Annotated in this window: 59 protein-coding genes, 1 CRISPR repeat array and 1 riboswitch (1 of these 61 running past the window's edge); of the genes, 43 read left to right on the forward strand and 16 right to left on the reverse strand. The window is 41.6% G+C overall.

The genetic code is table 11. The features are described from left to right. The 8 genes from WMO65_RS26665 to WMO65_RS19265 all read left to right on the forward strand — a co-directional run. Positions 1-1,232: the end of a helicase-like domain-containing protein gene (locus WMO65_RS26665; RefSeq protein ID WP_435380255.1), read on the forward strand. It extends 6,682 nt beyond the left edge of the window; only the last 1,232 of its 7,914 coding nucleotides appear in the window; its start codon lies beyond the left edge, outside the window; it ends in the stop codon at positions 1,230-1,232. A gap of 12 nt (positions 1,233-1,244) precedes the next feature. Continuing rightward, positions 1,245-2,102, forward strand: a complete 858-nt coding sequence (locus WMO65_RS19235; protein WP_349064614.1) for a DUF6674 family protein — start codon at positions 1,245-1,247, stop codon at positions 2,100-2,102. A gap of 24 nt (positions 2,103-2,126) precedes the next feature. Beyond that, positions 2,127-5,183 (forward strand): DUF3849 domain-containing protein, encoded by a 3,057-nt coding sequence (locus WMO65_RS19240; RefSeq protein WP_349064615.1) that lies wholly within the window; start codon positions 2,127-2,129, stop codon positions 5,181-5,183. Between the two features lie 172 nt (positions 5,184-5,355). Further along, positions 5,356-5,730 (forward strand): GntR family transcriptional regulator, encoded by a 375-nt coding sequence (locus tag WMO65_RS19245; RefSeq protein ID WP_349064616.1) that lies wholly within the window; start codon positions 5,356-5,358, stop codon positions 5,728-5,730. A 12-nt stretch (positions 5,731-5,742) separates the two neighbouring features. Next, entirely contained in the window at positions 5,743-6,603 is an 861-nt protein-coding gene (locus tag WMO65_RS19250) for an ABC transporter ATP-binding protein (RefSeq protein ID WP_349064617.1), read from the forward strand. Beyond that, positions 6,600-7,238: an ABC-2 transporter permease gene (locus tag WMO65_RS19255; RefSeq protein ID WP_349064618.1), complete on the forward strand. Its 639-nt coding sequence runs from the start codon at positions 6,600-6,602 to the stop codon at positions 7,236-7,238. The genes WMO65_RS19250 and WMO65_RS19255 overlap by 4 nt, the downstream gene beginning before the upstream one ends. A 70-nt stretch (positions 7,239-7,308) precedes the next feature. Then, positions 7,309-7,650 carry a putative signal transducing protein gene (locus tag WMO65_RS19260; RefSeq protein ID WP_349064619.1) on the forward strand — a complete coding sequence of 114 codons (342 nt, stop codon included), beginning with the start codon at positions 7,309-7,311 and terminating at the stop codon, positions 7,648-7,650. 123 nt (positions 7,651-7,773) lie between these two features. After that, entirely contained in the window at positions 7,774-8,163 is a 390-nt protein-coding gene (locus WMO65_RS19265; protein WP_349064620.1) for a winged helix-turn-helix domain-containing protein, read from the forward strand. Positions 8,164-8,177: 14 nt separating this feature from the next. On the opposite strand, the gene WMO65_RS19270 is transcribed toward WMO65_RS19265, so the two are convergent. Together WMO65_RS19270 and WMO65_RS19275 are read right to left on the reverse strand one after the other, a co-directional pair. Continuing rightward, positions 8,178-9,584 (reverse strand): relaxase/mobilization nuclease domain-containing protein, encoded by a 1,407-nt coding sequence (locus WMO65_RS19270; RefSeq protein WP_349064621.1) that lies wholly within the window; start codon positions 9,582-9,584, stop codon positions 8,178-8,180. After that, complete coding sequence (locus WMO65_RS19275) at positions 9,533-9,874, reverse strand: plasmid mobilization protein (protein WP_349064622.1); 342 nt, start codon at positions 9,872-9,874, stop codon at positions 9,533-9,535. The genes WMO65_RS19270 and WMO65_RS19275 overlap by 52 nt, the downstream gene beginning before the upstream one ends. 425 nt (positions 9,875-10,299) lie before the next feature. Between WMO65_RS19275 and WMO65_RS19280 the strand changes: the two genes are divergently transcribed. The 6 genes from WMO65_RS19280 to WMO65_RS19305 all read left to right on the forward strand — a co-directional run bounded on the left by WMO65_RS19280 (position 10,300) and on the right by WMO65_RS19305 (position 14,969). After that, entirely contained in the window at positions 10,300-10,992 is a 693-nt protein-coding gene (locus WMO65_RS19280) for a response regulator transcription factor (protein ID WP_349064623.1), read from the forward strand. Between the two features lies 1 nt (position 10,993). Beyond that, positions 10,994-11,902 (forward strand): sensor histidine kinase, encoded by a 909-nt coding sequence (locus WMO65_RS19285; protein WP_349064624.1) that lies wholly within the window; start codon positions 10,994-10,996, stop codon positions 11,900-11,902. Between the two features lie 158 nt (positions 11,903-12,060). Then, on the forward strand, positions 12,061-12,984 hold the full coding sequence (locus WMO65_RS19290) for an ABC transporter ATP-binding protein (protein ID WP_349064625.1): 924 nt from the start codon (positions 12,061-12,063) through the stop codon (positions 12,982-12,984). Beyond that, positions 12,896-13,741: an ABC transporter permease gene (locus WMO65_RS19295; protein WP_349064626.1), complete on the forward strand. Its 846-nt coding sequence runs from the start codon at positions 12,896-12,898 to the stop codon at positions 13,739-13,741. Before WMO65_RS19290 ends, WMO65_RS19295 begins: the two co-directional genes overlap by 89 nt. Beyond that, positions 13,738-14,463 (forward strand): ABC transporter permease, encoded by a 726-nt coding sequence (locus tag WMO65_RS19300; protein ID WP_349064627.1) that lies wholly within the window; start codon positions 13,738-13,740, stop codon positions 14,461-14,463. The genes WMO65_RS19295 and WMO65_RS19300 overlap by 4 nt, the downstream gene beginning before the upstream one ends. Before the next feature lie 86 nt (positions 14,464-14,549). Further along, positions 14,550-14,969 (forward strand): winged helix-turn-helix domain-containing protein, encoded by a 420-nt coding sequence (locus tag WMO65_RS19305; protein ID WP_349064628.1) that lies wholly within the window; start codon positions 14,550-14,552, stop codon positions 14,967-14,969. Positions 14,970-14,986: 17 nt separating this feature from the next. Here the strand turns inward: WMO65_RS19305 and WMO65_RS19310 are convergent, their stop codons facing one another. Continuing rightward, positions 14,987-15,244 carry a helix-turn-helix domain-containing protein gene (locus tag WMO65_RS19310; RefSeq protein WP_349064629.1) on the reverse strand — a complete coding sequence of 86 codons (258 nt, stop codon included), beginning with the start codon at positions 15,242-15,244 and terminating at the stop codon, positions 14,987-14,989. A 161-nt stretch (positions 15,245-15,405) separates the two neighbouring features. Here WMO65_RS19310 and WMO65_RS19315 point away from each other — a divergent pair, with 161 nt between their 5' ends. Further along, positions 15,406-15,738, forward strand: a complete 333-nt coding sequence (locus WMO65_RS19315; RefSeq protein ID WP_349064630.1) for a hypothetical protein — start codon at positions 15,406-15,408, stop codon at positions 15,736-15,738. A 94-nt stretch (positions 15,739-15,832) separates the two neighbouring features. Here WMO65_RS19315 and WMO65_RS19320 read toward each other — a convergent pair whose 3' ends face one another. Continuing rightward, positions 15,833-16,189, reverse strand: coding sequence for a helix-turn-helix domain-containing protein (locus WMO65_RS19320; protein WP_349064631.1), 357 nt, complete (start codon positions 16,187-16,189; stop codon positions 15,833-15,835). Between the two features lie 260 nt (positions 16,190-16,449). On the opposite strand from WMO65_RS19320, the gene WMO65_RS19325 reads away from it, so the two are divergent. From WMO65_RS19325 to WMO65_RS19355, 7 genes are all read left to right on the forward strand, one after another. After that, positions 16,450-16,743 carry a hypothetical protein gene (locus WMO65_RS19325; RefSeq protein ID WP_349064632.1) on the forward strand — a complete coding sequence of 98 codons (294 nt, stop codon included), beginning with the start codon at positions 16,450-16,452 and terminating at the stop codon, positions 16,741-16,743. Continuing rightward, positions 16,721-17,155 (forward strand): RNA polymerase sigma factor, encoded by a 435-nt coding sequence (locus tag WMO65_RS19330; RefSeq protein WP_349064633.1) that lies wholly within the window; start codon positions 16,721-16,723, stop codon positions 17,153-17,155. The genes WMO65_RS19325 and WMO65_RS19330 overlap by 23 nt, the downstream gene beginning before the upstream one ends. Then, positions 17,142-17,390 carry a helix-turn-helix domain-containing protein gene (locus WMO65_RS19335; RefSeq protein ID WP_349064634.1) on the forward strand — a complete coding sequence of 83 codons (249 nt, stop codon included), beginning with the start codon at positions 17,142-17,144 and terminating at the stop codon, positions 17,388-17,390. Before WMO65_RS19330 ends, WMO65_RS19335 begins: the two co-directional genes overlap by 14 nt. A gap of 444 nt (positions 17,391-17,834) precedes the next feature. Continuing rightward, a complete protein-coding gene (locus WMO65_RS19340) occupies positions 17,835-18,029 on the forward strand; it encodes an excisionase family DNA-binding protein (RefSeq protein ID WP_349064635.1) in 195 nt (64 codons plus the stop codon). Between the two features lie 103 nt (positions 18,030-18,132). Then, positions 18,133-18,351 (forward strand): type II toxin-antitoxin system Phd/YefM family antitoxin, encoded by a 219-nt coding sequence (locus WMO65_RS19345; protein ID WP_349064636.1) that lies wholly within the window; start codon positions 18,133-18,135, stop codon positions 18,349-18,351. Positions 18,352-18,437: 86 nt separating this feature from the next. Continuing rightward, on the forward strand, positions 18,438-19,694 hold the full coding sequence (locus tag WMO65_RS19350; protein WP_349064637.1) for a site-specific integrase: 1,257 nt from the start codon (positions 18,438-18,440) through the stop codon (positions 19,692-19,694). Positions 19,695-20,183: 489 nt separating this feature from the next. After that, on the forward strand, positions 20,184-20,546 hold the full coding sequence (locus tag WMO65_RS19355; protein WP_148393690.1) for a DUF4180 domain-containing protein: 363 nt from the start codon (positions 20,184-20,186) through the stop codon (positions 20,544-20,546). Positions 20,547-20,597: 51 nt separating this feature from the next. Here WMO65_RS19355 and WMO65_RS19360 read toward each other — a convergent pair whose 3' ends face one another. Continuing rightward, positions 20,598-20,906 carry a hypothetical protein gene (locus tag WMO65_RS19360; protein ID WP_148393689.1) on the reverse strand — a complete coding sequence of 103 codons (309 nt, stop codon included), beginning with the start codon at positions 20,904-20,906 and terminating at the stop codon, positions 20,598-20,600. A gap of 113 nt (positions 20,907-21,019) precedes the next feature. Here WMO65_RS19360 and WMO65_RS19365 point away from each other — a divergent pair, with 113 nt between their 5' ends. Then, a complete protein-coding gene (locus WMO65_RS19365; protein WP_004611575.1) occupies positions 21,020-21,235 on the forward strand; it encodes a helix-turn-helix domain-containing protein in 216 nt (71 codons plus the stop codon). A 192-nt stretch (positions 21,236-21,427) separates the two neighbouring features. On the opposite strand, the gene WMO65_RS19370 is transcribed toward WMO65_RS19365, so the two are convergent. Continuing rightward, positions 21,428-22,111: a helix-turn-helix domain-containing protein gene (locus WMO65_RS19370; RefSeq protein WP_148393688.1), complete on the reverse strand. Its 684-nt coding sequence runs from the start codon at positions 22,109-22,111 to the stop codon at positions 21,428-21,430. A gap of 249 nt (positions 22,112-22,360) precedes the next feature. Here WMO65_RS19370 and WMO65_RS19375 point away from each other — a divergent pair, with 249 nt between their 5' ends. The 4 genes from WMO65_RS19375 to WMO65_RS19390 all read left to right on the forward strand — a co-directional run bounded on the left by WMO65_RS19375 (position 22,361) and on the right by WMO65_RS19390 (position 25,438). Continuing rightward, a complete protein-coding gene (locus WMO65_RS19375; protein ID WP_005335695.1) occupies positions 22,361-22,690 on the forward strand; it encodes a hypothetical protein in 330 nt (109 codons plus the stop codon). Between the two features lie 86 nt (positions 22,691-22,776). Continuing rightward, positions 22,777-23,859 carry a replication initiation factor domain-containing protein gene (locus tag WMO65_RS19380; RefSeq protein WP_148393687.1) on the forward strand — a complete coding sequence of 361 codons (1,083 nt, stop codon included), beginning with the start codon at positions 22,777-22,779 and terminating at the stop codon, positions 23,857-23,859. Positions 23,860-23,878: 19 nt separating this feature from the next. Next, positions 23,879-24,043, forward strand: coding sequence for a helix-turn-helix domain-containing protein (locus tag WMO65_RS19385; RefSeq protein ID WP_035102529.1), 165 nt, complete (start codon positions 23,879-23,881; stop codon positions 24,041-24,043). Positions 24,044-24,148: 105 nt separating this feature from the next. Further along, positions 24,149-25,438 (forward strand): site-specific integrase, encoded by a 1,290-nt coding sequence (locus WMO65_RS19390; RefSeq protein ID WP_148393686.1) that lies wholly within the window; start codon positions 24,149-24,151, stop codon positions 25,436-25,438. A gap of 157 nt (positions 25,439-25,595) precedes the next feature. Here the strand turns inward: WMO65_RS19390 and WMO65_RS19395 are convergent, their stop codons facing one another. Beyond that, positions 25,596-25,895: a helix-turn-helix transcriptional regulator gene (locus tag WMO65_RS19395; protein ID WP_148393685.1), complete on the reverse strand. Its 300-nt coding sequence runs from the start codon at positions 25,893-25,895 to the stop codon at positions 25,596-25,598. 190 nt (positions 25,896-26,085) lie between these two features. Here WMO65_RS19395 and WMO65_RS19400 point away from each other — a divergent pair, with 190 nt between their 5' ends. Genes WMO65_RS19400 through WMO65_RS19415 form a run of 4 tightly spaced genes read left to right on the forward strand, consistent with a single transcriptional unit; the run spans position 26,086 to position 28,299 of the window. Next, positions 26,086-26,637, forward strand: a complete 552-nt coding sequence (locus WMO65_RS19400; RefSeq protein WP_148393684.1) for a TetR/AcrR family transcriptional regulator — start codon at positions 26,086-26,088, stop codon at positions 26,635-26,637. Continuing rightward, positions 26,627-26,911, forward strand: coding sequence for a hypothetical protein (locus WMO65_RS19405; protein WP_148393683.1), 285 nt, complete (start codon positions 26,627-26,629; stop codon positions 26,909-26,911). Before WMO65_RS19400 ends, WMO65_RS19405 begins: the two co-directional genes overlap by 11 nt. Beyond that, positions 26,898-28,118: a hypothetical protein gene (locus WMO65_RS19410; RefSeq protein WP_033139694.1), complete on the forward strand. Its 1,221-nt coding sequence runs from the start codon at positions 26,898-26,900 to the stop codon at positions 28,116-28,118. Before WMO65_RS19405 ends, WMO65_RS19410 begins: the two co-directional genes overlap by 14 nt. Position 28,119: 1 nt before the next feature. Next, positions 28,120-28,299 (forward strand): cysteine-rich KTR domain-containing protein, encoded by a 180-nt coding sequence (locus tag WMO65_RS19415; RefSeq protein WP_081960134.1) that lies wholly within the window; start codon positions 28,120-28,122, stop codon positions 28,297-28,299. 483 nt (positions 28,300-28,782) lie between these two features. Here WMO65_RS19415 and WMO65_RS19420 read toward each other — a convergent pair whose 3' ends face one another. Then, positions 28,783-29,796, reverse strand: a complete 1,014-nt coding sequence (locus WMO65_RS19420) for a reverse transcriptase family protein (protein ID WP_033139693.1) — start codon at positions 29,794-29,796, stop codon at positions 28,783-28,785. Between the two features lie 342 nt (positions 29,797-30,138). Then, positions 30,139-31,068: an alpha/beta fold hydrolase gene (locus tag WMO65_RS19425; RefSeq protein WP_033139692.1), complete on the reverse strand. Its 930-nt coding sequence runs from the start codon at positions 31,066-31,068 to the stop codon at positions 30,139-30,141. Between the two features lie 472 nt (positions 31,069-31,540). On the opposite strand from WMO65_RS19425, the gene WMO65_RS19430 reads away from it, so the two are divergent. Next, positions 31,541-32,224 carry a DinB family protein gene (locus tag WMO65_RS19430; RefSeq protein WP_033139691.1) on the forward strand — a complete coding sequence of 228 codons (684 nt, stop codon included), beginning with the start codon at positions 31,541-31,543 and terminating at the stop codon, positions 32,222-32,224. Positions 32,225-32,261: 37 nt separating this feature from the next. Here the strand turns inward: WMO65_RS19430 and WMO65_RS19435 are convergent, their stop codons facing one another. Next, the gene (locus tag WMO65_RS19435; RefSeq protein WP_033139690.1) at positions 32,262-32,954 is read right to left on the reverse strand and encodes a flavodoxin family protein; all 693 of its coding nucleotides are present in this window, start codon (positions 32,952-32,954) and stop codon (positions 32,262-32,264) included. Between the two features lie 318 nt (positions 32,955-33,272). Here WMO65_RS19435 and cas6 point away from each other — a divergent pair, with 318 nt between their 5' ends. Further along, complete coding sequence (gene cas6, locus WMO65_RS26710; RefSeq protein ID WP_054353752.1) at positions 33,273-34,181, forward strand: CRISPR system precrRNA processing endoribonuclease RAMP protein Cas6; 909 nt, start codon at positions 33,273-33,275, stop codon at positions 34,179-34,181. 311 nt (positions 34,182-34,492) lie between these two features. Further along, a CRISPR array of direct repeats spans positions 34,493-38,155; the repeat unit is 32 nt; unit sequence GTCACTTCCTTCGCGGAAGTGTGGATTGAAAT. A gap of 513 nt (positions 38,156-38,668) precedes the next feature. On the opposite strand, the gene WMO65_RS19445 is transcribed toward cas6, so the two are convergent. The 3 genes from WMO65_RS19445 to WMO65_RS19455 form a co-directional block, all read right to left on the reverse strand. Further along, on the reverse strand, positions 38,669-40,216 hold the full coding sequence (locus WMO65_RS19445) for a helix-turn-helix domain-containing protein (RefSeq protein WP_187370687.1): 1,548 nt from the start codon (positions 40,214-40,216) through the stop codon (positions 38,669-38,671). A gap of 102 nt (positions 40,217-40,318) precedes the next feature. Further along, positions 40,319-41,275, reverse strand: coding sequence for a cupin domain-containing protein (locus tag WMO65_RS19450; RefSeq protein ID WP_033139687.1), 957 nt, complete (start codon positions 41,273-41,275; stop codon positions 40,319-40,321). A 354-nt stretch (positions 41,276-41,629) separates the two neighbouring features. Next, complete coding sequence (locus WMO65_RS19455) at positions 41,630-41,824, reverse strand: hypothetical protein (protein ID WP_033139686.1); 195 nt, start codon at positions 41,822-41,824, stop codon at positions 41,630-41,632. Between the two features lie 158 nt (positions 41,825-41,982). Here WMO65_RS19455 and WMO65_RS19460 point away from each other — a divergent pair, with 158 nt between their 5' ends. From WMO65_RS19460 to WMO65_RS19480, 5 genes are all read left to right on the forward strand, one after another. After that, entirely contained in the window at positions 41,983-42,411 is a 429-nt protein-coding gene (locus WMO65_RS19460; protein ID WP_033139685.1) for a hypothetical protein, read from the forward strand. A gap of 96 nt (positions 42,412-42,507) precedes the next feature. Beyond that, positions 42,508-43,806 (forward strand): vWA domain-containing protein, encoded by a 1,299-nt coding sequence (locus WMO65_RS19465; protein WP_148393680.1) that lies wholly within the window; start codon positions 42,508-42,510, stop codon positions 43,804-43,806. 25 nt (positions 43,807-43,831) lie between these two features. Then, positions 43,832-45,346, forward strand: coding sequence for an ATP-binding protein (locus WMO65_RS19470; protein WP_148393695.1), 1,515 nt, complete (start codon positions 43,832-43,834; stop codon positions 45,344-45,346). Positions 45,347-45,447: 101 nt separating this feature from the next. After that, positions 45,448-45,585: riboswitch (FMN riboswitch) on the forward strand. A gap of 67 nt (positions 45,586-45,652) precedes the next feature. After that, positions 45,653-46,315 (forward strand): ECF transporter S component, encoded by a 663-nt coding sequence (locus WMO65_RS19475; RefSeq protein WP_033139683.1) that lies wholly within the window; start codon positions 45,653-45,655, stop codon positions 46,313-46,315. Positions 46,316-46,329: 14 nt separating this feature from the next. Further along, the gene (locus tag WMO65_RS19480; protein ID WP_148393679.1) at positions 46,330-46,815 is read left to right on the forward strand and encodes a pyridoxamine 5'-phosphate oxidase family protein; all 486 of its coding nucleotides are present in this window, start codon (positions 46,330-46,332) and stop codon (positions 46,813-46,815) included. Between the two features lie 132 nt (positions 46,816-46,947). On the opposite strand, the gene WMO65_RS19485 is transcribed toward WMO65_RS19480, so the two are convergent. Then, complete coding sequence (locus WMO65_RS19485) at positions 46,948-48,162, reverse strand: enolase C-terminal domain-like protein (protein WP_148393678.1); 1,215 nt, start codon at positions 48,160-48,162, stop codon at positions 46,948-46,950. A 241-nt stretch (positions 48,163-48,403) separates the two neighbouring features. Here WMO65_RS19485 and WMO65_RS19490 point away from each other — a divergent pair, with 241 nt between their 5' ends. The 3 genes from WMO65_RS19490 (at position 48,404) to WMO65_RS19500 (ending at position 50,862) form a co-directional block, all read left to right on the forward strand. Beyond that, positions 48,404-49,321 (forward strand): helix-turn-helix domain-containing protein, encoded by a 918-nt coding sequence (locus WMO65_RS19490; RefSeq protein ID WP_148393677.1) that lies wholly within the window; start codon positions 48,404-48,406, stop codon positions 49,319-49,321. A gap of 77 nt (positions 49,322-49,398) precedes the next feature. Then, positions 49,399-50,256, forward strand: a complete 858-nt coding sequence (locus WMO65_RS19495) for a tyrosine-type recombinase/integrase (protein ID WP_148393676.1) — start codon at positions 49,399-49,401, stop codon at positions 50,254-50,256. A 345-nt stretch (positions 50,257-50,601) separates the two neighbouring features. Continuing rightward, positions 50,602-50,862, forward strand: a complete 261-nt coding sequence (locus WMO65_RS19500; protein ID WP_033143765.1) for a hypothetical protein — start codon at positions 50,602-50,604, stop codon at positions 50,860-50,862. Here the strand turns inward: WMO65_RS19500 and WMO65_RS19505 are convergent. Next, positions 50,859-51,179 carry a winged helix-turn-helix transcriptional regulator gene (locus tag WMO65_RS19505; RefSeq protein WP_103731961.1) on the reverse strand — a complete coding sequence of 107 codons (321 nt, stop codon included), beginning with the start codon at positions 51,177-51,179 and terminating at the stop codon, positions 50,859-50,861. The two genes, WMO65_RS19500 and WMO65_RS19505, sit on opposite strands and share 4 nt — an antisense overlap. A gap of 167 nt (positions 51,180-51,346) precedes the next feature. On the opposite strand from WMO65_RS19505, the gene WMO65_RS19510 reads away from it, so the two are divergent. Together WMO65_RS19510 and WMO65_RS19515 are read left to right on the forward strand one after the other, a co-directional pair. After that, positions 51,347-51,865, forward strand: coding sequence for a nitroreductase family protein (locus tag WMO65_RS19510; protein ID WP_148393675.1), 519 nt, complete (start codon positions 51,347-51,349; stop codon positions 51,863-51,865). Positions 51,866-51,886: 21 nt separating this feature from the next. Then, entirely contained in the window at positions 51,887-52,564 is a 678-nt protein-coding gene (locus WMO65_RS19515) for an L-2-amino-thiazoline-4-carboxylic acid hydrolase (RefSeq protein ID WP_148393674.1), read from the forward strand. 135 nt (positions 52,565-52,699) lie between these two features. Here the strand turns inward: WMO65_RS19515 and WMO65_RS19520 are convergent, their stop codons facing one another. Next, positions 52,700-53,659 carry an NYN domain-containing protein gene (locus tag WMO65_RS19520; RefSeq protein ID WP_148393673.1) on the reverse strand — a complete coding sequence of 320 codons (960 nt, stop codon included), beginning with the start codon at positions 53,657-53,659 and terminating at the stop codon, positions 52,700-52,702. Positions 53,660-54,220: the final 561 nt, after the last annotated feature.

Below are 54,220 nucleotides of genomic sequence, written 5' to 3' on the forward strand. Positions count from 1 at the left end.
GGAAACTGATTGCAAAAGGAGTGCCGCAGGAAGAGATCGCATTTATCCATAGCGCCAACACAGAAACAAGAAAAGCGGAGCTGTTCGCAAAGGTAAGAAGCGGGCAGGTCCGCTTTCTGCTTGGTTCCACCGCAAAGATGGGCGCAGGGACCAACGTCCAGGACCGGCTGATTGCAGAACATCATCTGGATGTACCCTGGAGGCCGTCAGATATTGAACAGCGGGAAGGGCGCATCATCCGGCAGGGGAATCAGAACCCGTCTGTGCGGATCTTCCGCTATATCACGGAAGGAACCTTTGATGCCTATTCCTGGCAGGTGATTGAAAATAAGCAGAAGTTTATCGGCCAGATCATGACCAGCAAATCCCCGGTACGTTCCTGTGAGGACGTGGATGAGGCAGCACTTTCCTATGCAGAGGTGAAAGCCCTTGCCACCGGCAATCCTTACATTAAGGAAAAAATGGATCTGGATATCCAGGTGGCAAAGCTGAAACTGCTAAAAGCCAACCATACCAGCCAGATCTACCGGCTGGAAGATAGCATTGCCAAGGATTATCCGCAGAAGATCAGCGCCGTGCGGGAAACCATTGCCGCCCTTACCATTGATACTGCCCACTATCAGGAAGTGAAAACTGCTGATAAGGAATCGTTTGCCATGAAGATCGGGGAACGGACATATACCGATAAAAAAGAGGCAGGAGCCGCCCTGATCGCTTTTTGCAGGCAGGTAAAAACAGTGAATACGTCAATGCCTATCGGAGAATACCTGGGATACCAGATAAGTGTTAATTTTGACAGCTTTTATCAAAAGTTTACCCTGAACGTGAAAGGCGCTATGAGCCATAAAATAGAAATCGGAACGGATGAGCTTGGAAACATTATCCGTATCAATCATGCGCTGGAGAGCATGGAAAAGAACCTGGCAAAAGAGAAAGAAACCCTTAGCAATCTGGAGAACCAGCTTGAAAATGCCAAAGCAGAGGTAACGAAACCTTTTCCAAAGGAGTCTGAACTGCAGGAAAAAACGGAACGGTTATCCGCACTCAATGCGCTTTTAAACATGGATGAAAAAGGCGGTGAGGCATTTCTGGAGGACGGCGGAGAACCGGAGGAACCAACAGAAAAAGCCAAAAAGCCGTCCATCATGGAAAAGCTGGCGAAGTATCAGGGGGAGAGCAGCCAAGGCGAAATGGAACATACAAAACAGCAGGAAATAGCAGCAAGTTTATAGGAGGAAACGTCTATGCCATCAGAAAAAGAGAACATGACCATTGATGTTGCAGAGGAACCAGTCAAAGAAATGCCAAATGTGGAGGAACTTTTAAAAATCCTGATTGACCTGAATATGGCACAGGAGCAGCAAACGGTCCATCTGCTAATGAATTATATGAATGATGTAGAAGAAAATTTTTATAACGTCCTGGAAGAACTGGACATGGTCAAAGAGCAGCTTCACCAGATCCAGCAGACACCACAGAGCAAAACCCTCAGGGACCGCCTGACGGAAGTTTCCGGACAGCTTGAGCAGAGGATCTCTGCCATGCAGGAAAAAATAGGCAGCATGCGGGCAACTTTGAATGAGAAAGCGGGAAAGGCAGTCCAAAAGTTTAAAGAACATGGAGTGACTGCCTTAAATCATGTCTGTGAAACCCTTGGAATCAAGGAGATGATAGTTTCCCTGAGAGACGATCTGTTACGAACAGCGGGAGATATGCAGGCATCTATAGATAAGATTGACAGAGTAAGCCAGGAGCTGCGGGAAACCACCACCCACACCAGAAATATCGGCAGGGCGCTTTCCGGTAAGGAGACCCTGGCCACACCGGAAGCAAAAGAACATGGTTTTTTCCATCACATCAAACGTCCCTACCAGGGAATGAAACAGTTCTGTCTGAGAAAAGCAGGGGAGATGGATAAAGGGATCGCAAAGCTGGAGGCATTGGAGCAGGGGGCAGGCCAGATCCAGGAGGGACGCAAGAAACTCCAAGAACAAGGGAAAGACAAGCCCTCCATTATGGACAAGCTGACCACTTACCAAAAGAGCCAGGGGGTAAATGCACCGGCAGCTACTCAGAATAAAAAGAAAGAAAACGTATTATAGGGGAAATCCCGGAAAGGAGCAGGTATGGGAAGATATACAGAATTGCAAATGGCGTGGAACGAAAATAGAGAGGATTTCCGCAGGCTCAAAGAAGAAATGGATAGGAATGAGGAAGCTTTTCGTAAAATGGAGAAAGAGATGGAGGAATTGGAGCAGGAACCCATTAAGGACAGCGATGTGGTAGTAATGTATTCCTCACAGTTCGCATCCGAATATGTTGTCTGCAAAATAACAGACCAGAGCCGGGAATGGGTAAAAGAACAGATGGAAACCATTGCCGGAATGGATGAAGATACACGGTCAGATCTGGTCATAGAAGAATATTTCAGAAGCCAAGGGGCAGAAGCTGTCCCCATCCTGGATTCCAGCGGGAAAGGAGATGATTACCCATTCTTTTATGATTTCTGGTTTGATATGGACGGAACCGAAGTGGTAGAGAATACAGAACGTCCCATAAAAGACCAGGTGCAAAACCTCATTAACCGCATCGACTTTGGGGAATCGGTATTAAATGATTCAGAATGGAAATTACTGTATGCTTATGCAGAAAAGAATGGAGATATGGAAGCGGTGTACCGGCTGGCCCAAGAACTCCGTGATACGCTTCATGAACCGGATTTTCGTGTCCATGAGCAGGTGATCGAAAAAGCATGGAAGGAGATCGAGCAGCCAGAGGAACTGACATTTTCCAGCGAAGCGGAAAAAGAGCTGTTTACCGGAGAGACAGACCGTTTTGGAATCTATCAGTTAAAAGAAGGGGAGGAACTGCGTTACCACCGCTTCACGAACCTGGCTCTATTGGAAAAATCCGGGCTGCAGGTGGAAAAAGAAAATTATGAGCTGATTTATACAGCACCGCTACAGGAAGGACAGACACTGGATGATATTTTTGAACAGTTTAACCTGTTCCGCCCGGAAGATTTTACCGGGCATTCTTTGTCAGTCAGCGATATCGTGCTGATACATAAAAACAGGGAAAATCATGCCCAGTATGTGGATAGCGTTGGGTTCCGGGAGGTTCCCCGGTTTTTAGAGCAGTTACAGGAACAGGCGGCAGAGGAAGAACGTCCTTTCATTGACCATTTCTATGTGGTGACAGATTTACAGAAGACGGAGCCGCTGGAGATTGAGAAATATGGAGAGTTGGAAACAGCGCTGCAGGCCTATTTTACACTGCCCAATGATAAGATGAAAGCCTTTGGCGTGCAGAACAGTCTGCCGCTTCCCGGCAGTCTGGATTTTATCCAGTGTATCCATGGCATAGACCGGATGATATTTGACTATGAGAGCATGGAACACTGGAACCGGCCAGAGATCCATAGGCTTGTAGAACGGATAGACATTGCCCTGGACCAGCATGAGACACAGATAGCGTATCAGATTGGGGAGGGATATTTTGCTATTCAGCATACAGAGGGCGGATTTGATTACACTTTTTATGACAGGGATTTCCTGGTGCTGGACGGTGGGATCTATGATGACACGAATGTGACGATACAAGAGGCCATGGACGAACTTCTGCAGGAACAGCATCTGCACCCGGAAGAAGGAGCGGTGTTAAATTATGATACGTTCATGGAACAGGTGGAAGAGGCAGAAAGGGCGCAGCTGGAGATGTGGCAGAAAGAATACCTGCCAGTTTACCGCTACCCGGCCGGGGATGCCTGGGAGCATGGGGAAATTAAAGAATACCGGGCATCCATGAATGAAAATATCGCCTGCAAATCAGCGATTGAAACGGCAATCCGGGAAAACTTTGACGGGATGCACCTTAACCATGATGCAGCCGCACCAGTGTTAGCGCAATATGGGGTGGAACGGGTATCTTATGTACTTGCAAATACCGTCCGTGAACTGGAATCAGATGGGCGTTTCTCCCGTGACAATAAAACATGGGCGCAGACGGTTCCAATTTATACGGAAAGTGGGCGGAACACAGACTTTTTGGTCACAAGCCATCCGGCGGTATTGGACGGATTCATAGGACTTGTAAGGGAAGAAATCCGGGAAAAAGAACGAAAGATTTTTCCAGCGGTTTCTGATATGACACAGCCGGAAGCATCCCTTAACCACATGAGCCGGGCGGATATAGAAGAAACTGTCCTTGCTTATGCCCAGAGCGCAGCAGAAGAAGCAGGGTATGAGGTAAAGCTCCGGGCGGCAAGAGTGTACGGGAGTCGGACAGTAGGGGGAGAAAAAGCAGGGTCCGATGTGGATGTGGTCCTTGAATTTGAAGGAGAGATAAGGGAAGATGCTTTTTTCAATCTGCTTCATGAGGATGGATTGACGCTTGCCGGAATGCCGGTGGATATTAACCCAATCACAGCAGAGAAAACAGGAACCATTGAGGAATTTCTTGCCAGGGCAAATGAATATCTGGAAGAAAAAGTGAAAAGTATGCGGGAAACTGTTTCCGACCGGGAGAAAGTGGAGGTAGTCTTTGAGCCGCCGGCACAGACCTTGTCTTTTTATGTGGCAGAGTGTATGGAGTTTCCAATGCTTGGGGAATACCATGACAATTTGGATTTTGAAGAGGCAGTCCGTATATATGAATCAATCCCGTCAAGCAGGATTAACGGAATCAAGGGGATTGGATTTGTGCTGCATACAGAAAATGAGCCAGATCAGGATCTTACCTATGAACTGGTAAGTGGCCGGGTAATAGATGTGGATATGATCAACCACGTGCCGGAGTTCCGTGATAGTCCGCTGGTACAGCAGGCGGTCCAGGATGCCATTGCCAGGTTCCCCAAGATGGAAGTGTGGGATAAGGAAACAAGGGCCAGAGAAAGTAGGGAAATGGCACAGAGTCCGCGAAACCGGGTGGATGATTTATGGGAACGCCGGGAGAAGAATCCACTGGCAAAAGTGGAAGAACTGGAGGAGGCAAACTATAACCAGATAGATGGGATTTTGAACAATCTGGATGTGGAGGAAAAGAAAGGGAAGGACATAAAAGGACTCTCCATAATGGACAAGCTGGCTATGAACCGGGAACGTATTACAGGTGAGAGGGAAGAGAGCAGTAAAGCATCGAAAGAAACCGATAGAAAGTCCGATAGGAATGGATTGATAGAATAACTTTCATGGCGATAGGGAGGGCCTGGGGAGGCACTTTCTATCGCTATATTTAATGTTTTAAATTTTACATACTTTATTACTAGAATATATATTGACAAGTGTGTATGAGTGTTATATAGTGTATATATAAGTTATGACGTGTGTATATTGAAAGGAGACGGGGTGAAATGAGGTGGAGGTAATCATAAGCACTAGCAGCAGCACACCAATATATGAACAGATAAATACTCAGATTAAAGCTATGATAGTTTCTGGAGAACTCAAAGATGAAGAGCTTCTGCCATCGGTTAGAAATTTGGCACGACAATTGCATATCAGTGTGATCACGGTAAAACGTGCTTATGAGGATTTACAAAAAGAAGGATTTATCAAAACAGTAGTTGGAAAGGGAACTTTTGTTATAGAGCAAAACAATGCCAAGACGGAAGAAATCAATTCCATGATAGAGGAGAAGTTGGATGAAGTTGTCATGCTTGCAAAGCGGAGTGGCATTAAGGTGGAAATGCTGCAGGAGATTCTTAATATGCTTTATTATGGAGAGGAATAGGAGGTTGATATTATGAGCAGTGTGATTGAATTAAAAGATGTTAGTAAATCATATCCTCACTTTGCATTAAAAAATATAAGTTTTAATGTTCCCAAAGGATGTATTGTGGGTTTGATAGGAGAAAATGGTGCAGGCAAGTCTACTACACTGAAAACCATTTTAAATATCTGTGCTGCAGATAAAGGAATGGTTAAGCTTTATGGAAAAGAGATTGGAAGTTTGTCATTATCAGATAAAGAAAATATAGGTGTAGTGTTTGATGACAGTGTATTTTTTGAGAATCTTACAGCATTTAAGCTTGAGAAAATCTTTTCAAAAATATATATGAAATGGGACAGAAATTATTATTTAGAACTTCTGACAAAATTTAATATCCCAACCGAGAAAAAAATAGGTGAATATTCAAAGGGAATGAAAACTAAGCTTTCACTTATTTGTGCATTGAGCCATCACCCTAAACTGTTGGTTATTGACGAATCACTTTCAGCCTTAGATCCGGTTATGAGAGAAGAAATGTTAGATTTATTATTGGATTTTGTATCGGATGATGAAAATGCGGTATTATTTTCCAGTCATATCGTGGAAGACTTGCAGAAGATAGCGGATTATATTGTATTTATCAATCAGGGTGAGGTGGTTTTTGAGAAAAGCAAGGATGAGCTTCTGTATGAAAATGCGATTATACGCTGCCGGGGAAATCAGTTAAATGAAATAGATAAGGGGGACATGATTGCCTTTTACAAAGATGAGAATGGTGCAGCGGTACTCATTCATAATCATACAGATACCAGGGTTAAGTATAAAAATTTATTGATAGACCAGGCAACAATTGATGAGATTATGAAGATTATGATTAAGGGGGAATTGGTATGAAAGGCTTGCTGCTGAAAGATTTTTACAATCTGAAAATTGCATTAAAAAACATATTAGTAATCATTGCAATCTTTCTGGTTTACCTTATTGTAAGACATCATGAGTTTGCAATCGCTTTGGTTCCGGTTCTGCTGAGTAGTTCCTTATTAACTACGGTTATCAATCTGGATAAGCATTCAAAATGGAATATGCTTATGATTACAGCCCCGATTCAGAAAAAGGAATTGGTTACAGAAAAATACCTGCTTCTTCTGATATTAAATATCGGCGGTGCTTTAATTGGAACAATTGTGTCTATTCCATTTATTATAACCGGAAAAGTGCAATTGGTCAGTTTTATAGATTTAACCTTGTTGGGTTGGAGCGTTGCTCTATTACAAGGAACAATTTTCCTTGCGTATACTTATCTGTTTGACAAAAACCTGCTTGAAAAGCTGGAAATCATGATGGTCGTTTCATATGTGATTTCGTTTGCGGTCATTATACCTATATATTATTTGATTCCAGAACTTTTTGGAACAAAAAATCATAGCTTAATTATTACACATTTGGCTATATTTGTTGCAATTATATTAGTTTATGGCATTTTGCAGAGAATTTCTATGAAAAAATATTTAATGAATGAGCAAGTATAAAAATACTGTTGGAAATAGAACAATTTATGGGAATCATAAAATAGTAATATTAAGAGATAGGGGTGAAATTATGATTGACGCAAAATTTGTAAAGATTATAACAGTAGATAGTTTGGCAGAGGCAGAACAGATTATTCAGTTTTTTAAGGAGAACGGAATTATAGCAATACGTCAGGGAAGTATTATGGATGTGTATTCAGGTAACTCTGTCTCAGGCGAAGATATTATGGTTGACGAAAGTCAGAAAGGAGAGGCGCAAAGCCTGTTAAAAGAGTATCAGCCAGTGAGGGTGTATACATCAGATCGCAAATTATTGAGAGCAAATTCAAATAAGACTGTTAATAAGTTATTACTTGGAATAATTATGGCGTTTATCATAATAGCCATTCTTATAATAATTTTTTTTCCATAAAATATCAGATGAGAGTCTATAAGAAGAGTGGTTTGACAAAAAAGATGATTGAAATAATTGTAAGAAGGGTGGATTTGATATGGGAAAATTATACTAATATCTTTTGAAGATAATGCAGATGAAATGGTGAAGTCGGTACTTTCTTTTTTGAACAATAAAGGGATGACGGTTAATATAGAAGATATTGAACTTGAAAATGTACTCCGTGTTTATGAATTGAGTGTTTTTTTAGATAAAAGGGAGGTGCTTCATCACGAAGAGAAAGTAGATTTAACATTTACAGAATTTGAGATACTTAAATTATTGATGCAAAACCCAGGAAAGGTGTATCGCAAAGAGGATATATATAATCTTATATGGGGTGAACCGTATTTTGGTGATTATAATATTATTATGCGGCACATTCATAATATTCGTAAAAAAATAGAGGATGATTCATACAATCCATTCTATATTCAAACGGTTTGGGGAGTAGGCTATCGGTTTAATGCTAATTTAAGCAGTGATCTATAAAGGTCACTGCTTATTTAAAGCTCAGAAAAAATAGTTGGTACAGGCATTTTTTCTAAATCTTGTGGTGAAATATTTAGATACTTTATTATATTTTCTTTGCAAAGATCTAAGTCTTTTTTCTCCTTGCAAACTGTTTTATAATCTTTAGATAATTGACTACGCTTAGCATCAAGGGTTTGATACTGTTCTTTCAGGTTTTGCAAATTCATTTGTTTCAGATTTATGCCCTTTTGTTGCAGCATACGTTCTGCACCGCCAAAAAGAATAAGTTGTGATTCGTATTTCTGAAAAAATCTCTCCTGATCTTTTGCTTTTAAATAGCGGTCATTGTATGTTTTTGTTTCCAGATATTGCTCTGCATATTTAATGATTTCAGCAAGTTGCCGGAGTTGCTGCTCTAAAGAAACAATATGGCTGTTGATTGATTTGGCCTGTTCTTTCAGAAATGTAATGCGATCATCCAGATCAGAAAAACTATGAACATTTTTGGAATACAAATAGTTATAAGTCTTAGCCGCAATTTGGAGATTTTCCTTGGCTGCCCATTTTTTTAAACCTATATTTTCTGTAAACTTGGGACTGGAATCAATATCAATAAGGCGCTGAATTTTTTTTGAGGATTGCGGGAGATCAGTGGACCGAAGTTTTTTATTGTCTATTCTTTCTTTAATCCGTTGTTTTGTATAATTACTCCCAAGCGATTTAGCACGCCCACGAATAAAGTTGTCCTGGCCAAATGGACGAAAAGCAATATATTTTCCACTACTGTTGTCCAAAGCAGTATTCTTCATTTCATATCCTTTGGCTTTCATTAGAGCCAGAAATTCTTCATAGTTGGAAGATGCTTTTATGGATTGGTTAATGTCTTTGCGAAGCTTTGCTTTCCAACTGTTTTGATTTCTATTTTCAGACCATTCTTTATATTTCATTCCCCGACAGTTGTTTGTGTCTATTACTGATAGGTTATGTTCTCGGCATAGATCATCACTAAGATTCCGGATACACCAGTAACTTTTTTTGCAATCATGGTAATGATTAAATTGAAGATTGTCTACCGCACAAAAGATAATGTGGTTATGCACATGGCCTTTGTCAATGTGTGTAGTGAGAACATAAGAATATTTTCCGCCCAGTAATTTGTCAGCCAACTCTTTTCCTATGGCATGAGCCTCCTCAAAGGAAACTTCACCGGGAGAAAAAGCCTGGATTAAATGAAAGGCTTTGTTTTCTTTTTCATCCTTTTTTATGCTGTTAAAATCATTGGCGTGATCAAGTGTATATTTAAAATCATAAGCGGCAGTTTCAGCGGCACAAGCAAAAGAAGAGATGTAAATACTCTCATCAGTTTTTTCAGGATTGCAGATATAATCTATTGCCTTATTAACGGTTGCTTTGATAGGATGGATTTTTGTGTATGCCATATTTGATTCATCAACTCCTTTATATCTTCCATGTCTTTTTTGTAAATGGTATTAGTAGTATTTACTCTTTTAGCAATTTGATTTAAGTTACCACTGATATTTCCCAAGAGTGCGTTCATTTTCCGAAGACTTGAATAATCTACATCGTATACAAACCCATAGAGAACCAGCTTTCGGAGAAACGCAGATTTGCTTTTCATTCTGGAGAGCCGGAATTTTTCATCCAGTATGTATTGTTCATCATCGTTTAGATGAAATTCATTACGATGTGTTCGTGATCTGTTGGCCATGGTAAGGCTACCTCCTTAAATTTGGGTACAAAAAAACTGCTGTAACTTGTTCGGTTTACAACAGTTCGTTTATTTTGTATTCGGTTGTTTGGGCAAAAATGTCCATAGCAAATTGTAGCAAAAATAATGGAAAAGGTCAAGGTGATAAGAAGAAAAATACAGAGGGCAAGGGATACTTCCCTATATAAATTTGTTCATGGCAGGCCGGAGGGCGCAATGGCAAATTTGGGCCTGTGTCCGGACACAGGCAGTGCTTGCTATTACTCTCAAAAATAGGTTCTATGCCTAAAAGGAGAGGAAAAGTATCCTTTGATATTATACGATCCGGGGAGCTGAGGAAAGAAAAAACTGGCATTGAGGCTAGAATGGGTGTATAATGATACAAAATTTTTAAGCATAGATTGATAGAAATAGGAAGAAGTGAAATGGTGGATAAGATATTAATTGTAGATGATGACCAGGATTTATTAAAAATATTAGAAAGCTGTATGAAGGATAAATATGAGGTTGATACCGCATGGAATGGTGATTTGGCGCTGAATTTACTTGGAAAGAAAAGGTATTCCCTGGTACTGTTGGACATCATGCTTCCTGGTGCAGATGGATTTTCTATTCTGAAAAGAATCCGGGAAAATTACGCAGTGCCGGTTATTTTGCTGACCGCAAAGAATTCTCAGTCCGATAAAGTCAGCGGCTTATATATAGGCGCAGATGATTACATTACAAAACCATTTGACATAAAGGAACTTCTGGCAAGGGTAGCTTCGCAGATTCGACGTAACACCGTTCTCAACAACGGTCTGTCTAAAATGGAAGAATTAAAGTATCCCAATATTACAATTTCCCCGGCAAGTAAAGCGGTGCGTACAAAAGACAGGGAGATATTTCTGACAGGAAAAGAATTTGATGTCCTGTATTTCCTGGCGGCAACACCTCGGCATGTTTATACAAAGAAACAGATTTATAAAGCCGTTTGGCAGGAGGATTATGTATACGATGATGATAATATTATGGCAGTCATCAGTAAAATAAGAAAAAAGATAGAAGTCAACCCGGCCACCCCGGAGTTTATCTGTACGATAAGAGGTGTTGGATACCGGTTCGATGGGGGGATTTGAGATGCTCTATATTATTATTGTACTGGCAGCTGTCTGTTTCGGTCTGTCAGTGATTCTGATAAAAGTCTGTTGGCAAATAAAAGAAATCAATAAAGTTTTGGATGATATCCAAAGCGGAAATATGGACAGGCGGCTTGTAATCAGTAGGCAGTCATTTCTTGCGGATACATGCTATAAGATCAATGAAATCATGATGAAGAATAAAGAACGGGTGATAGATGCTGAAAGGAATAATCTGAGAAACGACAGGCTGATGACTTGCCTGTCACATGATATCAGGACCCCATTAACTTCAATCATCGGTTATCTGGATGCTATTCACTACCAATTCATTCATGGGGAAAACAGTGTAGAATTTGTCGAGACAGCCCGGGAAAAAGCATATATCCTGAAGCAGTATATTGATGATTTGTTTCAGTGGTTCAAAATACATTCAAAAGATGAAAGGGCAGAATTGGAATCCATAGACATTGTTGAGGGGGCCAGGGCTGTCTATGCGAACTGGATAGAGGAATTGGAGAATCATCACATTTTCTATGAGCTGACTACAGATAAGGATGAACTTTATGCAATAGCGGATAAAGTATTCCTGGAACGTGTGCTTAATAATCTGATTAAAAATGCGCTTGTTCATAGTGGGGGGACACGGATATGGATAGAAATATCAGATGAGGAGAAATATGTAAGCATCAAGGTAAAAGATAATGGAAAAGGGATTTCAGCAGATGACATTCCATACATATTTGACCGGCTATACAAAAATGACACCTCCAGGAACCAGACGGGAAGCGGCCTGGGCCTGACAATTACCAGGGAACTTGTATTGCTGCAGAAAGGAAAGATATCTGTGCAATCTGTTCAAAACCAGGGTACTGCATTCGTGGTGGAATTGCCTAAAGAGTTGGATTAAGAGAATACTATTTGACAACTGCTCGTCTTGTTTGGAGAGGGCAGTTTTTTTATGGATTTTTTGCAAGGTTTCTTTAAGGTTATACAGCGAAAAGTCTGGTATGATAAAAGGAATGAAAGATGAGTGAAAAGATACTGGTTTAGAAAGGAACATAGACTATGGATGGATTTCTGATTGAAACAGAAGGGCTTACCAAGTATTTTGGTGAAACGCCTGCAATAAAAGATGTTGATTTGCATGTCAAAAAAGGGGAGATATATGGCCTCCTTGGAAGAAATGGAGCTGGCAAAACAACGATTATGAAGATGCTTCTAGGGCTGACGAAGGCAACAAAAGGGACGATTCAGCTTTTTAATAAACCTTTTGAAAAACCAGAAAAAAGCATCTTGAACCGGATTGGCGCTATGATTGAAACACCGGGTTTTTATCCGAATCTGACAGCTACAGAGAACCTTGAAATTTTGGCAAGCCTGCGGGGAGTCATACATAAAGATGCGGTAAAAAGGAGCCTGGAACAAGTAGGTCTTTCTTACAAAGACAGGAAACTATATGCAGAGTATTCTCTTGGCATGAAACAAAGAGTAGGGATTGCGGCTGCAATCATTCACGATCCGGAACTTCTGATACTGGATGAGCCGGTGAATGGCCTGGATCCTATCGGTGTAGCAGAGATGAGGGATTTTCTGAAAAGGCTTACAGGGGAATACGGGAAGACAATCTTAATTTCCAGCCACATCCTGTCAGAAATTGACCTAATGGCAGACCAGATTGGCATTATTCACGCAGGCCTTTTGCTGGAGGAGCGAAACTACCGGGAACTGAAGGAACAGAATATGCAGTTTATATCATTAAAAGCAGAACCATTACAAAGGGTAATACAACTCATAGATGAGAAACTTAGGGTTAAGGAATACCAGGTCAAAGAGGATGGTACAATTCAAATCTTTAACACTGAAATCAAGACGAAACAGATCGTGAAGGTTCTTGCAGAAAATGGTGTATTTGTGGACGAAGTTTGCAGACATAGCGATACCCTGGAGGACTATTTTAAGAAGATCACCGGAGGAGAAGGAATTGCTTAAACTATACTGGAATGAATTGAAAAAAATGAAACGTCAGAAAACGGTCAGAATCATCAGTCTGATTGGAATACTTTTGCCAGCTTTTTGTACGGTACTGTGCATAAACAGCAATTATAGATTCCGGAATCTGGTCAGTATGAATGTAGAATTTGGCAGTTTTTTGATTGCTCCATTTATTTTCTCTGTTTTGCTGCTTACCTTATTTACGTTAGAAGAACAAAATGATACGTTGAAAAACATTCTGACAATCGGAATCTCACAGCATAAGCTTTTTCTTGTAAAGATGGTGGCGGCTTTGACGTTTGTTGTTTTATTTGCAGTAATCAATACGGTTTATACCATGATTGGCGGGATATTTCTTAAAAATTATACGCCTGATTTTTTAAGGGTATTTGGAATCCTGCTTATTACTATGTCAGCGTCTGTTGCCGGGACAATGCCAGTAGTTTTGGTCATTGCCTTACTACGAAAAAAAGATTTAATTGCAATGATTGCAGTAAATTGTTTTGTGCTTGTAAATTTTCTGTTTATGTGGCAGATTTCCATGCTGCACTGCCTGAATTTACATTTCCCAATACTAATTGCATATAGAATTACGTATCCAATCAGTATACTGGAATATACAGAAAATCTTCAGATGGGGTTGAATGCATTATATTACCCAACCGGTAAAGGCATTTTTATTTTGGCTATGACAGTCATCATATCCATTGTGCTTGGAATAGAAATATGTAAGCGACAGGAGGTATCACGGTGATATTACTGATTAAGGCAGAATTAAAAAAGATAAAACGGATGAGGATTACTTATGTTGGATATATCAGTATTCTCTTGTCAGCTGTCATTACTTCAATCCAGACTTTTACTATGAGTGATGGGACAGTCACATTTGCGGATTTTACAGACATGTACCTATATAATAACGCATTACTTTTTTATCCATTCACCATAGCTTTGATTGGGGGCTATATTATAAACAGAGAGTATGTATTGGACAGTCTGAAGAATTTGCTTGTCATTCCAGTAAGGTGGTGTGACATAGTAAAAGCAAAGGTTTTCATATTGATTCTGCTTGCTGTTAACTTTAGCCTGGTGTCGGCCATTCTATCCGGGATTATTTGTCTGGTCTTAAAAAGCCCGGACTTAACAATCTTTTTGTTTTTTAGGACGATTTTTTGCTTTTTGATTTTTGGAATCAGTATTTGTGTAGGAATATTGCCGATTGTACTGTGGTTTTCAAAAGTAAGAGGTAAATATATCTGGGGAAGCATTTTAGCTGCACTATTAGGAGTGACAAGTGTTTTTGTGGTCAACGGGAAACTGGTGAATTGGCATCCAGTGACCTATTGCTTTACATTTGTCTCCAGCCGACTAACAGTTACGGCAAAATACGGGATTATCATGTCTTGTATGGCATTTATAATCTATGCATTGCTGTCCTTTTTGATATATTTGTTGATTTATAAGAGGAGAAAATAACGGCTATTTTTGCAACAGATTATTAGTTACTTAAATTTGTTGATAAGTAGAATAAAAAGAGTGGGGGGATTATTATTGGAAAAATATTGGTACTATGGTTTGATGATGTAGAGGACGATGTATTAAAAGACATTTTAGAAACAGTAAATAATGCAAAAGATAATAACAATATTAAAGACATAATAAATTATAAGATAAAAATTCAAGACTTGGAGATAGATTTGATACAACATCAGGTATATAAAGGGGGATTGGAGATTGCTCTGACATATACGGAGTTTGAGATACTTATTCTTTTGGCAAAACACCCAGGCAAGGTATTCAGCAAAGAGAAAATTTACGATACCATTTGGAAGGAACCATATTATGGTGATTACAACATCATTATGAGCCATATTCGCAACATTCGGGAAAAAATAGAGGACGATCCCAGTAAACCTGTCTATATACAGACAGTATGGGGAGTGGGCTATCGGTTCAACAAAAATGTAAGCAGTGGTCTGTAAAGATAACGGATCACTGCTTATCTTTTTTCTGTCCGTCCGACAAGATATTCCAAGGAGACTTTGAAAAAGTCTGCTATGGCAACAACCTCATAATCAGGTACAAATCTTGTGCCTTGCTCAATTCTTAGAATAGTTAAATCGTTAAAATCATATCCACAGAGCTGGAGCTGTTCAGCCAGGGCCTTTTGAGAAAGGTTACGCTCTGTTCTCAATTCTCTAACACGTTTCCCTATAATGTTTTTTGAGTTCGTTTCTTTGTTCCAGTAAATTTTCATTTGATTCCTCTTGCACTTTCTAAAGATGAAGTATCTGTTATTGATTTTACGGAATAAAATTGTTAACATACTTCTAAAGATGAAGTGATGCAAAATATTTTTGGATGATAAATCCGGATGTATTGGCAGATACTTACTGAAAGAGAAAGGTGGAAATAACAATGAATGAGGTTTATGAGGCAGTGGCTGCATTTCTTGAGGAATTGAGATGCGATTCTATGGAGAGGGAATACGCTGTAGATTCAGAAGATATACAGCAGGCAGATTCTGAATTAAAAGAGGCAAATGAGGATTTTCACAGGTATTTGTCACGACTCGCACGGAAAGATAAAGAGTACCTTGAAAGGTATATGGAAATTGTAGATCATAGCCATTTTATGGAGGAGCAGCGAGCGTATTACCAGGGAATCGTAGATGGAATCCAGATGATAGGTGGACTTGGACTTATCAAAGAAAGTAAAAATGTGGAACAATTACTTAAAAAAATAAAGTGAGAAAAAGCAGGTGGTATGTCCGGCGGCATACCACCTGTTAAAATTCAGAAATATTCAGATTTTCTCGAAAAGAAATTCAGATTTCTCTGTTATTCTATTGCGTGGGTTTTTTGTAAGTCCGAAGATAGGCTTCCACGATAGCCAAAATAGTGGTTATTTGGTCAGCGGAACATTGTGACAAATAAACTTGAAGGCGTTTGTAGTCCAGGTTTTCTGCAGGGGCATCCGAATAGAAAAACGGATCAGCAGAAATATTCAATGCACGGATTATCTGTTTAAACTTATAAAGACTTGGTACATTTCCATGGTTCTCGATTTCCTTTATGTACCGATCAGAAACGCCGGATTTTTCTGATAATTCGTCATATGTCAATCGTTGTTCTGTTCTTGCCTTCTTCAAGCGCAATCCCATTTCTTTATCAATTCTTACGGTTCTCTTTTGTGTGGGCATAATATTCACCTCCAAATATAGTGTATAGTTCACTTGATTGAAAGGAAATGAAAGTATAGCTCACTAAAAAGAACGTGTATAGTTCATAATAGCAATAAAGAGCCTTGGATAATGCATTAAAAAAAACGCATGATTCAAAGGTTTTTTTGTGTACATTTTTTCTTTTCCTTTGGATGCGTTGGGAGGCTTATGGATTCCACACACTTCAAAGGATTTTTTTATATGAAAAGTGTTCAGAGATTTTTAGAAGGATGGAGGAGATGCAAATAAGCAGATTCTTCCCGGCTGGAACAAAATCCACCCTTGTTAGTGAACTATACACCTCTGCGGCGAACGTGAAAAATGAAATAGCAGATATAAATAGCGTCCGATGGGCAAAGTGCCTGTCTGGACGCTTTTTGTATACAGAAATATTTTTCAAAAATATTTCAGCAGACCCGAACATCCGGGGTCTGCCAATCGGGATAAGGGCGAAAGGGGAAATAAGAATTTCGCTCATAACTGATTGGGACGGGAAGGAGGTGAACTCTAATGGAGCAAATTTCTTCCCGTAAAAAAACAATCCAGCATCAGTTTGACAGGATATGCAAACTGGCATTGAAAGGCGAAGTTGCAGATTACTACAAGCATTTGGAATATCTGCAGAAACATGAACGGATGCTGTCTGAGCTGTCAAAGAAGGAGTTGGGCAAACTATTTATCATGGATGAGTATGATGTAGAGAATTACTGTTTTCAAGTGCTTGGATACGATATTGAAGTAAAAGATGCCTTAATTGCAGAAGCGTTGCAGTCGCTGACAGAAAAAAAGCGAAACGTGATCCTGCTGTCATATTTTATGGAAATGAGTGATGCGGAGATAGCCAGAGAAATGAACCTGGTACGCAGCACTGTCCATGAACATAGGAAACGCTCGCTCGAATTACTGAAAAATATAATGGAGGGAAATACAGATGAGGAAGAATGATAAGCTGGAAAACGAAGCTGATTTATTGCCTTTCCATATTATAGAGGCAGCTTCGGAGGGTGATGTTGTGGCAATCAACATGGTGCTGAAGCATTATGAAGGTTACATAGCAAAACTGGCAACCAGGAAATTTATCGACGAATACGGGCAGGTACATTACTGTGTGGATGAGACTTTGCGTCGGCGTTTGGAAACTAAGCTGATTACCAAGATTTTAGAATTTAAAGTAGCATAACATACCGCTTCTTTCCTCCCCCTTTCAGGAAGTCAAAAAGAAGTTATGCATTGAACCTTGACAACTGAATATGGATAATCCTGCAAGACGTATGGGGCAGTTAAGCCGTGTAATAAATACGCCAGGACTACCTGTCCATGTACTTCCCGACAAGTTGTCGTGAAGTGACATGGATTGTAAACGAAGAAATGCTGAATCGGGTATTGAAGTAAAGGTACGAGCGAGATCTATTGGATTACAGGCAGAGGTAGGAACTTTGTGGCGATGATGCTGCCTTTAATAATGATACTTCCGGCAGAAGTCCGGTCTGGAGAAGATGGTGCGATTCCAATGTGGGCCTTTCCTAGAGGCTGCTTGCAGGATTTATTTTGATGCCTGCCAATAAAAAGGCATCTATGATGAGATGTTTTTTTATTGGTAGGCATAAAGGCAGGAGGAATGTAATTGGAATATGAAAAAACACTAATGACTGTTGATGAATTTTGCAATTATGTAGGAATTGGGAAAACAAAGGCAAGAGAACTAATATCCAACCCTAATTGCAAATATGTCGTCCGTATTGGACGAAGAGTCTTTATTCATAAAGAATTATTCGATGAGGAATTGAAGAAAAATGCAAAATTTCAATTAAAAATGTAATTATCTATAGAAGATTGTTCTTTCACAACTTAAAATCACATAAAAACTAGACTTGAAAACGTGACATAATTGTGCTACAATAAAACATGAAGGAGATGAGAAAATGCCGAAAATTATTCCAATTAGAGAATTGCGAGATACCAATGCCATGTCGGAAATGTGTCATAATACGGATGAACCCGTTTTTATTACTAAAAATGGATATGGAGACATGGTGATTATGAGTTTAGAAACTTTTGAGAAGAACTCTGGTATGAGTGATTTTTACAGTGATATAAAATTCAGCAAGGGAAAGTATTCAGATTTGAAAGAAAAAAAGTAGGCATTGATCATAGTGTGATTTTAAGATTGCTGATAGTTTGAACTTTTCAGGATTGTGGAAGAAACAATTGTGAAAGGATTAGAATTATGGGTAAGAATCTTAAGGGTAAAGAGTTAGGTAAGGGTATATCTCAGCGGCCAGATGGCAGGTATATGGGGCGTGCGCAAGTTGAAGGACATCCTATAGTCCTGTATGACTGGAAGTTAAAAGAGTTGAAGCAAAAGTTGGCAATAGCCATTGATGAAGCCAAAAGAAGTAATCTGTTACCAGGTATGGATGGCAAGTCAATTACTTTAAATGAATGGTTTGAAGAATGGTATGCTAAATACAAAGCACCTACGTTGAAAGACGGCGGTTCGCCATCATATAAACGGAAGTTTGTGAATTATTATGGTGTGCGTATTGGAACAAAGGCATTGTCAGATATTCGTCAGCTTCATGTTCAGACAGCCATTGCAGATATGTTAGAGGCAGGAAGATCTTCAAAATCCGTTCGTGATGCAACAGGTGTTCTTCAAAATTGTATAGAAGCGGCAATTGCAAATGGATTGATGAATCTTAATCCGGTCGTGGGAGTGGTTATACCAAAGTGCGAAAAGGTTGAAAGAAGAGTATTGACTGCAGAAGAGCAGGAAATATTTATTGATTACCTTGAAAGAACTAAGAGTTGGTATGAAGAGATGTATAAGTTTATGCTGCTCACAGGTCTGAGAGTAGGTGAAGTGGGTGGGCTTCAATGGGAGGATATAGATTTTGCCAATAGGTTAATCTATGTGAAACGAACTTTGTCCTATCAGTATGAGGATGGGGTCAAGACAATGAAGCTGACATCACCGAAAACAGAAAATTCTGTAAGAAAAGTACCGTTTTTTGGAGAAACGCAAAGCATACTTGAACGCCAGTTTGAAAAGGTGAAAAGAAAACGCTTGGACTTGGGACAGCGTTGGAGACAGCCGAAAGAGTTGGGCAATTTGGTATTCTTGACTTCTATGGGTTCGCCTATCGGAAGATACAGTGTAGAGAGTGATATGAGGCAAATAACAAATCAAATCAATGATATGTTACGAACAGAAGCCTTATACACAGGGGGGATACCAAAGAAATTTGAAAGAGTGCATCCACACGCATTGCGTCATACCTTTGCCACTCGATGTTTTGAGAAAGGTATGAAACCGAGAACGGTACAAGAAATTATGGGACACGCAAATTATAATACTACAGTTTCTTATACACACGTTTTAGACGATATTAAGATTCAGGAAGCAGAACGTGTGGGGAACTTTTTAGAAAACAAGAAGAATACAGAAACGAGTGAGTATGACCATCTACTTGGGATTATTTGATGGTTATTCGTACTCAACAAAATTGAGTAAAATACATGAGGAAAATGCTACCTTATTTAGTTTGACAATCTCTGCAAATGCAGAGTTTATAAGGAAAATCGCTATTTCCATAAAGTGCTTTGCTATGAAACTTTGCGAAGCAGATGGGACAGTAATTTATCAATCGTAGGACTGATAAAAAGCGAATTAAATAGCGTATTTAAGCGGTTTCTAGCTATTTTGACAAGTGTTATAAACTACTGTAAAATCTCACAAAATATCGTGCTATTTTGGGTACAGATTGGGTAGAGTATTGGGTAAAGAAATTTACCCAACCTCTTAACGAGGAATTTACTTGTTGTTTAAAAATAGAAAGGGAACGCTGTGAATGATGGGGGCATATTGTGTAAGTACAATATGTCCTTAAATTTTTGAGAAAAGTAATGCTAAAGACTAGGAAATATGATAGAATGGCAGAAATAAACAAATAAGAATTTCGGAGGTAGAAAAATGAAAGTTACTAAAATTGAAAGAAATGGCACTATTTGTGCGCTTATTGATAGTGATGACTTGGTTATTACGGACACGCAATCTGCTTTAGATGTACTTATGACTGCAAAATATGATGTCGGAACAGAAAACATTATTATTGATAAAAAACTGATTATTGAAGATTTCTTTATTCTCAGTAAGGGTCTTGCGGGAGAGATTTTGCAGAAATATGTGAATTATGGTGGTCGTATTGCAATTTTTGGAGATTATTCGCACTATACAAGTAAGCCACTAAAGGACTTCATGTATGAAAGTAATAATGGCAAGGATGTATTTTTTGTTGCTACAAAGGAAGAAGCGGTTGATATGCTGACACAGTAACTTCCAGTTTGTAGCAGACAGTTTTTTGATAGGACTGTCTGCTTTTCCTTTTCAATCATAATTGATAGTAGTAGTATAAAATGGTTCATATCCATTGTGAAAAGACCATTTAGAGTGATATAGATTGATTGTAAGAGTAGTAGGAGTTCCGTTGATTTGGTTATGTTCTGCTTCGATTTCCGCTACCACTTCATCGGTATTCCAGTATTGATATACGATAACTTGCAATTCGGTATCACGATTAGCTCCATTGCTGAATGACATACTGTTAAATACAAGATAATCGGGCAAGCTAATGTAATAGAGAATACCTGCAAGCAAGATTAGAATAATAGCGACAAATAACAATTTCTTTTTCATTTTGACATACCTCTGTTTCTATATAGTTATAGGGATAACTATATAGTACCTCACTATATAGTGAATTACTACATAAAGATTTATTGAATATACTTTTATGTAGAGGTGAGGAAATGAAGTATGGACATTTGGAACTTCACATAGAGGAACTGTTGAAAGAAAAAGGAATTAGTAAGAATACCATTTGTAAGGAATTGGATATACCGAGGTCTAACTTTAATCGTTATTGCAGAAATGAATTTCAAAGATTAGACGCACAACTAATCTGTAAACTGTGCAGTTACTTGGATTGTGGAATAGAAGAATTGATAGAGTATGTGAAAGAATGAGAGCCTGTCGGATTGAAGAAAATTCGTGCAGGCTTTTGTTATGTCAAGAAAAAGAGAAAACGTAGTGAGGTCAAGGAACAAGGCGAAGCCGATACGCCGTAGGGCAGTCCTTGACGGAACGGACACAGCCAACAGCACCATGATACAGCAGAGGACTTGAAAGGTCGGAAACCTTGCAAGTCCTCTTGTTTGTTACTGGGCGTTATGTTTTAAGTAAAGTGCTTCTTTCATCAGTTCTTTTTCAAATGCCTTTATGTGACCGCTCTGTATTCCATTGTCGATATAAAAGCAATCGTCAGCTTGTGAGTAGGACAGCGTGGAAACTTTCGGTTCATAATTCTTTGTATCAATTCCATAATAATAGACGGTGGCAGTTGAAAGTTCCACGCTGATACTGTCAAAATCTCTTGTGAAAACGCTGTGCTTGTCTGCATGGAAAAAATCAGACGGACATTCGTAGAACTCGGAACTATCTTCTCTTAAAAATAATGGCAGTATGTGTACTTCATTTCCGCTTCGGTTGACAAGAACATAAAAGCGTGGAATGAGGGCGGAATACTGTGTTTTCATTGCGATATACATATCATCTAAATCATCAAGAAGATACTCGGAGCAGGAGTTGTTGTAAAAGACATATTGTGGAGCAGTATCATCTTTTTGAGCATTTTCCATAGGTACATTTTCCCCGTAAAGCCAACGCAAATCTACATCTAAAGAGTCGGCAATCAGTTCTAGTTTATCGGCTTTCGGATTGTACTGTCCCGAAAGATAGGAACTGAACGCTCCTTTGCTGATACCAGTATCTTTGACTATATCTACTTGTTTTTTATTTTTTGCTTTCATGGCAAATTTAATCCGTTCTGCGATTGTATTCATCTGAAAACCCTCTCTTTCCATATCCTGTTATAACTTTTCATATCTTATCGTCTAAGGACACTATACCACAAGTTCAGAAAAAAGAAAACAAAAAGTTTATAAAAAACTAAACTTCCTATTGCAAAACAAATATGTCTGTGCTAATATACAATTAAGTTCAGAAATAACTGAACTAAAAACGGCGTCGTAATAGGAAAATGAAAATATGAGAAACTGCCCTATCGGTTCAACGGGGAGAAAGGAACGTGTATGCAGATTACATTGACAAAAGAACAGGTAAAAGAAGCCTTTGGAGAACTTCGTTTCATGGGTGCGGATAACTGTTATCGCTATGATAAAGACAGTAAGAAGAAAACAGAGGAAGTGGAAGCATTAAAACTTCATCTTGGAAGCATGAAGCTTGGGAATAGCGTGGATATTCGCTTGGAAGCAACGGAACTTCCAAAGATTGAGCCTTATGCTGTGGTGGAACTGGAAGAACCAGTATATGCCCCTTATGTGCAGAGAGGAAACTTCCCTGTATTAGTGGAGAAGATTACCTGTAAGGGTATCCGCCCTGTTGCAAACAAAAATATGTAGGCGGTCAAAGTTCCTGTCCTCGTTCTGACGTACCAAACGGCAGGTTGAGGGCAGGGCAATGGCAACGCCATTGCAGATAAGGAGGTTTGATAAATTTGGAAGAAAGAAGCGGAAGTTTTCTTCCAGAACTCCCCTACACTAACAGGGGAGTAATACGACAGAAAGAAGCATTAAGTGCCTTGATAGACTGGTGTCAGATAACCATTAAGGAAGTTCCGTTAGAAGCAGTTATAGAAGATGTACTGAGAATACCTTTGGAACTTATGACGGTAACAGGCTATGAAAAGGGGATTGCAGGACATGAGGTTGTGGCAATCTTCGATAATATCAAGGTGCTAAAGCCAACAGGAAATGCACAGTATCAAGGCTTTCAGATTTTGATGAGTGGGAAAGGCTGTCGCAACTATGAGAATTTTTTACAACTCAATGAGGAAACATGGTTTGACTTCTTAAACAGAGTTTGCCAGTATCATATCAATGTTCCTCGGATTGATTTGGCGATCGACGACAGAAAACCGTATTTGAGTATTCCCGATTTGATTGTACGGACAAAAGAGGGATTACTTTCTTCAAAGTTACGGGAGATAGATTTTCACGACTCGGGAGAACTGAAAGAGGAAGTGTTTCAGAGTAAGGGTGGCAGTCTTTATCTTGGCAGTTCAGCCAGTAATTTGAGATTGGTATTTTATGAAAAGGGATATGAACAGAATAAAAAGTATGGAACAGAATTAGATGAAAATTGGAATAGATATGAATTAAGATTTCGGCAGGAAATGGCAGTAAGTGTAGTACAGGAATTATTGAGATATAGAGATGTGGCAGGACTGGCAATGGAAGTATTGAACAGCAAAATACGATTTTTAGAAAAGCCGACAGAGAGCATGACAACACGAAAAAGGCTTTATCCAACCTATCAAGCATGGGCGGAACTGATGAAAGATATAGACAAGGTTAAACTTACCATGCAACCACAGAAGAAAAGTTTACAAAAGGTGTGGGAATGGTTGGAAAAGTATGTTGCCCCGTCTTTGAAACTGTTTGCAGAGGTTGGGAAGATAGAGCAGAGAGATTATATAGGTAATCTTGTAGCAAATGGAGAAATGAATATCACACAGAAACAGTTGTATGATGATTACATAAAAGCAAGAAAATTACAGGAAAGGAGATAATCGTATAGAAAAAGCATTATTGAATTTAAAGGAAGTAAGCGAGTATCTTGGAATTGGGGAAACAAAGACAAGAGAACTCTTGAAAAGCAGAAACTGTCCGTTTTCCATGAAGATTGGGTATCGGTGGTATGCGAACAGAAGATTATTAGACACATGGCTAGAGCAACAAGCAAAAAGTTATTGAAGTTCTGATTGAAAAGGAGGCGAACTTATAGTAGTATATGGTTAAAATCACAGAAGTTCCCTTTTTATTTATCAAGATATTTGATTGATAGAAAGGGTAGAGATTATGGGTAAAGATTTAAAAGGAAAAGAATTAGGAACAGGTTTGCGTCAAAGAAAGGACGGTAGATACGAAGCAAGAGCAAAGATAAACGGAATAGACATTAACTTGTATGATAATGATTTGAAGAAATTAAAAATATTGTTTGAAAAGGCAAAAGAAGAAGCAAGAAATAATATTGATATGAAACGTCAGAAAATAACGCTGAATGAATGGTTTGAGGAATGGTTTGCAAATTATAAAATTCCTAATATCAAGGAAACAAGCGTGTTCCCTATGCGTAGCAAATATTATAATACGTTTGGAAAAGCAATAGGGAATATGAAAGTGACGGATATACGGAACTTAGATATTCAGCGTGTTATTAACGATATGAATAAGCAGGGGAGAGCGTCTTCCAGTATGCGAGATGCTTTAGGCAGAGTTCGGGAGTGTTTGGAGTCTGCAAAGAATAATCGTATTATAGACATCAATCCATGTTTTGAAATCAATGTACCTTGGGAAAATAAAACAGCAGAAAGACGGTTCTTATCAATGGCAGAGCAAACAAGATTTTTGCAGGAAGTAGAGCATAACTGGTATAAAGAAATGTTTTACATTATGTTTCTGACAGGTATGCGAATTGGAGAAGTTGGTGGTTTGAAATGGGAAGATATAGACTGGAATAAGAAATGTATTAACATTCAAAGGTCTTTATCCTGTCAATATGAAAATGGAGTAAAGACTATGCGACTAACAAAGCCTAAAACACATAATTCATACAGAAGTATTCCGTTTATGGCAGAAACAGAAGAAATTCTATTATCTCAAAAAGAAAAACAGAACAGACAGAAAAAAGCCTATGGAAATCGTTGGCGTTCAAGTGGAGAATTTGATAATTTGGTGTTTACTACTTCTTTAGGAAGTCCAGTTATTCGGAATGTAGCAGAAAAAGAAATTAAGAAAGTAGTAAAAGCAATCAATTTTCAAGAAGCAATAGAAGCGGTAAAGGAAAAAAGAGAGCCGATAGAATTTAAAGACCTTTATCCTCATGCAATCCGACATACATTTTGTAGTAGGTGTTTTGAAAAAGGAATGGACGCTAAAGTGGTTCAAATGCTTATGGGACATCAGCATTACAGTACAACGATTGACATATACACTCATGTGACAGAAACAAAATTTGAAGAAGAAATAGCAAAGTTTGGCAGTGTGAGTGAAAAACAGAAAGTTCAGAAAAATAAAAACTCTACCCAGTGTGCACAAATGAGTACCCAACATAGCAAAATAAGAGAAAATTGCTTTCAATGGGAATGAAAAGTTTCTACCCAAAGGGAAATTGGGTAAAATGGAAGAGCAGAATTAAGTAAAGCGTAGAAAGCCTTATAAAATGGGCATTTGAGAAAACAGTAAGGAAAAGTTGGCAAAGCAGATGGGCAACTAAGCGAATTTTTCAATTAAATTAAGGTTAAAATTATAGAGGCTTCGTGTTCATATCGGCAAGCAGACTGTCGAACTGCCGCCGCCCGGTAGAGTTGTCCGTTTCCTCGTTCGGGAAAAAGAACTGGTCTACTGACACATCTAAAAAGGTGACAAGCTCATAAAAGATTTGTAGGCTTGGGTGCTGCCGGCTGTTCTCAATGGACGCGATATAGCGCGGCGTAATATTCAGCCTGTCTGCTAACTGGTTGCGCGAGATACCCTTTGCCTTTCTTGCTTCTTTTATGGCTTGCACGAAAGCCTTAAAATTATACTTCACTTTGTCCTGCTTCATATTTTTCACCCTACTACATTTTGCCGTTCACCTTTCTGCTTTGGATATGATTACACATAGCATAGCTTTGATAGTAATAGAGCATGATATGTATGGTTTTTATGAACTACCAACCGGAGGAATTGACAAAAATCTTTTTACAACGTATAATAACAATGATATATATCTTAGTTATCAAAAGGAGGACGTTATGCCACCAAAAGTTAAGATACCCAGAGAAGCTATTATTGAAAAAGCATTTGAGTTGACAAAAGTATATGGTTTTGAAAAAGTAACCGCACGTTTGCTTGCCAGTGAATTAAAATGCTCTACTCAACCAGTGTTTCATGCTTTTCATAATATGGAAGAACTAAAGGAAGAAGTTTACAAAAAAACGCAAAAACTATTTGAAGAAACTATGCTGCAACAGCCTTTTGATACAGAAACTCCCTATTTTTTAAGCATGGGATTAAAGTATGTGGAGCTGGCTCAAAATGAAAAAAATCTGTTCCATCTTCTATGTATGTCAGATAGCGGAACAAGACTTGAAAGCCTTTATGATTTGGCTAAGCACGTTCCTATTTCGATTGAACCGGAAGTGTTTGTGAAAACATGGATATTTACGCATGGTATAGCAACGATTGTTTCTACGAACACAACGAACATTGCGCCCGAAGAAATAAGGCAGTTACTTATTGAAGCATGTACCAGCTTCAAATTATATCACAATGAAAACAAGGGAGGTTCGGCAAATGAAACATAAGAAAATGAACTATAATAACCGCTATAAATATAAACTGAATATGCTTGAACTGGGGCTTACTATGATGAAACTCATCGGCGTATTATTTGTAACCAGTATTTTATTTTGGGCGGCAGGGTGGCATTGGCTTTCTTCAATAACTTTGTTTTTGGCAGGAGCCGTATTTGCTGTTTTGTTAATCTTGTTAGCCATTGAAGCACATCAGGACAAGGTGTTGAATGATATTGCTATGCGGGAAAATAATGAATTGGAGAAAAAATATGAAATCGATTAAAAATTATGTGTATACAGAACGTGCGCATTTTATGTGTCCTAATATGCACTTTGGGATTATGGCAAAAATAGAAAGCAATTATGATGAAGGGCAGCTAAAACAAAGCATAGACACTCTTCAAAAAGCGCACCCGTTTCTGCAAAGTTTAATTGCAGAGGAAACGGACACTGGCAGATTTTATTATCAAATACAAGATTATTTGAATATTCCTGTAATGGTAAAAGAAGAAGCCGCTTTGTGGCAACAAGATTATGAGGAAATATCTGTCCGTGGGTGGAATGTCATGAATGAATGTCTGCTAAAAGTAGTAGTTTATCCAAAGGAAAATGAATTTCAAATACTTTTTATCGCCCACCATCTTTTGTGTGATGGTAGAGGGCTTCTACAACTGGCAGAAGAATTTGCAGAGCATTATGCTAACGGAGTAATACCGCAATTTGCCCCGGAACGCTTAATTCAATGCTTAAACGATCTTCCCTCAAACAGCGATTTACCTCTTATCAGTAAATTGATAATAGGCGACGCAAACAGAAGATGGAAAAAAGAGGGGCATCAAGTTATGTATGAGGAATATAGCGCATTTGAAAGAGCCTATATTCAAAAACACAAAATGAAACGGGAAATTTTCACCATTTGTAATCAGGAGTTAGAAGAAATATTGACTTTATGCAAACAACATAGTGTTACTGTAAACGACTGGCTGATTGCAAAGATGATGTTGGAAGAGAATACAAATAAGGTGGTTATCGCAGCCGATATTCGTAATCAGGCAAAATGTTACAGACAGGGAGCAATGGGGAATTATTCGACTGCTTTTAGTGTTTCCGTGAAAAAGAACGGGGAAAATGTTATTATCCTTGCAAAGCGCGTAGCGTCACAAGTCATAAACATATGTCATCACCCACGGAAAGAAATGCTTGTGCTTGCCTGTTATATACATATGCAGCCGGAGCTGATTGACGCTGTTACAATATCTACATTGGGAGATTTCGGAAGTAAAGCAGGATCATTTATAGGAAGAAATATGTTTGGATATGGTTCTCAAAATGGTTATAGCATTACCAACTTAGGGAAAATCGAAAGTAATATAATTGCAGAAGCTGTTTTTATACCACCCGCTTCACCTGCCAACAAAAAAACTTGGGGTGTTCTAACGGTGAATAGCCATATGAAAATATGCGTGTCAAATTTAATTGCAGAAAGGTAATATTCTAAAGCAGGAAATAAAATGGGTACGTTGTCCTGTTTGTGGCAATAAAACAAGGTTACAGATACGGGAAGATACAGAACTAAAAAACTTTCCTCTTTATTGCCCGAAGTGCAGACAAGAAAGTTTGATTGACGTAAAGGATTTACAGGTAACAGTGATTAAGCGTGAAGTTGATTAGCAAAGCGACAAATTAGAATGGTTAAATCCCTTGAAAATGTTGAATTTACAGCGTTTCAAGGGTTTTTTGCGGTTTTAGTGAGCGTATAATACATTTTCGGTAAAATAGAGTTTATAAGATCTTCTATAATACAATAAAATTATAGAAAAGCTCCTTAATTATAGTCGGACAAAAGAAACCGGTACATGAATTGCAAATGATGGAAAGAAACCGGAACATAATTCTTTAATTTTGGGAAAAATATGATATTCAGACGGATAAAGGCATTCAAGATGCACTTGAATAGGTAATAGAAAAAGGACAGCAAAAGATCCGAATTCTATGCAGTGCTGAAAATTACGCCTTATCAAAAGCTAAACCCCGGAGAACCATATTCCTCCTAAGCGATAAACACGGCTGAAAGTGTTATATTTAGCAATCTTAGGGACCGGGAAAAAGGATTACAACAATCCAGAACCGGGTCCAGGCGCAAAAGGGCTTGTATTATATGTCCCTTAGCAGTCTGCGGATATCTTCCCTTGCTTCTCGAAACTGTACATCTTCCGGCGAAATCTGCAGAATAAACTGAATTTTCCCCAGCAGATGCCGCAGATAACGGACCGTATCCGACTCCCCCTCGGTCATCCATTCTTTCTTGTTACAACGCCGTAAATGCTCCATTACCCCGTATTTTTTACAGTAATATACCTCTGCCCGTACCTCTCTTTTATACGCACGCCCAACATCTGCCTTCTCGTTCACAACGATTCCCGTCACGGTTTGTCTGGTATGTTTTCCAAGCAGCTTAGTTTTCTTTTCATTCAGCACAAATCCCATGGTTAAAAGGTAGTTTTTGACCTTATTTTTCAGTTCGACTTCATCGAATACACCGGAAAATGTCATATCGTCACTGTAACGTGTATAATGAATCCCCCTTTCCTCGCACCATGCTCCCATATAGTTGTCAAACGACTTCATGACCAGATTGGAAACTGTCGGAGAAGTAGGTGCGCCCTGCGGAAGATAATCTTCATAACAGCAAAGTTCTGCCAGTATCCGTCTTACTGCAGGCGGAAAGTAGATGGCCGGAAAGGCTGATTGGTAAACCAGAGGAAATGTTATGTTTTCAAAGAAGTTTTCTATATCCAATTTCATGACCTGTTCCTGTCCTACATGGGAAAGTGCATTGTCCAGCACTGTGGTTTTCTTTTTGTAGGCAGTGGCATAGACGGAAACGGAAAGTCCGTCTAGAACATGATGAAGCAGATTTTTCTGTATGGTATTCAGTAACGCGTCCGGTACCAGCAGACGGCGCACACTGCCGTTTCGCTTTGGGATCTGGGCAGTATGGTAGTGTTTCTTTATATGATTACTGACAGCATAGAGACATGCAAGTTCTTTTTCCTCTCGTACAGGTGCTCCCTGTAGAAGCCGGAAGGACAGCAGCATGTCTTTGATCTGTTCTTTTGTACAATATTTCCATAAATCATTGTCATAGTTTGATAAAGTAGTTGTCATATGATTCTTTTTCACCTCGTATACAGGGACAATACAAGAAGGTGATTCTGTAAGATGCGCAGACGTACACAGGCGTAAGCCGCCTGCACACGGCAGTGTGCTGAAGTACCTCGGAGCATCTGGAAGTCTTTTGGTCTCTTTTTCTATACCGGACGGCGACTCGCCATCCGGCTGGATACGCTGTCCTATTTCAGACAGATCCAGATATGCTATTGTCCCTGTACCACTATCATATCATCTGTGTAGTAAACTTACAATTTATTTTTACTGAAAGGGAACTTTCATGGAAGTGTGATTCTGTTACGGAGAACCCGCAATGTTTAAGCGGGTTCTCTATTGCAGTTAAATTCCAAGAATTCCGTCCATAAATGCGATAATTCCCTCCTCGACATCATTCTTGATCTCACTGTAGTTATGTATTTCATGACGATATCCGGAATATACGCGGGTTTTCACGTCATGTCCGGTATCACAAAGCCAGTTCGAGACCTCATAGATACCTTTTCCGTATTCGCCAACAGGGTCCTGGTCACCGCCGATATTATAAAACGGTAGGTCCTTTGGAACTCTCTCGGCCCACTGTGTTCCTTCAATTGCCAGCATCATCTGGGTAAAGTCATAGAGTGACCGGTTGCTGGTTGGTTTGGTAAAGGCATCAAAAGGATCTTCCGCGTGGTCACGCTGTACATAAGGGTCTGAACAGATCCATTCATTTCCGATGGTAACATCATCACACCGTTCGCACATCCATCCCATCAAGGCACCTGTAAATTCCGGATTGGAATCCATTCCCAGTCCGTCGTCAATGGCTTTTTTGAGAAGCTCTGCGGCTTTATCCGCTCCCCGGAAGACTCCCGTTGTACCGCAGATCGTGACACCTGCCAGGTCTTCTCCATATTTTGCCGCATAATCTCTGGCTATAAAGGACCCCATGCTGTGACCGAAAATAAAATACGGCAGATTAGGATATTTTTCACAGACCAGTTTTTTCAGGCTGTGTTCATCCTCCATCATGGTGTGGAATCCCGCATCGCCCCAATCACCCCATACACCGCTGACCATGGCTGTTTTTCCGTGCCCCACATGGTCATCAGCCGCTACAATATAACCGGCGTCCATGAATTTTACGATCATATGCAGATACCTTCTGGAATGCTCACCGAATCCGTGGATAATCTGTACGATTCCTTTCGGCCTGGCAGCCGGAACGTATATCCATCCCTGCACCTGGTCACGTTTGTTGTAAGACAGAAAATTTACTTCATGCAGCATAAAAACACCTCCATTGTGATAAAATTTGTAACTACTTTTATTGTAAGGGGCAGAGAGGAGCGTGTCAAACGGAAATGAAATTATATGAGAATATTGCAGCCTGAACAGCCAGGGAGAGTATGATTTTGAACAGAGCTCCATTTTTTAGAGCCTCGTGAAACCTGGAATACTGGTTATTATAATTACTCCAGTATGAAATGATTGAAATAGTAATAACGGAATTTTTATTATGACAGACATATGTCACATTTAAAATGTTATAATATTTATAATCTAAATCTTAATATAGATTCAAAGTTTCAAAAGAATAACCGTTCGCATCTATAGTCATAAGTTTGGGTGGAATTATATCTGATATACTAAAGTATTTTAGTAATTATTTCTTGTTTCAAAATCATGAAAAGTTCGAGGTAGTTCTATTCCAATATAGACTTTGGAGCGGTAAGAAAATTAACGTAAGGAGAGGCTATTTATGTTTGATATCGAAAAGGATTACAATTTAAAGATTGATGAATTACGAAAGCTGCTGAAATCGTCCAGGCGTTTTGACCAGGCAATTGAATTAGCATTGGAAATTCATGCAGTGACGCACACAGGTAAGGTTTCATTAAGTGACAGTCCTACATTTTGTGATGATTTATTGGAGGGATTGGAGAATGAGGATTACAGCATAATGCCGACTGAGAAAGACGAAACAATAGCCTGGCATTTATGGCATATAGCGAGAATAGAAGATTTGGTGGGAAATCTTCTTATAGCAGAACAGCCCCAAATTTTCAATGAAGAATGGATGGAAAAAATGAGTGTGTCCGTAAGAGATACCGGTAACGTAATGACGGACATGCAGATCATTGATTTTAGTGAACAGGTAAATAAACAGGAGCTGATAAAGTACAGAAACGCGGTAGGCTGTCAGACCCGCAAAATATTAAAATCCTTGTCACCACTTGATTTGAAACGGAAACCCGGAGAAGAATATTTAGCGCGGCTGGTCAGCGAAGGTGGTTTGCTGGAAGTAAAAGGGTCCATATGGCTTAAAAATTTTTGGGGCCGGCACACTTTTGCAGGGCTTATTTTGCTGCCGATAACTCGTCATCATATGATGCATCTGTCCGATAGTGTGGTCATTAAAGAGTTTTTGTTAAATAATCGGTAAAATAGGTTAGATGAACGGAGCTGCCTATGGGAGATAGTCAAGGCTTCCATGGGCGGGCTTTTTCTGCCCATCCTTTTTCCTTCCAGTATTTTACATCCGCTTCATTCCATCCTCTCCGCTGTAACAATCGCATAATATTAAAAAATGCTCTGGTTTTTATGGAAGGAGATACGTGCCCTATATTCTCATTAATTTTATCAGCTATTACAGTGATTTTTTTATCTATACGTTTTTTCAGATCAGGATTCACGGCATCCCATGAAACTGCGGCAACGCCTACGCCATATTTATAAGTTCTGGCAACACCCCAGAAGAATGTGCTGTCAGCCATATCTTTATTTGTACTTTTCATGCCTCCGCCAGCGGCTGTGGATATGCAGACAGCCTGTTTGCGGAACATTTTTTCTTCCGGTCGATGCACCATCCACCGGTATCCATAATGGTCTAAAAAAGCTTTCATTGCTCCTGTTGTATGATAAACGTATACAGGACTTGCCAGAATGATTACGTCGGCACGGTCGATAGCTTCTGTGATAGGCTTTAAGTCCTTAAAGTGAGGACATAGTGTTTCTGATTTTTCAAAACAATTTGTACATCCGATACAAAAAGAATGAAAATCCTTTGGCAGAAAAAATTCTGTGACTTCGCCATTTAATTTTTCTGTTAGCATTTTAGCGATATGATAGGTTGAACCTTTATGGCTTTGACCATGTATAACAGCTATTTTCATTTTCTGTTTCCTTTCCTGTTTTCAGGTAAATTATAGCATAATAATGGTTTGAGAGGTACTTTTTATTTTATGTTTTGGGAAAGATACTTAGTATTATAAAGAGATTGTTTTTGCAGCCGGGTATAGGGACGATTAAGGGAGGGCTTTTGGTATATCTAAGCCAATGGAGGGCGCGCAACAGATTATGGTGATTTATTTTATTTTTATGATTGAAGTGACTAATATATTATGACTTGATGAAATGAAAAGAGGTTTTTATTTGGAAAAATATAGGATATAATGTAATAAAATAAATCATAGTCAGGTCAGGGAGGATATATGTTCGAGTTCATAAAAATATTAACATTGCGTGCAACATATGAATGTCAGGAAGAAGGAAGGCTGCCTTCATATTTGGGATCTACAATAAGAGGAATTTTAGGCCATTGCATCCGGGATTTTTGCTGTGATTTTCCTGATAAAAGATGTTTTCAGTGTGAGAAAAAGGATAATTGTCTCTATGTGCAATGTTTTAGCAATACGGGTGGAGAAGCAGGTGCAGTGAATCCATATGTGTTATATGTACATGGAGAAGGCAGAGAAAGATGGAAGAAAGGAGATTTATGTGTATTTGACCTTACTCTGCTTGGCAGTGGAACAGAAAGAGCAGGCATATATTTGGATGCACTGCAGGCAGCAGAGAAAAGGGGATGGGGGGCGGCAAGGCTGTCCTTTCGTTTGATGCAGGTTATCGACTCAGATTCGGGCAATGTGATCTATGCAGGGGGAAAATGCTGGTTTCGCAATCTTTCTCCAAAGCCGCTTCAGACGACAGGACGAAATGCCTCTTATGCAAGCCTTTTTTTTGATACACCGCTTAGAATCGTATCAGGGGATAAACTATTTGATAAACTTCCCTTTGATACGTTTATACAGTTTCTTATCCGCAGAATATCGCTGTTGACAAAGGCTTACACCGATTTTCAATTAGAATGGAAAGAGGAGGAACTTCTGAACCAGGCCAGGAAAATCAAGACTTTAGATGAGTATTGGAGAGAAGTTCCGTTCATCAGGTATTCTATGAATCAGAAAGATGGAAAGTTAAAACTTTCATCCAGGACTGGCTGGATTTTATATGAAGGGGATCTATCTGGTTTTGTGCCAATTTTGGAAGCGGGTAAGTATCTGCGGGTAGGAAAAGGTGCTACCATTGGATTTGGACATTATGATATTTCTTATGATAAATAATGGGGAAATAAAAGGCTGGAAACAGTTGGATTGAGAGAAATTGTGATAAAAATCGGCCTTGAATTTTTTGTAGAAAATGCAGATGATATAATATTTGTTCAGAAGATGATTACTAAGCTTATTTTATAAAGTGCGAATGTGGAGTGAACATAGTTTGCCGGGGAGATTCGCACTTGAAAAAATGGTTAAAAATTGATGATGGAGTGATTTTTTTAAGATATATTTGTAGGAAAGGTTGCATTATTAATCAAAAAGGGTTAAAATTTGGTAGAAAGAAACAATATTTATTGGGAATATTGTGCATGTTTGCTGTCACTTCCTTCGCGGAAGTGTGGATTGAAATTCATATGCTCCCTGTCATACCCCTCAGACTCAAACGTCACTTCCTTCGCGGAAGTGTGGATTGAAATAGAGCAAGGCAATGCCGGATGACACAGCAGCAAGTCACTTCCTTCGCGGAAGTGTGGATTGAAATAGCAAAGTTGATGCCTGTTTCAGGGTCTACACCGTCACTTCCTTCGCGGAAGTGTGGATTGAAATTTATGATTTTGAGGAGGCAAATGTTGATACAGAGTCACTTCCTTCGCGGAAGTGTGGATTGAAATAGACTGCTTACTATGGCGTTCTGGCCGCCGTAGGTCACTTCCTTCGCGGAAGTGTGGATTGAAATAGACACGGCTGGCCATGGCTTCCCTGGCTGCGAAAGTCACTTCCTTCGCGGAAGTGTGGATTGAAATATATCCGCCAGGGCATCACCGGAAAGCGGCATGGTCACTTCCTTCGCGGAAGTGTGGATTGAAATATAGATGGGACCACTTATCCGGTAAAAGTAACACGTCACTTCCTTCGCGGAAGTGTGGATTGAAATCCCCGTGGATGATCCATGTGGGAACATGGACACAGGGTCACTTCCTTCGCGGAAGTGTGGATTGAAATTTATACATAAATATAAACCACCTTTCTGCGAAAGGGTCACTTCCTTCGCGGAAGTGTGGATTGAAATCTTTATTCCACCCGCTGACATTCGTCATTTAAGGTCACTTCCTTCGCGGAAGTGTGGATTGAAATTTTACTGGTTTTGTCACAGTACCCATCCATTTCTGTCACTTCCTTCGCGGAAGTGTGGATTGAAATTATCTTGACAGGCGTTTCGCATTCCACGGTTTCAGGTCACTTCCTTCGCGGAAGTGTGGATTGAAATAGTTCACCGATGATTTGCCCACCCGGCTCCCTCCGTCACTTCCTTCGCGGAAGTGTGGATTGAAATCCGGCAATTCTTTGAAGAATCCTTCCACACCATGTCACTTCCTTCGCGGAAGTGTGGATTGAAATAGTCTCGCATCAGATTGGTTATAAATGCTATGTCTGTCACTTCCTTCGCGGAAGTGTGGATTGAAATGACATAGTAACATTAAAATAGTTGAATGTCTCAAGTCACTTCCTTCGCGGAAGTGTGGATTGAAATCTCTGCCAGAGCTGTCAGTCAAAGACGGCGAGCTGGTCACTTCCTTCGCGGAAGTGTGGATTGAAATGCCCGTGATCCAGACGCGCTCCTCGATCTAATCGGTCACTTCCTTCGCGGAAGTGTGGATTGAAATCGTATTTGCACTGGTGGAAATTTAACTGGATGCTGGTCACTTCCTTCGCGGAAGTGTGGATTGAAATGTCCTCCTAATCACTTGATAAAAACCAGCCACCGTCACTTCCTTCGCGGAAGTGTGGATTGAAATCCGGACAGAAAAGGGGATATAGGGTTCCCTGGAATGTCACTTCCTTCGCGGAAGTGTGGATTGAAATTGTTTCCGGGGATAAAATCAGGCTGTTTTCTGGGTCACTTCCTTCGCGGAAGTGTGGATTGAAATTATCAGGTGTACCATCTTCTCCTCCTACTCCAGGTCACTTCCTTCGCGGAAGTGTGGATTGAAATAGCGAGATATTTGTGATTATGTAAACCTCTGTAAAGTCACTTCCTTCGCGGAAGTGTGGATTGAAATCTCCAACATACAGCTTACCTTTTATCTTACCTTCGTCACTTCCTTCGCGGAAGTGTGGATTGAAATATTGCAAAGATTATGATCAGCCGATTGCATCGGATGTCACTTCCTTCGCGGAAGTGTGGATTGAAATTACGCCTCCAGCATTATATCCCATCAAATAGGACAGTCACTTCCTTCGCGGAAGTGTGGATTGAAATACCTCCTGTCCAATCTTTGAAGGAAGTCATTGTAGTCACTTCCTTCGCGGAAGTGTGGATTGAAATTGTAGGCGGAGATACAACAGGAGTGCAGATCCCAGTCACTTCCTTCGCGGAAGTGTGGATTGAAATTACAAGTTTAGTGAGTGGTATCACTTCTATCGCAGTCACTTCCTTCGCGGAAGTGTGGATTGAAATAGTAGTAACAAATCCGATAAAGGGACTTGTCATCGTCACTTCCTTCGCGGAAGTGTGGATTGAAATGTCTGATTTGATGGGGCACCTGATCCGCCATTAGTCACTTCCTTCGCGGAAGTGTGGATTGAAATTTCATAGTACATCCTCCTTTGAATTAATTGATTTGTCACTTCCTTCGCGGAAGTGTGGATTGAAATAGTTACTGCAAGCGGCACAAGTGGAACTGTTAGGTCACTTCCTTCGCGGAAGTGTGGATTGAAATTCTAGTAAGGCGACTATTCCGTATGATCCAATTTGTCACTTCCTTCGCGGAAGTGTGGATTGAAATTCATAATAGGCCTTGTTTCTAACGCGAAGATAAGTCACTTCCTTCGCGGAAGTGTGGATTGAAATTTTGTCTCCGTCATGTCATTATGCCAAAGCAGCCGTCACTTCCTTCGCGGAAGTGTGGATTGAAATAAATAAACTGACATTGAGCTTAAACAACCGATACGTCACTTCCTTCGCGGAAGTGTGGATTGAAATCCGCTCTGTGTCTATGATGATCTCTCCATCGACTGTCACTTCCTTCGCGGAAGTGTGGATTGAAATCAATGTACATTTGTACACTTTCTCCTCATGTATTGTCACTTCCTTCGCGGAAGTGTGGATTGAAATCACATGCTCTATGGATACAGCAAGAGAATTTATCGTCACTTCCTTCGCGGAAGTGTGGATTGAAATAATGTATACTCCCCGGAAATCAGGGATGAAAGCTGTCACTTCCTTCGCGGAAGTGTGGATTGAAATTAAGTGCAGTTCCCGCTTGTCCTGCCTTTATACCTGTCACTTCCTTCGCGGAAGTGTGGATTGAAATTAAGTGTTGCACAGTCAGTTTTAAACGCTGTAGGGTCACTTCCTTCGCGGAAGTGTGGATTGAAATGCCTGATAATGAGTATGAAAAGATACATACGGCAGTCACTTCCTTCGCGGAAGTGTGGATTGAAATCTTTTAATGAATCTTCTTAAATTTCGTCTTGTAAGTCACTTCCTTCGCGGAAGTGTGGATTGAAATTCATATAGTGGATTGATCGAGCAGTTGGAATACGGTCACTTCCTTCGCGGAAGTGTGGATTGAAATTTCCAGTTCCTTCCATTGACTAATATTTCTTTTGTCACTTCCTTCGCGGAAGTGTGGATTGAAATTCCTACATTCAATTCAAGCTGATGCTTGTTCAAGTCACTTCCTTCGCGGAAGTGTGGATTGAAATATCCCGAGCATAAGAGTTATCTTGACCCCCTCGATGTCACTTCCTTCGCGGAAGTGTGGATTGAAATTGTAAACGGGTACGGGTTGTATTCCCCTCCGGGGGTCACTTCCTTCGCGGAAGTGTGGATTGAAATCTGCTAGCTTTGTTCGACAGTATCTGGAGCAGGTCGTCACTTCCTTCGCGGAAGTGTGGATTGGAATTTGCTCTGTGCCGGAAGTATGATTACTTTCTTGTGTCACTTCCTTCGCGGAAGTGTGGATTGAAATTTTTCTTACATCTTCCCAGTTACATAACCGTTTTGTCACTTCCTTCGCGGAAGTGTCGATTGATATCAGACAAACGTCTTTCCATATAACAGTGAGAGCATATCCCATATTTTCAAAGTATATCTGGATGTAGATATCCCTGTGGAAGTGAGAAAATTCCGATTTCTTGAACAGGTGCCAGAATACAATCTGGCTCCGGGATACTTGGGGATATAAAGACGGTTTTTTCAGGTCTGACACAAATCTGGGTACTGAAAAAAGCGAGGAGGAGGATAGAAGAGAAAAATTGGAGTTTCTAATGGAAACCGTAACCATTTTGTTCAACGGAGGGAAGAAAATTTATGTTTCGGACTATGCAGTGGGAGAAAATGTTGTAAAAGAATTGACAATAGATGCATGCCTCTTTGATATCGGACGGCCGTTTTGGGGACGACCTCGGGACAGAAAACCTGGACATTTGTCTCCAGTTCGGTCTGCCCGGGGAGGGGAAGATAAAGCCGGTCAGCCTGGCTGATAAAGGGGTGTTTACAGAGAACCCGTATGGCTTCTTATGAGAGATGGCAGGTAAGGGGGATGCCATCACATGACCCCTTTCCTGCACTGCACCGGCGTTACGCCTGTATAGACTTTGAACATTTTGGAAAACTGGCGGTAATCGTCATAGCCAACCGCTATGGCGATGGAACTTACGGAATCGTCTGTTGTGAGAAGAAGCTTTTTTGCCTGCTGCATGCGCAGCATGGTCAGATAATGTTTCATACTTGCGCCTGTTTCTTTTTTAAAACACTGGCTCAAATAAGAAGGGCTTACATTAAAGTCTCTGGCAATATCGCTTACAGACAGGGGCTCTGCATAGTGCTCTTCCATATAACGGAGCACCTGGCGGACGACACGGTTGCTGATATTGTGTGTCTTTACCTGCTGTTTTGCCAGAGTATGGATGCAGTCCAGGACACGGGTACAGCTTTCCTCTATGGTGCCTAACTGCGTGGTCAGAACAAGCCAGGGGCTGTCTATAGTCTCCATCAGCAGTTTGACGGACAGTTCACTTTTTAGAGATTTCAGAATGGATTCACTTATCAGGTAATACAGCTTATAGCTCATACTGGGCTTTACGATCTTGAGATACAGACGCCGGATCAACTCCGGAAGCTCCTTGCTGCTGATATCAAAGCTGAGATAATGTTCAATGGCATCAATAGTGTTCTGAATCTCATCTCTGCTAAACCAGCGCTGATGAGATTTGATATAATCATTGGAAATTGCCACTGCTTCCCGGCAGAAAAAGCGGTATGCGCAGGTCCGTTTAAAATCCTGATGTCCGCGGCTGATATCTTCCGGTCCCAGTAAAAGGTCACTGATAAAACAGTGGGAGGAAATCTGTCCGGCAGCTTTGGAAAATTCCAGGGCAAAATGGTCTGCCTGCTGCCTTCTTGTACGGATGCAGGAAGGATGGGAAGCATTTACAAGGATATAGGCAAAGGAAATATCAGAAAATACGATTTCCCCTCCCTGGTTTTCTTCCAGTATCATACTGAAATCCTCCAGGCGCAGAGCGTGCAGAAAATAATGGATGGATTTGTTTACCGGATAGTCAACCAACACGGTTTTGTCAAGCTCCCACATAAAAAGATAAAAATCCGAAGTGTTTATGTGGAGACGGTACTGCCTCTTGTATTTTTCAAATTCTTCCCGGGTGACACCGTACAGCATCGTCTTCATGGCTTCTCTGCGCTGCAGGTTTTCAAAGGCATCCGGAAAGCGGAGCTGCCAGCTCTGTGCCGGATACTGCAGCGGTATGGTGTGTTTCCATCCGGCTGCTTCGCGGAAGAAATCGTGCAGGGAATCATCCTGCTGCGTGGTTTCTGCAAAAAAGCAATTTCCGTTCGGATGCGGTTCAAACAGCAGAAAACGGCGCGCAGAGCAGGATTCATAGAGCACAGCCAGGCAGTCCTGTATGCGGGATGCCGGCCTCTGGACCATCAGGATCACTGCATCCGGGGAGAAAGATATGGCATCTTCCGCAGACGGAAGACGGTCGGTGAACAAAACCTGGTGACCGCACTGGCTTTGTGCCTTCATAAAGCCTGCTTTAAATTCTCTACTGCCGTAAACTAATATTTTCATATGCCTGTTTTTCCATCTCCTTTTTTCCATTTGGTTTTCAGCATAACTAAACGGCCGGAACTCCGGGAAATCTTCCCGGTTCCGGCCTGTTTATGCTGCCTGTTATTTTATGAGACGTCCGCGTACATAACATTTATGTTTGGAAAGAATATTCTCAGCTTCAGCTTCAGCCTTTTTCGGGTCGGCTGCATACAGGGAATACAGTTCCTCGATGGCACGAAGACCGAAGCCTTCACAGTTATAGTCAAAAAGTACGGCGCCGTCGGGTGCTGTGATCTCGCCTGAGAGGTGGGTAGGAATGTGCAGCACGTCACGTTCTTTTGCTGTAAACTTCTCCATGCCGTCAATGCGGACCTCCACAAATCCCTCCTGCACAATAAACAGACTGTAGAAAGGATTCTGGGCACTCCAGCTCAACTGGAAACCGGGCTCCATGCAGAGCTGCCAGATCTCCTTGTGTCCCTTTGTCTCCCAGCGGGCTACCTTCTGCCTCAGCTCGCAGCCCTCGAATCTGTAGATACACAGGCCGCTGTTGTACGGGCGGATCTGGTAAATCTGTTCCTTTGGAACCTCCTCTGTGACAGGGGTATAGGTATAGTAGAGGCTGTCTGTGCTCTGTCCGTCCTTTGCCATGTCGAATTCAGTTTTATTATATTCTTTAAAACGCAGATTGGCAATACAGTCTTCCCCCATCTGGGTTTCCTGGAACAGCTCCCTCCATATGGTTCCCGCATCGATCCAGGTAAATTTATGCGGGGTATAGGCTGAGATATGTACGATATCACCTTTGGTGCACACTGCTTTTTTGCCGCAGATTTCCGTCAGCACAGAGCCGCCGTCCACCAGAAAAGTTTCCACACCGCGGGTATGTTCGTGGTAGCACATTTCATGGTTGGGGTCCACGTAAACAGTGTCCAGCAGTTCATTGTGCTGGTATGGCCCATAAGGTTCAATCAGGTATTTGGAGTAGGTTTTCTTCCCTCCGTAGTATTCATCAAAGTCCATAAGCCAGGTCTTTTCCGGATCAATGTGGATGTCGTGCAGGGTATACTTTGTCATAATGTGTCCTCCTAATTTTTTCTTTTTGTCGGTTACGGTCATGCGGATGATACTGTCCGCTGATAAATTGTGGTTATATTATAACAGAGATTCTTTTCTTTCCGGTGTCTTTATTTTGGTAAAATGTGTGCTTTTTATCGTAAGATGCCTCCATGTGGTAAAAAGGGGCATAAAGCTTATAAACCATGTGTTCTTAGTATATCAGAATGGAAGATGAGAAGATGTTTTTGGTATAAAGTGTGGTTTTTTTCGACGAAGCGGTCTTCAGTCCTTTTTCTCATAGGTGGTCAGCGTTTTCCCGAATATCTGATAGTAAGGCTTTTCCTCCCTGTGTTTCAGGATGAAATATCAGATTCAGTCATCCGGCAGAATACACACGGCAGACAGGCCCGGTCCCTCCACAATATTCCATCGGCAGATGAAAATGCGTTCACAGAGCAGGACAATCAGCATTCCCACAATACACTGCAGAAGAAAGTCGGTTTCGTAGGTAAAAAGGTTATTTATCCCGTTGATACACAGGCCGATAAATCCACTGAGCAGAAACATACGCCAGTCCGTCCGGTCATGTTTCCAAAAGGATTTCAGGAAAAAATAGATTCCGCCGGGAATTCTTTGGGCGTTTGGATTGCCTGACACAGAGGGGGTGTGGTATATTTAAAATAGATGTTTAACAATATTTGGCAATCGTAACGCGGAGGAATACCATGGGAGAGATAAGTGACTTCCGGAAAGATGTGGAAGTGGTAGTACAGGCTCTGGAGAGACAGAAGAGAGATGACCCTTGGGAGGAAGGAGAAAAGCTGTACCGGAAATACAGGGAGACGAAAAAGGATGCCGTGCGTCTGGCCGTGGCTCTTCGCGGCTTCTTTCTGAAAGGCGGCGTTTCAAAGGAGCAGAGAGATGATTTTGGACGCTGTATACAAGATTGGATCGTGCCCGCAGTGCAGGAGCTGATCGAGGAGGATGCGGTGGAAAAAATGGCGTATCTGGAAAGCCTGGGCTGGTTTCGGGAGGAGCAGTTGGAAATCTTCATCCGGACAGCACGAGAGCGTCAAAAGACCACCTCTCTTGTGTGGCTGATGCATTTGAAAGATAAGAAGTACGGATATACGGAAAAGAGCTTTCTTATATAATTATAATGACAATAAAAAACATCCGGCCGTAGATATTCCGGGAACCCCGGAGATATCATTACCGGAAAAATACAAATATGTCATAGGGTAAAGAAAATGAGATCAAACGAAGAAAAAGCAGCTCTGGGAGTGGAGATCCTGAAAAACTGCAGAAATGAGCTTTACAGTTATTTCCCATATCTGGACGGCGCCTTTGCCAGTGTTTCATATGAGGCAGGTAAAGGGGTAAAGGGAATCGGTACGGAGGGAAATGTATTTTATTTTGACCCTGTATTTCTGCTGGCAGGCTACGGGAATAATCCGGAGGTAATCCGCAGGGGATATCTGCACATGATGCTGCACTGTTTGTACCTGCATCTGTTTTCCAACAAGGAGCAGAGGCAGGATATCTGGAATCTGGCCTGTGATATTTCCGTGGAACAAGTGATTGAGAGGGAGGCGCTGCCGGGGCTTCGCCTGTCGGACCATCCGGTCAGAAAGAGATGTTTGGAAAAACTGGGAGGGCGCAGCCTTTCCGCGGAGAGAATCTGCCGGATGCTGGTGCAGGGCGTATTTTCGGACAGTCTGGAGGAGATGCAGACTGCCTTTTGTTTTGATGACCACAGTCTCTGGACGGCGCAGCAGGATGCGGAGAGGACAGCCAGGACAAAAAGCAAGTGGGAGAAGATTCTGGCCTACACAGGACAAAACAGGCATCAGAAGAAACAAAAAACAGGAACCCGGGAAGGTGACGGTGAGGAGGAGACAGTGACCGTCGGGAAAAGCCGTTATGATTACAGGAAATTCCTGAAAAAATTTGCTGTCCCCAGGGAAGAAGTGGAGCTTGATACCGAGAGTTTTGATTATATTATGTATCATTTCGGGATGGAGCATTACGGAGATATGCCGCTTATAGAACCCTTGGAATACAAAGAGGTAAATCGTCTGGAGGAGCTGGTGATCGCAGTGGATACATCGGGGTCATGTTCCAGGGAGACGGTGCAGCAGTTTCTGGCAGAGACCTACAGTATACTCAGTGAGCGGGAGAATTTCTTCAAAAAGATGAAAGTGCACCTTGTTCAGTGTGACTGCAGGATACAGGAAGCGGTGGTCATCCATTCGGAGGAGGAGTGGAAAGCATACAGCAGGGAGATAAAAATTCAGGGACGGGGCGGGACGGATTTTCGGCCTGTATTTCAGTATGTGGCAGAGCAGAAGGAGAAGAGAGAGATCAGGCAGTTAAAAGCACTGGTTTATTTTACAGACGGCGATGGGATTTATCCGAAGTGCAGGCCTGCGTATGAGACAGCATTCGTCTTTTTGGAGGAAGGTGCCGGTATGGACAGAGTGCCGCCATGGGCCATGAAGCTGGTGGTATCTCATGAAAAGAAGAGAGTCGGGGATTCCCGGATATGAATTTATACCCTACAAGGAGGAAGAAATGAACATCAAAGAGGCAAAGACGGAGATCAGCAGTACACTGAAGGCCTATCATGAGAAGGACGAACAGGGCAATTATGTATTTCCTATGGTCAGGCAGAGGCCCATACTGCTCATGGGGCCGCCGGGCATCGGCAAGACCGCTGTCATGGAGCAGGTGGCAGAGGAGTGCGGTGTGGGTCTGGTCTCTTATACCATTACACATCATACGAGGCAGAGTGCTGTGGGGCTGCCGAGTATCAAAAACAGAATATACCAGGGCCGGTCTGTGAGTGTAACAGAGTATACCCTCAGTGAGATCATAGCTTCTGTCTATGAGTGCATGGAGCGCACGGGAAAAAAAGAGGGGATTCTGTTTATTGATGAAATCAACTGCGTATCCGAAACCCTGGCACCCACCATGCTGCAGTTCCTGCAGAACAAGACATTTGGAAGTCATAAAGTGCCGGAAGGCTGGCTGATCGCGGCAGCGGGAAATCCTCCGGAATACAATAAATCGGTCCGAGAATTTGACATTGTCACGCTTGACCGGGTCAGGAAAATTGATATTGAAGTGGACTGTGATGTCTGGATGGAATACGCCTGGTCACAGCAGATACACGGGGCTGTGCTTTCCTATCTGAATATCAGGAAAGAAAATTTTTATCTTGTGGAAAATACGGTGGACGGTAAATTTTTTGTGACTGCAAGAGGATGGGAGGATCTATCTGAAATATTGAAAAGCTATGAGAGATTTCAGATACCTGTCACGGAGAAACTGGTGATCCAGTATCTGCAGAAAGAGGAAATCGCCAGGGACTTTGCCGTGTATTACCGGTTGTACCAAAAATACGGGACTGATTATGCCATTCCGGAAATAGCGGCAGGTACTTTGTCAAAGGAGGACTATGATAAGCGGAGGGATATGGCCCGCCAGGCTGCTTTTGAGGAGAGATTTACAGTGGCCGGCCTTCTGCTTGCCTATTTGGATCAGTCCTTTGCTACATATATCAGGGCAGACGGGAATGTCTGTGCTCTCTACGAGGCGCTGGATGATTTTAAGAAGATTTTGCATGACAGTGCAGATATGCAGGTGCTTCAGACTTTTGCGGAGAACAGAAGAAGAGAACTGGAACAGCGGATACTGGAGGAGAAGATTACCGGAAAAGAGGCAGCAGTACAGGCGTGGGCAGTGGGACGGCTGGAGTCCTTTGCTGTATATCTGAAGGAGAGACATATTGCGGATAAAGAAGAGGGTATGGCCTGTGTACGGGAGCTTTTCGGGCAGGAAGTGAAAAAGAGGCAGAAAATCGTAAAACAGGCGGGAGAAAATCTGGAACATGCATTTCAGTTTCTGGCGGATGCTTTTGGTGAGGAGCAGGAGATGGTGCTCTTTGTAACCGGACTATCCAAAAGCGAAAGAGCCATGGAATTTATAAACAGCAATGGAAGTGATGCGTATTTTCAATATAGTGAAGCTCTGCTTTATCGGAAAAAGGAGGAGGAGTTAAGAAAAATCTGTCTGGAAGAGATATAAACATTTTATTTCCTGTTTTTGTTTACATATGGAAGACTATGGTATATAATCAGATACAACAGATGATGTTTACTGCATTTCTGATTTCAAAAAATGAATATTGAAGTCTTTGTGGCAGGGTGTAAGTCCCTACCGATGGTATAGTCCATGACCCGCTTTTGGCGGCTGAGCTGGTGACTCCTTAATAGAAGAGGGGAATTCCAGCACCGACGGTATAGTCCGGATGAGAAAAGACATTTTCTGTGAAACTACGCCCGGAGCATATTTTTTGTTCCGGGCTCATTTTTTTGAAGGAGGATACAAACTATGAACCAGACAAACGAAACAACCAATGCAGCTTTTGACAAGGGTATGAGGGCCGGGACCGGCGCTAAAATGCGGGTGAAAAAGATTGCTTTCATCGGCCTTATGGGGGCAGTGAGCGCTGTTCTTATGCTTCTCAGGTTTCCGCTTCCCTTTATGCCGCCATTTATGTCCTTTGATCTGTCGGGGCTGATGGAGATGCTGGGGGGATTTATGTTCGGCCCCGGGGCAGCACTTATGATCATTGTGGTCAAAATACTGCTGCAGCTTGTCATGCAGGGCAGCTTTTCTCTGGGAACCGGTGAGTTACAGAATTTTATTTTAAGCTGCTGCTATGTCATGCCTGCGCTGCTGATCTATCACAGACATAAGACGAAGAAGACCGCATTGGCTGGTATGGGCGTCAGCACAGTGCTGGTTGGAGTTGTGGCGATCTTTACGAACCTGTATCTGATCATTCCGTTTTATGTGCGGTTGTTTGGCATGACCATGGATGAGATCATTTCCATGTGCAGTGCAGTAAACCCGGCCATGAAAAATGCTTTTTCCATGGCAGTCTTAGGAATCCTGCCGTTCAATTTGATAAAGTACGGAGTGACGTCAGTCCTGACATTTCTGTTATATAAAAGGTTAAGCAGAGTGATCAAAAGTGTTGTAGAAAAATAAAGGGGGATAAAAAAATGAAATTTACACTGGACAAATCCATCAGTTATGAGGATGCCGTAGGGCGCATGTTTGAAATGCTTGGGAACAGCAAGATCATGGCACTGGCTTCAAGTCTTAACGACTATGTCATGGTAAGGAATGTAAGCTGCCTTTTTTACGATGACAAGATTTATTTTAAAACGGACAAAAATTTCAGAAAGACAAAACAGCTTCTGGAAAACCCCAGGGTAGCCATGTGCTGGAGCGGCGTTCAGGTAGAGGGAACCGCGCGAAATAAAGGCCTGGTGGTGGAGGAACCGGGAAGAAGATTTGAGGAGGGATACAAAAAATATCTGTGGGAGAGCTATAACAAATACAGTCATGAAGATACAGAAATCCTCATAGAAGTGTCGCCGGGATATGTGGAGATCTGGGATACCAGTGAGGATGGATACGCGTACCAGCTTTTTATTGATTTTGATAAAAAGTCTGTGGAGGTAAAACCGTATGATAAGAAGTAGGCAACGATTCAGCTAAAGGAATCGTTACAGAAATAGTTCTATGGGTATCACAAAGTGCTGCGCTTTGTGATACCCATAAGTAGTTTTATCTAAAATAGACCTGGAGGCGTAACCGGAAAAACTTACAGCAGACTATGGGCGGACAGCAGTGCCGTCCGGCAGGCGTGAGAAAAGCCAGCCGAAATCCATATCCGTATATGGGTATTTTGCGGCTTCCTTTTCATCAAAATCAATTCCGATTCCCGGGCGGTCACTGATATAGGCATATCCGTTTCTGACTTCCGGGCATCCCGGAAAAATCGCCTTTTCCGCTTCGCAGAATCCGCTGAACTCCTGAATGCCAAAGTTGGTACAGGACAGATCCAGATGCATCTGCGCAGCCATTCCCACAGGCGACAGGTCATTGGGGCCGTGAAAGGCGGTGCGCACACCAAAGGCTTCGCAGAAATGCGCCAGCTTTCTGGCAGGGGTAAGCCCTCCGATATCGCTTACATGAACGCGCATAAAATCAATCCACTGATTCTGTACGATAGTTTTCCACTCAGCGGGGCTGGTGAAAAGTTCTCCCATTGCCAGTGGTACAGAGGTCTGTTCCCTGATTATTTTAAAGTAACCGGCCTGTTCCGGCGGAAGGGCATCTTCAAGGAAGAACAGTTTATAAGGCTCCAATTCTTTGGCAAAGTTCAGGGTATCTGCCGGGGAAAGCCGTTCGTGCACATCATGCATGATTTCCAGGTCCCATCCGAAATCCCTTCGGATCTGCTCAAACATCTTTACCACACTCTGCATATAGGTTTTCGGATGATAGTAAGCGCCTGCAGGTGCGTTTTCTGGATGGATCATGGTCTGCATACTGCCCCCTGCGTTTCCGCCGTACAGGCCCAGGTGGCAGCGGATGTAGCGGTAGCCCTGTTCCATGTATTCGTTTATTTTATCCTCAACCTGATCCATGGTGGTTCCGTCCGCGTGGCGGTATACCGCGATTCCCTCCCGGCATTTGCCTCCGAACAGGCTGTAGAGGGGCATGCCCGCCAGCTTGCCCTTTATGTCCCAGAGTGCTTCATCCACGCCGGACAGCGCATTGTTGAGCACCGGGCCGCCGCGCCAGTAGGAGCTGCCCATCATGGACTGCCAGATATCTTCAATATTGTGGACAGACTTTCCCACCAGCATGGGTTTTAAATATTCCTCTACGGCAGTGACAACTGCTTTGCATCGCCAGGTAAAAGTGGCGCAGCCGATACCGTATAATTCAGGCTCTGAAGTTTCCACCTTCACGACTACGAGATTGACCTTTTGCGGTGCGGTGATAAAGGTTCTGATATTTCGGATTGTGATGTCTTTCATAATTACCTCCATATTTTTGCTTACTCTGCCGGATGAAAAAAGGATTCTATGGCAGTTTCTAAAATCCGGCAGATGTGCTTTGTTATTTATTGCTGAAAGCATAACATTTTTCTGCAGGAGATTGTTGATATTATTTGGTATAAAATCACTATTTTTTAGTCAGGTGTTTTCAAGATTTAGAATAAAGGGTATAATGTATTATCGGTAAAGTGAAAAACGAAAGCAAAATAGAGGTGAAAAGATGCAGATTCGGGTAAATGATTATGAGGAGCATGAACATTTCCGGGCTATCTGTGAGGACTGTTATAATGTCTCAAGAACCTGCGGCTATGACAGGCTCAGAATGTCCCATATACATAATACATGTGAAATCCTTTTGGTGGAGACAGGAGAAGCGGATTATTATATTTCAGGGAAAAAATATCATGTGGAGCCTTATGATATTTTGGTCATAGGCGCCATGGAATACCACAGGAGCGTGATTACGAATCCTCCTTATCAGAGATATGGGCTGACAGTAAAACCAGCTTATCTAAAAGGTATGATTCCGGATAAAGATATGCAGAAAATATTTTCCACACCGTCACCGGAATCATTCGTTCGGAATTATAAACGTGTCGATCCAAAGACATTTGAAAAACTTGTGTGCCTGCTCCAGGATCTGGCGGAGGAAGAACGGGGGACAAAGGAGTTCCGCACACAGATGCAGAGGGGAATCCTGACCCAGACAGCCGTTCTTCTATTCAGAACCTTCCGGATGGAGAGGAACCCGGAAGCATCGACAGCCGCGGATAAGGCTATGCGGGAAATAAAAGAGTATATTGATACTCATTTTCAGGAGCGGCTCACGCTTAAGACACTGAGCAGCCGCTTTTATCTTCATCCGACTACGATCAGCAAAGAATTCAGACGCTGCTGCGGGCATAACCTGAATAAATACATCAACACGGTCCGCATCTGCCGGGCAGCCTCCCTGCTGGAAACAGGTACAGACAGCGTGGCGGAGATTGCTGTAAAATGCGGGTATGAAAGCGAAAATACGTTCCTGAGACAGTTCCGGTCTATTATGGAGATGTCGCCTCTTCAGTACAGGAAATCAGTGAGTGTGTGGATGGGGAAAATGAGAGAGGAAAGAGAGAAGTCTGGTAAATTATGGTAATTCCTCCGCAGCGATTGCGTTATTCTCCTCAAAAGCTATAATAGTGGAAGAAAACCATACCCACAGGAGGCCTGCCAATGCAGAAAGAAATCACCTTTACCATGAAGACAGAATTGATCGAAGAATTTTCTTATCACTTATACAGCCAGGAAAAGACAGCGGCAACCATCAGAAAATATTCCACGGATTTAAAGACGTTTTTGGGATACCTGGGAACGGACAGACAGGTCCATAGAATCCGTCTTCTGGAATATAAAGAGTGGCTGAGACAGCAGTACGCAGTAAGCAGCGCCAATTCTATGCTGGCAGCAGTCAACTCCTTTTTGGATTACCTGTGTTTTCCTGAGCTGAAAGTAAAAAGTTATAAAGTGCAGAAGCGCATGTTTCTGGATTCAGAAAAAGAAATGACAAAGACGGAATACCGGAAACTGGTAGAGACAGCAAGAAAGAAGGAGAAGAGCCAGCTTGCCTTGATACTGGAGGCCATCTGTGCCACAGGGGTCAGGGTCAGCGAGCTGAAATATCTGACAGTGAAAAATCTTCAGGACGGCCGTCTGGAAGTCTGTAACAAGGGAAAGACAAGGATTGTCCTGATTCCGGAGAGCCTGCGGAAGAAACTTTTGTGCTACGCCGGAAAACAGGGTATCAAGTCAGGTCCTGTCTTCATTACCAGAAGCGGAAAGCCAAAGGACAGGAGCAACATATGGACAGAGATGAAAGTATTAGCGGAACAGGCAGGAATCAAGCCAAAGAAAGTATTCCCACACAATCTGCGCCATCTCTTTGCGCGCTCTTTTTATAAGGCCACAAATAACCTTGCCGCATTAGCGGATGTTCTGGGACACAGCAGTCTTGAAGTGACGAGGATTTATACCGCGGATACACTGAAGAAATTTCAGGGAATGATAGAACAGTTGGATTTGATCGTTCCATAAGGGAAAAGCATTAACACAACATAATAAGAATTATGTAGTTGAGATAAATGTTAATGCATCTGGTTTATAGAAATTTTAATACATATGGTAAAAAATGTCAACAAAATATACTCGGTTTGTCTTTTTTAGACAGCGGAGTATAGAAATTATCTGTAATTACCAAGTCTTAAACATATCAAAAAGAAGCCTGCAGGCAGATAAAAGCAGGCTTAAAAGAAAAGACGGCATATTCTGCTGCACCTCTCATAAGATTCCTTTAGAAGATAATCTTTTTTTACCACATAATTCTTATTATGTAGTAAGTAAGCAGCCGCAGGAAGGACAGAAAACCGGAGGGAGCAGGGTATGATTGAAACAGGTCGGAGTAAATTCCTCAAAAAGAGTAAAGAAACCAAAAGCAGAATGCCGAACCATGTAGAAGAGATGGGGCTTGGCAGAAAGCTGACAGATAAACTGAAAAACCACAGGATTGAGTATGTTACGGACATCCTGTCATGTACGGAAAATGAACTGCGGGAAACTGCAGTGCTGAATGACAGAGAAATGTCTCTGCTGCGGGAAAAGATGAGAGAATTCCAGCTTGATTTTTGGGATGAGTTGTTTTAGGAGGGGCAGATTCTGCGCCCCCAGTCGCACATAGACTCCAACACAGGAAGAAGCGTTTTGCCGAATTCCGTCAGTGCGTACTCTGTTTTTGGAGGCACAACCGGGTAAACCGTACGGCTGATCAGGCCGTCGCTTTCCAGTTCCCTGAGCTGCTGTGTCAGCATCTTGGTTGTAGCTTTTGGGATAAGCCGGTGCAGTTCGCTGAACCTGAGCACCTGATCCCTCAGATGCCAGAGGATGACTGCCTTATATTTTCCGCCAATCAGATGAATGGTTGCCTCCACAGGGCAGGTGTAAGTGTCGCTGCATACTTTCATTTTGATGTTCCTTTCTTTTTCGTATTTTCCACAGCAGAGATCATGCGTGGGGGGATGGTTATTTTTGGGTACTATATACCAAAAAAGTGCGTTCTTGCTAAAAATAAAATCAGTGGTAAGATTATAGCATAGACAATAAAAAATCGAAAGAGAAAGGAAGAAATTATATGGAATTTTCAGAACTGGCAAAAAAGAGATACTCTGTACGCTCCTATAATGGAAAGAAGGTGGAGCAGGAAAAATTAGAAAAGATATTGGAGGCTGCCCATGCGGCACCCACAGCAGCCAATCTGCAGCCTGTCCGGCTGCTGGTGATACAGGAGGAAGAAGGTCTTGAAAAATTGTCAAAGGCTGCAAATGTTTACCATGCACCGCTTGTCATTGTGGTCTGTGCAGATCACGACAAAGCATGGGTTCGTCCTTTTGATCATAAACAGACCTGTGATATTGACGCTTCCATCCTGACAGACCACATGATGCTGCAGGCAGCGGATTTAGGGCTTGGAAGTGTCTGGATCTGTTATTTTAAGCCGGATGTCCTGCGAAAAGAATTTGGTATCCCTGAGAATCTGGAACCTGTTAATATACTTGCAGTGGGTTATAGTGACGAGACGCCCCAGCCCTCTGACAGGCATGGAAAAACACGTATACCGATTAAAGATCTGGCCTCATTGGAACATTTTTAAGAACAGGGGAGGATTTATCATATGACGGAAGGCTGTGTTTTTAATGAGAAAGTACATGCGTTTTTGATCGGTTCGTTTTATAGGGAGATGAAAGCGGCCAAAGGCCCGGCAGGGGTGGAATGTTTTATAAAAGCTGTCCAGAAAACAGCGGAACAGCGGGGACACCGTATGGCTCTCAGGGCTATGCGGGATGAAATGCCTCTGGATTATAATACATACATGGCATATGGGGAGATATATGCCACCATTCCGGGCAAAACGGAGATGGCCGGGGAGTATCCTGACGCGGAGACACGGGTTTACAGCTGCGCATGGCATGATACCTTTTGGGAGATGGATCTTGCGGAATGCGGCCTTGTATACTGTAAAGAGATAGACAGGGGGATTGTCAGAGGCTTTAATCCTGAGCTGTTGTTTGAACAGAAAAGTGTGCTCCACAATGCACCGTGCTGCCGCCTTGTGTTTAAAAATGCCGCTCTTGACAACAGCGTGCCGGTCTCCCGAGATGCAAAGAAGGACTGGGACTACCACTGTGGTCATTATTACAAAACATTTGGGGAATATGTGCGTACAGTTTTTACAGATGGGGAAGAGATCATAAAAAATGTGGATGAAAAATTTGCGGAGAGATATGGAGAGAACTATCTGGATGTTCTGCATGGATATCTGGAAACAGATTTTAACCTCATCGAGCGGTAACGCTTAAAACATCTGTCCGAACTACAGAACAAGAACAGCAGTGATTTTATATGAACATAGGGCTGCAAAAAAATACGGGTATGTGGAGCACTACACTCCATATACCCGTATAAATATTTATAAAAAGAATGGCACTCAAGCATCATAGACCGCCCAGTTCTGTTCTCCATCCTCCCGGATATGGATTTCCGGAAAACTCTGTATATACTGTTTGAACTGGGAGAAACCGTAATCCCGCACTTTGAAATCTCCGAATCGGTTGCGGATCTTATTGCTGAGGGTACCCAGAGGGACACCCTGGGGGCCCGCATTTTTAACAAGCTGGACCGCGTATTCCTCCAGCATCTCTTTTTTGCTCTTGTCTTCATAGAGGGTGACTGATACCTGAGTTCCTTCCTGCTGCAGCTTTAATTTGGGAAAGGATTCCAGGAATTTGGAAAGAAGGCTGTATCCGTAGCGTCTCACATCAAAATCGGGATATAATTTCACCAGGCGGCTGCCTACCTCACCAAGACCTGTTATCTTGTCGTTGTTCTGATTCTCTGTTATGATCTTGACAACAGCTTCCTCAATCTGTGTTTTGGAGACTACATCCGCACTGATCTGTTTTGCACCTTTTTCCATTGCGTGGATTGTGGGTTTTTCCTCTTTTTCTATGGCGTTATCCTCAAGGAGAAGTTCCAGTACCGTAAAAATATCACAGGCTTTTCTAAAAGAGGATGGTGTCTTGTCTTCACCCATACCGATGACATTTTTACCGCTTTCCCTCAGGCGGCTTGCCAGTTTTGTAAAATCGCTGTCGCTGGAAACCAGGCAGAAGCCCTCCAATTCGCTGGTGTACAGCATGTCCATGGCATCAATGATCATGGCGGAGTCTGTGGCATTTTTTCCGTGGGTATAGCTGAACTGCTGAATCGGTGTGATGGAATTTTCCAGCAGGACTTCCTTCCAGCTTGAATTATAAGTGCTTGTCCAGTCACCGTAGATTCTCTTGTATGTTACATTTCCGTATTTGGAGAGTTCATCCAGAATTGGCTTGATGTATTTGGCTGAGACGTTATCTGCGTCAATCAGCAGTGCGTATTTATCTTCCATATTTCCCTAACCTCTTATTCCGATGTTTTTTCACACATCATATTAAAAAGTATACCATACAAAATCGGATTTTGGTACAGGAAAAAAGCGCGTAAAATGACAGAATGCAACGATACATTATGGTTCATGCGCTGCTGTCCCACGTAATATTTTCAGACCGAAAGCAAGAAAATCTCCGGGCAGCCAGCGTGATACGGAAAAAATGCTCCCTGTCTGCGCATCGAGAAAGCGTGTTGCTGGGCAGGGAGAAGCCCGGGTGTTTTTATTTGTGAAATTTTACGGGATTGACAGTGCGGAGGGAGGAAGGTATAATCGGTTTATCTGGAGAGCATTTCATTTAATCTGCGGCAGGTCTGCCGAAAAATCCAGAAAGTATAAAATTGTATATTGTCGGATGAAAGAGAAAAACAGCAGAAACTGCAGTATAATGCAAAGTAAAAGTTGATATAAACTGTGTTTTGGTTTATATTGTTGGTATGGGATGCAGATATCCTGTGGTCTGGTGGTCTGCCTTTTACTTTTTGTCCGGGGAGGAGGTCTATGAAAGGAATTGTACTGACA

The organism is Blautia caccae (assembly GCF_040095955.1).
Lineage (GTDB): Bacteria > Bacillota > Clostridia > Lachnospirales > Lachnospiraceae > Blautia > Blautia celeris.

Coding starts and splice junctions, on each gene's coding strand:
- WMO65_RS19260 (WP_349064619.1), top strand. CDS start 7,309: ATGATTGACGCAAAATTTGTAAAGATTATAACAGTAGATAGTTTGGCA.
- WMO65_RS19250 (WP_349064617.1), top strand. CDS start 5,743: ATGAGCAGTGTGATTGAATTAAAAGATGTTAGTAAATCATATCCTCAC.
- WMO65_RS19330 (WP_349064633.1), top strand. CDS start 16,721: ATGGAGCAAATTTCTTCCCGTAAAAAAACAATCCAGCATCAGTTTGAC.
- WMO65_RS19480 (WP_148393679.1), top strand. CDS start 46,330: ATGAAATTTACACTGGACAAATCCATCAGTTATGAGGATGCCGTAGGG.
- WMO65_RS19505 (WP_103731961.1), bottom strand. CDS start 51,179: ATGAAAGTATGCAGCGACACTTACACCTGCCCTGTGGAGGCAACCATT.
- WMO65_RS19360 (WP_148393689.1), bottom strand. CDS start 20,906: ATGAAAAAGAAATTGTTATTTGTCGCTATTATTCTAATCTTGCTTGCA.
- WMO65_RS19235 (WP_349064614.1), top strand. CDS start 1,245: ATGCCATCAGAAAAAGAGAACATGACCATTGATGTTGCAGAGGAACCA.
- WMO65_RS19285 (WP_349064624.1), top strand. CDS start 10,994: ATGCTCTATATTATTATTGTACTGGCAGCTGTCTGTTTCGGTCTGTCA.
- WMO65_RS19350 (WP_349064637.1), top strand. CDS start 18,438: ATGGGTAAGAATCTTAAGGGTAAAGAGTTAGGTAAGGGTATATCTCAG.
- WMO65_RS19355 (WP_148393690.1), top strand. CDS start 20,184: ATGAAAGTTACTAAAATTGAAAGAAATGGCACTATTTGTGCGCTTATT.
- WMO65_RS19520 (WP_148393673.1), bottom strand. CDS start 53,659: ATGGAAGATAAATACGCACTGCTGATTGACGCAGATAACGTCTCAGCC.
- WMO65_RS19315 (WP_349064630.1), top strand. CDS start 15,406: ATGAATGAGGTTTATGAGGCAGTGGCTGCATTTCTTGAGGAATTGAGA.
- cas6 (WP_054353752.1), top strand. CDS start 33,273: ATGTTCGAGTTCATAAAAATATTAACATTGCGTGCAACATATGAATGT.
- WMO65_RS19470 (WP_148393695.1), top strand. CDS start 43,832: ATGAACATCAAAGAGGCAAAGACGGAGATCAGCAGTACACTGAAGGCC.
- WMO65_RS19460 (WP_033139685.1), top strand. CDS start 41,983: ATGGGAGAGATAAGTGACTTCCGGAAAGATGTGGAAGTGGTAGTACAG.
- WMO65_RS19335 (WP_349064634.1), top strand. CDS start 17,142: ATGAGGAAGAATGATAAGCTGGAAAACGAAGCTGATTTATTGCCTTTC.
- WMO65_RS19400 (WP_148393684.1), top strand. CDS start 26,086: ATGCCACCAAAAGTTAAGATACCCAGAGAAGCTATTATTGAAAAAGCA.
- WMO65_RS19345 (WP_349064636.1), top strand. CDS start 18,133: ATGCCGAAAATTATTCCAATTAGAGAATTGCGAGATACCAATGCCATG.
- WMO65_RS19270 (WP_349064621.1), bottom strand. CDS start 9,584: ATGGCATACACAAAAATCCATCCTATCAAAGCAACCGTTAATAAGGCA.
- WMO65_RS19310 (WP_349064629.1), bottom strand. CDS start 15,244: ATGAAAATTTACTGGAACAAAGAAACGAACTCAAAAAACATTATAGGG.
- WMO65_RS19475 (WP_033139683.1), top strand. CDS start 45,653: ATGAACCAGACAAACGAAACAACCAATGCAGCTTTTGACAAGGGTATG.
- WMO65_RS19395 (WP_148393685.1), bottom strand. CDS start 25,895: ATGAAGCAGGACAAAGTGAAGTATAATTTTAAGGCTTTCGTGCAAGCC.
- WMO65_RS19325 (WP_349064632.1), top strand. CDS start 16,450: ATGCAAATAAGCAGATTCTTCCCGGCTGGAACAAAATCCACCCTTGTT.
- WMO65_RS19240 (WP_349064615.1), top strand. CDS start 2,127: ATGGGAAGATATACAGAATTGCAAATGGCGTGGAACGAAAATAGAGAG.
- WMO65_RS19510 (WP_148393675.1), top strand. CDS start 51,347: ATGGAATTTTCAGAACTGGCAAAAAAGAGATACTCTGTACGCTCCTAT.
- WMO65_RS19290 (WP_349064625.1), top strand. CDS start 12,061: ATGGATGGATTTCTGATTGAAACAGAAGGGCTTACCAAGTATTTTGGT.
- WMO65_RS19320 (WP_349064631.1), bottom strand. CDS start 16,189: ATGCCCACACAAAAGAGAACCGTAAGAATTGATAAAGAAATGGGATTG.
- WMO65_RS19420 (WP_033139693.1), bottom strand. CDS start 29,796: ATGACAACTACTTTATCAAACTATGACAATGATTTATGGAAATATTGT.
- WMO65_RS19495 (WP_148393676.1), top strand. CDS start 49,399: ATGCAGAAAGAAATCACCTTTACCATGAAGACAGAATTGATCGAAGAA.
- WMO65_RS19515 (WP_148393674.1), top strand. CDS start 51,887: ATGACGGAAGGCTGTGTTTTTAATGAGAAAGTACATGCGTTTTTGATC.
- WMO65_RS19410 (WP_033139694.1), top strand. CDS start 26,898: ATGAAATCGATTAAAAATTATGTGTATACAGAACGTGCGCATTTTATG.
- WMO65_RS19275 (WP_349064622.1), bottom strand. CDS start 9,874: ATGGCCAACAGATCACGAACACATCGTAATGAATTTCATCTAAACGAT.
- WMO65_RS19365 (WP_004611575.1), top strand. CDS start 21,020: ATGAAGTATGGACATTTGGAACTTCACATAGAGGAACTGTTGAAAGAA.
- WMO65_RS19435 (WP_033139690.1), bottom strand. CDS start 32,954: ATGAAAATAGCTGTTATACATGGTCAAAGCCATAAAGGTTCAACCTAT.
- WMO65_RS19265 (WP_349064620.1), top strand. CDS start 7,774: ATGGTGAAGTCGGTACTTTCTTTTTTGAACAATAAAGGGATGACGGTT.
- WMO65_RS19500 (WP_033143765.1), top strand. CDS start 50,602: ATGATTGAAACAGGTCGGAGTAAATTCCTCAAAAAGAGTAAAGAAACC.
- WMO65_RS19450 (WP_033139687.1), bottom strand. CDS start 41,275: ATGACAAAGTATACCCTGCACGACATCCACATTGATCCGGAAAAGACC.
- WMO65_RS19455 (WP_033139686.1), bottom strand. CDS start 41,824: ATGTTTCTGCTCAGTGGATTTATCGGCCTGTGTATCAACGGGATAAAT.
- WMO65_RS19485 (WP_148393678.1), bottom strand. CDS start 48,162: ATGAAAGACATCACAATCCGAAATATCAGAACCTTTATCACCGCACCG.
- WMO65_RS19390 (WP_148393686.1), top strand. CDS start 24,149: ATGGGTAAAGATTTAAAAGGAAAAGAATTAGGAACAGGTTTGCGTCAA.
- WMO65_RS19375 (WP_005335695.1), top strand. CDS start 22,361: ATGCAGATTACATTGACAAAAGAACAGGTAAAAGAAGCCTTTGGAGAA.
- WMO65_RS19255 (WP_349064618.1), top strand. CDS start 6,600: ATGAAAGGCTTGCTGCTGAAAGATTTTTACAATCTGAAAATTGCATTA.
- WMO65_RS19280 (WP_349064623.1), top strand. CDS start 10,300: ATGGTGGATAAGATATTAATTGTAGATGATGACCAGGATTTATTAAAA.
- WMO65_RS19430 (WP_033139691.1), top strand. CDS start 31,541: ATGTTTGATATCGAAAAGGATTACAATTTAAAGATTGATGAATTACGA.
- WMO65_RS19295 (WP_349064626.1), top strand. CDS start 12,896: ATGGTGTATTTGTGGACGAAGTTTGCAGACATAGCGATACCCTGGAGG.
- WMO65_RS19490 (WP_148393677.1), top strand. CDS start 48,404: ATGCAGATTCGGGTAAATGATTATGAGGAGCATGAACATTTCCGGGCT.
- WMO65_RS19465 (WP_148393680.1), top strand. CDS start 42,508: ATGAGATCAAACGAAGAAAAAGCAGCTCTGGGAGTGGAGATCCTGAAA.
- WMO65_RS19445 (WP_187370687.1), bottom strand. CDS start 40,216: ATGAAAATATTAGTTTACGGCAGTAGAGAATTTAAAGCAGGCTTTATG.
- WMO65_RS19405 (WP_148393683.1), top strand. CDS start 26,627: ATGAAACATAAGAAAATGAACTATAATAACCGCTATAAATATAAACTG.
- WMO65_RS19425 (WP_033139692.1), bottom strand. CDS start 31,068: ATGCTGCATGAAGTAAATTTTCTGTCTTACAACAAACGTGACCAGGTG.
- WMO65_RS19370 (WP_148393688.1), bottom strand. CDS start 22,111: ATGAATACAATCGCAGAACGGATTAAATTTGCCATGAAAGCAAAAAAT.